Source organism: Streptomyces sp. NPDC049627, from assembly GCF_044465645.1.
GTDB lineage: Bacteria > Actinomycetota > Actinomycetes > Streptomycetales > Streptomycetaceae > Streptomyces.
This window is the reverse complement of record NZ_JBITLW010000020.1, coordinates 1-57,354: the sequence shown is the minus strand read 5'-3', so window position 1 is coordinate 57,354 and position 57,354 is coordinate 1. Positions and strand designations below refer to the sequence as shown.

Genomic DNA, 57,354 nt, shown 5'->3' with positions numbered 1-57,354 from the left:
GGACCGGTGATCAAAGCAAAGCACCCGCCACTGACAATCGGGTCGACGCGGGCGGCCGGGCGGGCGTCCCCGGCTTCGTCGACTCCCACTCCCACCTCGTCTTCGCGGGTGACCGGACGCAGGAGTTCAACGCCCGGATGTCGGGACGGCCGTACAGCGCGGGCGGCATCCGCACGACGGTCGCGGCCACGCGGGCGGCGAGCGACGAGGAACTCGAAGCCAACCTCACCCGTTACCTGCACGAGGCTCTCCGCCAGGGCACGACCACCTTCGAGACCAAGTCCGGCTACGGCCTGACCGTCGAGGACGAGGCGCGGGCGCTGCGCATCGCGTCGGCGCACACGGACGAGGTCACCTACCTCGGCGCCCACATCGTCTCGCCGGACTACGCCGACGATCCGGCCGCCTACGTCTCCCTCGTCACCGGCGAGATGCTCGACGCCTGTGCCCCGTACGCCCGTTGGATCGACGTCTTCTGCGAGAAGGGTGCCTTCGACGGCGACCAGGCCCGTGCGATCCTCACGGCGGGCAAGGCCAAGGGCCTGCACCCGCGCGTCCACGCCAACCAGCTCTCCCACGGCCCCGGTGTGCAGTTGGCCGTCGAACTCGACGCCGCCAGCGCCGACCACTGCACCCACCTCACGGACGCGGACATCGACGCCCTGGCGAACAGCCGTACGGTCGCCACGCTCCTCCCCGGCGCGGAATTCTCCACGCGCGCCCAGTGGCCGAACGCCCGCCGCCTCCTCGACGCGGGCGTCACGGTCGCCCTCTCCACCGACTGCAACCCGGGCTCGTCCTTCACTTCCTCCGTCCCCTTCTGCATCGCGCTCGCGGTGCGGGACATGGGGATGACCCCGGACGAGGCGGTCTGGTCGGCCACGGCGGGCGGGGCGGCGGCCCTCCGCCGCGACGACATCGGCCGCCTCTCGCCGGGCGCCCGCGCGGATCTGCTGCTGCTGGACGCGCCGAGCCATGTGCATCTGGCGTACCGGCCGGGGGTGCCGCTGGTCAGCGAAGTGTGGAGAAACGGTGCGGTGACGCACCGGTCGGCTGTCACGCTCGCCCGGTGATGATCGAGGGCTTCGCGGACGATCCGCCCTCCTGAAACCGGTTCGGCGCCGGACCCTAGGCCGGCGCCCCCAGCTCCGCCCACACCGTCTTGCCCGCGACCCCCGGCGTCCGCACGACCCCCCAGTCCAGGCACAGCCGCTGCACGATGAACATGCCGTGGCCGCCGGGGCGACCCGAGCGGTGGGGCGTGCGGGGGGCCGGCTGGCCCGTGCCCTTGTCGGAGACCTCGATGCGGATCACCTTGTTGTCGCAGGCGATCAGCATCTCGTCGGGGCCCTCGGCGTGCAGGCAGGCGTTGGTGACCAGCTCGGAGACGACGAGCAGCACATCCTCGGCGGCGGCCCGCTGGTCGGCGGTGGCGGCCGGCAGCCAGCCCCACGCGTACAGCGCCTGGCGGGCGAAGTCGCGGGCGAGCGGCACGACCCCGCTCTGGCCGTCGAAGTCCAGCCGGCGGACCTGAGGCCCCGCCGACGGCCCGGCGGACGACTCGGACCCCTCGGACGCCCCGGAAGCGCCGCTGGGCTCGGGGCCGCGGTCGCCCGGCGAGAAAGGCCGGGTGGTGCTCATCAGCGCTTCACCTCACCGATTCACCGATTCACCAGTTCAACGTTCACACAATGCACAGATTGACACGCAGAGTCAGTACGCCAGTACACGTCCTTGCCTGACAGGTCGGTCACAGTCCCCCACCCCCGGTGGCCGACATCACAGCCGACACGTTCAGGATGTCTCCTGCCCGAGCGGGCCGAGGGAACACCCCTCTATTCGGCACAAATGATGTGACGTCTGATGCAGCGTCGGACGCGGGGGATCAACCCGCCCCGTCGGCCTCGTCGGCCAGGGCTGCGTCGAGCGAGTCGTGCACCGTGAAGACCGCCTCGGCCCCTGTGATCTCGAACACGCGCGCAACGGCGGGCAGCATGCCCGCGAGATGCACCCCGCCACCGGCGGCCTCCGCTTTCAGGCGGGCCCCGAGCAGCACGTTCAGCCCCGTGGAGTCACAGAACTCGAGTCGCGAGCAGTCGACGACCAGCCGGCTGAAACCCTTGTCGAGGCAGTCCTCGAGTGGCTCACGCAACAAATCGGCCGTGTGGTGGTCCAACTCACCCGCCGGGGTCACGACGGCACTGGAGCCCTCTTCCCGCACCTCGACCAGAAGTCGGCCAGACTGTGCGCTGCCGACCGTCCCGCGGTCCATGCCGTCTCTCACTCCCGACGTCGTGGCTGCTGACTCACGCTCTCGAACACTACGCCTTCCCTACGCCCTCCAACACCCGAACATCCACCCAGAAACGGACATTTCGGAACAGAGCGCACTTGCGGTGGGCTCACGAAAGCGGGTAGGGCTAGTAGAGACACGTAACCGACTCGGCCGGCTTTGGAGGCGCCGCACACCGCAGTGCACGCACAGGCTTCGGCAGCCATATGCCGAGAACGATGGAGGACATCATGTCACCCCGGCTCGACGCATCGCATACCCAGAGCGCGACGTCGGCACCCCGACCGGAACATCTGGATCCCATCGAGCAGAACAGCGAGGTGCGTTCCGAACCCGACTTCGGTCAGGAGTTCGGCCAGGACGACGTACTCGCCGGGCTTCCGGACATCCCCCCGTACGACGAAGTGGGGCCGGTGGACGCACGGGCCCTGTCCAAGACCCTCTTCGAGCGGCTGGAGTCGCTGGAGGAAGGGACCCACGAGTACTCGTACGTCCGCAACACGCTCGTCGAACTCAACCTCGCGCTGGTCAAGTTCGCCGCCTCCCGTTTCCGCTCGCGCAGCGAGCCGATGGAGGACATCATCCAGGTCGGCACGATCGGCCTGATCAAGGCGATCGACCGCTTCGAGCTCGCGCGCGGCGTGGAGTTCCCCACCTTCGCGATGCCGACCATCGTCGGCGAGATCAAGCGCTTCTTCCGCGACACGTCGTGGTCGGTGCGGGTGCCGCGCCGGCTGCAGGAACTCCGGCTCGACCTGGCCAAGGCCGGTGACGAGCTGGCCCAGAAGCTGGACCGCGCCCCGACGGTGCAGGAACTGGCCGAGCGCCTCGGCCTGACCAACGACGAGGTCGTCGAGGGCATGGCCGCGTCGAACGCGTACACCGCCTCCTCGCTGGACGCCCAGCCCGAGGAGGACGACGCCGAGGGCGCGCTGGCCGACCGGATCGGCTACGAGGACCACGGCATCGAAGGCATCGAGTACGTCGAGTCGTTGAAGCCGCTCATCGCCGAACTCCCGCCCAGAGACCGGAAGATCCTCTCCCTGAGGTTCGTCGCGGGCATGACCCAGTCGGAGATCGGCGACGAACTCGGCATCTCACAGATGCATGTGTCGCGGCTGCTGTCACGCACCCTGGTCCGGCTCCGGAAGGGGCTGACGGTCGAGGAGTGACGACCGGCGGCGGAGGGTCGCCCTCCCGCTGACCTGCGCTGTGCCCGGTACCCCGCCGAATCCGTCGGCCGGATACCGGGCACAGCGCGTCATACCGGGCACAGAGTGTTCGGCCCCTCGCACGAGGCTCACGGGTTACCCACAGAAACCCTTTCCCCAAAGCTCCCCTTCCTCCACTATGAGCCGTCATACCCGCCGGTAGCTCAGGACTCCGCGCGGGTGGCAAGGCTGCAAGGAGGCAGGCGGATGGCTCGGGCCGACGACGGCGAGGACCGTGACCGTGGGATGCACACGGGCGCGTCCGACGCGCGGCTCACCGAACTGCTGCGCGCCGACACCGCCACCGCGTATCCGGCCCTCCAGGAACTCCGCGCCCGCCATCACGCACCCGTCCTCGCCTACGCCCGCCTGTGCACCCCGAACGACTCCATGGCACGCCAGCTGGCCGCCCAGGCGTTCACGCTCGCGGCCCGTCAGACGGCACGCGGCGTCGACCCGGGCCTGCCCTGGCGGCACCGGCTCCTGCTGCTGACCGCCCGGTCGGCCGGCACCTGGGCCATGGACGAGCGGGCCGCGGGTCTCGACGCGGGCCTGCTCCTCGTCCTGAACACGACGGGTCCGTCCGGCCCGGTCCCGCCCATGCTCACGGCGTTCCAGAGCCTGTCGTCCCGCACCCAGGGCCTGATCTGGTACGGAGTCGTGGAGCGGGAGCCGGTGGAACGGACGGCCGCTCTCCTCGGCCTCACCCGCGAGGACGTGGCGTACGGCATCGCCCCGGCGCTCCAGCAGCTGGCCCGGGCCTGTCTGCGCACCCGCCTCGCCACCTCCGACGACCCCGACTGCCCCGACTTCGGCCGCCTCATCGAGGAGGCGGCCCGCCCGGACAGCCCTCGTGACAGTGCCGATCTACGCGCGCACATGGCGCGCTGTCCGCACTGCGCGACGGCGTACGAGGAACTGTCGGCCATGCGGGAGGCGCCGCGCACGGCTCTGGCGGAGGGGCTGCTTCCGTGGGGCGGTACGGCGTATGCGGCGGGCGGCGCCGGGGAGCGGGAGGCCGTCGGCCTTGCCGCGGAGGGGAGGTGGCCGACGGGAGTGCGGCCCTGGGACCGCCGTCGGATCGTGCTGGTGTCGGCGGCGCTCGGGGTGGCCCTGCTGCCGCTGGTGCTCTTCCTGGCGGCGCAGGGCGGTTCGTCCTCGTCGCAGGAACCGGTGGGCTCGGTGGGCACAGCGGTGAGTGTGCCGCCGGTGGCGGTGACGGTGACCGCGACGGTGTCGGTCACGCCGTCGCCCTCTTCGCCCTCACCTTCGCCGTCTGCGTCACGGACCTCCAAGTCGCCTTCTCCGGCAAGGACTCCGAAGCCCACGAAGACGGCCCGTCCGAAGCCGACCCCTTCTCCCGTCCGCCTGCCCGACGGCACCTACGCCCAGGTTGTGAACGTCGCCACGGGACTGTGCCTGGACGTCGACGGCGACCCGTACAACGGCACCGACGTCATCACGGCCACCTGCACGTCCGCGCCGGACCAACGCTGGCGGGTCGACTCCGAACGCGGCGTGCTGCAGTCGTACGCCTACCCCGACTACTGCCTGGACAGCCGCGGTTCGACCGACCGCGGGGTGGGGATCTGGACCTGCGACTCGGTCTACGGGCGCAACGGCCAGAACCTGAGGTTCGCGGTGGACGCCGACGGGGTGATCCGTCCGGGGATCGCCCCGGACCATGCGGTCACGCCGAGTGGGGACAGGTGGCTGTCCCTGGTGCGGGAATCCGGGCGGGGGGATCAGCGGTGGCGGGCGGGCGCGCGGTGAGGGCTCGCCCGCGCGGCCGTCACGGCTTGTGTTACCCAGGGTCACCCTGAGGGGCCCACCCTCCACTCGGCCCCCCTCGCACACCCCCCGGATCGTCACAACTCCGGGGCGCACCGTCTCTTCCCTCCTCAACAACCCGGGCGTACCTTGGCGGCCGATCTGATGTGCCGTCAGGAATGAGGGGACCGTGTCGAAGCAGAAGCGAACCGCCGCGCTTGCGACCGCCGCGGCCCTGGCCGGCTCGGCGGTGTTGATGGCCGCCCCTGCGGCTCGGGCCGAGACCGTCGACGTCAACTACGCCTGCAAGACGCCCATCGGTGACAAGAGCGCCGTCTCGCCCATCGACATCAAGGGCGTCAAGAGCGGCAGCGGCTACAAGATCACCATGTCGTGGCAGAAGGGCGTCTCGTCCAGCCCGGTCGAACTGGGCAAGGGCGCGATGAACCCGAGCGCCACCGTCAAGCTGGGCGGCGCCGACAGCGGCACCGTCAACGTCACCGGTCCCGCCAACCAGGAGGCGATTCCCGCCAACACCCCCATCAAGATCAATGACTTGACGGGTACGTACACCCCGAAGAAGACCGGCAAGGTCACCTTCACTGCAGGCGTGCTCACCATCAAGGCGCTCGGCACGACGACCACGTGCACCCCCACCAACAGCCCCGGGCCCTCGCTGACCCTCGACGTCACGGCCGCGAGCGGGGGCGGCGGCGGAACCCAGAGCGGCTCCGGCGTCGAGCTTCCGCAGACCGGCCCGGAGGACTCGGCCATCGCCCTCGGCACCCTCGGCGGCACGGTGGTCCTCGCGGGGGCGGCGGGGGTGTTGTGGGTGACGCGGCGGAATCAGGTCTGAGCGCTCGGCTGGGAGTGCGCCATGGGGCGTGCCGCGGTGGGTCAGCGGGCGTCTGCGGCGCCGTTGTGGCTGGTCGCGCAGTTCCCCGCGCCCCTGATGGGGCGCTGCCCCACCGTGAGATTGCTGGAGCCGCCCATGTCGACCGCCGTCCGTGTCCTGTGTCTGTCGCTGCTCGTGCTGCTCGGGGCCGCCTCCTCGGCGACGGCCGCCGAGGGGTGGTCCCTCGCGCCTGCCGGTGGCGGGCGGCCGGCCTTCTACGGCGAGGGCGAGCCCGGGAGGGTGCTGCAGGACACGGTGTCCGTGACCAACCGCAGCGGGGAACCCGTCACGGTCCGGCTCCACGCCCCCGGCCTGACCTTTGCGGACGGCACCGTGCGTGTCCCTGCCCGGACCCGCGCCGACGTCCCCTTCACGGTGACGGTTCCGGCCGCCGACCGTACCGTCGAGATCGTCGTCCGCGACGGGGACGGCCGTGAGCGGCGGGTCCCGTTCCGGCTGCGCGTCACCGTCCCGGAGGTGTCCGCTCTGACCGTCGAGCACATGGCGGTGCGCGGCGACGGTATCGCGTACGAGCTGGTCAACCGCGGTACGACGACCCTGGAGCCGCGGCTGGCCGTCCGGGCGGACGGCGTCCTCGGCCCCGTCCTCGACCGCGGGCCGCGCGCCCTGCCCGTCGCCCTGCCCCCGGGCAGCCGTACCAAGCTCACCGAGCCCTGGCCCGACCGGCCCGCCCTGGACGCGGTCGACGTACGGCTGACGGTGACGGCGGCGGGTGGGGTGCGGGACACGGCGGAGGTGTCGGCGCGGTTCGTGCCGTCGGGCGCGATGGCGGGGGTCGCCGGAGCGGTCGTGACGGTCGGCGCCTTCTTCGCCGTACGACGTCGTGGGCGCCGCAGGCCGGGAAGCGGCGGCGAGCCGGTCCTCGAACCGCCACACAGGGACGCCGAGTTGACGGGAGCGGTGACATGAACGGCAAGGTCCGCGGCGCGCTGCTGGCGCTGCTGTTCCTGATCCCGCTCGTGGGCGTCGTGCAGCCCGCCTCGGCCGCGGACCCGCCCACCGTGAAGCTCTCCAAGTCGCAGGCGGGGACAGGTGGTTCGATCACCGTCACCGGTGCGGGCTGGCGGCCGCGCGCCCTGCTGATGCTCCTGATCTGCGGCCAGTCCGTGCCGTCGACCGGCGTCAGAGGCGGCACCAACTCCTGCGCCAACGCGGACGGCAGGGCCGTCACGACCGACGCCGAGGGGCGCTTCAGCCGGAAGCTGCCGGTGGCCGAGCCGCCCGTGCCGTGCCCGTGCGTGGTGCATGTCGCGACGGTGACGGGGGCGAAGGCCGAGGCCGACGCCGTCTTCCAGGTGGCCGGGCACGCGGTCGAGCCGTTGCCCGCGGAACCGGCGGGCGGACGCCTGTCGGTCCTCACGGACACCCGGCTGGACGGCTCCGGTGGCCTGCTGACCTGGTTCGGCGCACCGCCCGCCCGGACGCTGGTCTTCACCGTGGGCAACGTCGGCACATCCGCCGTCCGGAACCCGGTCTTCCAAGTCGGCACCTCACACGGGGTGTTCGCCCCCAAGTGGGAGGACCAGCAGTGGCGCGGCACGATCCGGCCGGGGAAGAAGGCACGGATCGAGCTGCCGGTGGAGCTCGCCGCCGGGGCGCACGGCGACTACACCGTCTCCCTGAAATACGGCGGCAAGGTGATGGCCGAACAGCCCTGGGGCGTGGGCCGGCCCTGGGGCGTGACGCTGTTCTGGGTCCTGGTCTGTCTGGTCGTACCGGCGGCGTTGTTCCGCGTCGGGATGGCGGTGGTGGACCGGGTGCGGCCGCGGCGGACGTCCCGCCGTCGCGGTCTGCGCCTGCCCGAAGCGGCCCTGCGCATCCCGGGACTGAAACCCCGGGAAGAGGCGAGGCACGCCCTTCCCTCTTCCTCCTCGACCCTGCCGTGGTTCACCCCGGACAACGATCCGGGCACGGCCGGTCGGCTCTCCGCACCGCACGACGACAGCCCGACGAGTCCCACGACTCCGACCAGGAAGGGATCCACGTGAGCAAGCGAAGGAGAGTCACACCGGTCGGGCCCCGGAGCCCCCGCGGTCCTCGAAGCCCTCGCAGAGCCGGCGCGGCAGGCGTCGCCCTGATGCTCGGCGGCGCGGGAGTGCTGCTCGGCGTGGCCGCCGCGCCCGCGCAGGCGGCCGAGGTGGCGTACGCGACCGAGTGCATCCCGCCCGCGATCTCCGGGCTGCCGCCGGTCCAGGGCACGACCAAGGTGGAGATCACCGCGCCCGCCGAGGCGAAGGTCGGCGACGAGGTGGAGATCGTCTGGAAGTTCGTCCAGGCGGCGTCGAAGAACCCCGACATCCTCGCCCTGGACAAGGACACGGTCCAGCCGACGGGCACGCTCAAGGCGGCCGGCGCGCAGACGGCGGACATCGCCATGCAGGGACCCCGGCAGAACCCGCCGATCCCCAAGAACAGCGACATGAAGCTCTCCGACATGAAGGGGAAGCTGAAGCTGACGGCACCGGGCGAAGTGTCCCTGACGCCGGACGCGTACAACATCAACGTCAACAAGCCGATCTCGACGGACACCAAGTGCACGCCCAAGGAGACGGTCAAGCCGGCGGCCACGATCAAGGTGACGGGCGCGGGCGGAGGGCCGGGCGGTACGACGGGAGGGCTGCCGACGGTCGTGCCGACGCTGCCGACGAGCGTGCCGACCGGGCTGCCCACGGGGCCGTCGACCCCGACTGCGACGCCCAGTGAGAGCGAGACGGGCGGGGACAGCGGCGGCTCTTCCGGTTCGGGCGGCGGCAGCGGCGGGGGCGACGGCGGCCAGACGGACTTCACGGGCAAGGAGGTCGAGGTCCCGTACGCGTGCAAGACGCCCATCGGCGACAAGAACGCCACCTCGCCGGTCCAGATCAACGCCAAGAAGAACGGCGGGAGCTTCGACCTGACGGTCCGGTTCAAGAAGTCGGTGATGGACAGCCCCGCCGACATCCCGAAGGACTCCGTCAAGCCGTCCATGGAGGTCGTCCTGGGCGGCGCCGACAAGGGCACGGTCCATGTCGAGGGCCCGACCAACTCCGAGGCCATCAAGGCGGGCGACCCCATCGAGATCCCGGACCTGACGGGTACGTACAAGCCGGGGGCGAGCGGCGAGTCGACCCTCTCCCCGGGCGTCCTGACGGTGAAGGCCCTGGGTACGACGACGACGTGCACACCGACGAAGACGGAGGTCTCCCTGACCCTGGACACGGCCGAGCAGGCGAGCGGCGCGTCGGGCGGCGGTTCGGCAGGGGGTTCGGCGGGCGGCTCGTCGACGGACGGCGGCTTGGCGGCGACGGGAGCGGAGGACCACGGCGCGCTGAAGGCACTGGGTCTGGTGGCGGGGACGGCGCTGTTGCTGGGAGGCGCGGTCTTCACGTTCATGCCAGGACGCAGGCTGCGTTAGCCGACCTCCTAGGGGCGCGGGGAACCGCGCACAGCCGCACAGAGCAACGGGGCCGCTGAAACCCACCTGGATTCCAGCGGCCCCGTCGGCTCAAGCACAGCGCTAGCGCACGTCGCCCATCAGGGCACGGATCTTGCGCCCGGCCATCATGAACGCCAGCCCCGCGGCAACGGCGATGACGGCCCACATCGTGTAGTACACGGCGTCACCCAGCGGAGCGTTCAGCTTGGTGGTCCAGCCGTTGAGCGCGTTGCCCGTCGCGGTGGCCAGGAACCACAGGCCCATGATCTGGCCGACGAACTGCTTCGGCGCCAGCTTCGTCGACAGGGACAGGCCCACCGGCGACAGGCACATCTCGCCGAGGGTCTGCACCAGGTAGACGCTCAGCAGCCAGAAGACGGTGACCTTGCCCGTGTCGCTGTTCGCGGCGGCGGCGCCGGCCAGGCCCATGATGCCGAACGAGCCACCGATGAGGAGCATCGCCAGGGCGAACTTCATGGGGGTGCTGGGCTCACGGTTGCGCTTGGCCAGCTTCACCCACACAGCGGCGAAGACCGGGGCGAGCACGATGACCATGGCCGGGTTGACCGACTGGTACCAGGACGCCGGGAACTCCCAGCCGCCGATCATGCGGTCGGTCTTGCCGTCCGCGAAGATCGTCAGCAGCGAACCGGACTGGTCGTAGATCATCCAGAACAGCACGGCGGTGGCGAAGAACCAGGCGAAGGCCTGGATCTTCGGCTTGTCCTCGGTGGCCAGGGCCGGGTTCCGGTACATCGTCACGAAGTAGACGATCGGCACCACGATGCCGAGGATCGCGAGCACATTGACGATGTGCTCGATGTCGTACGTACCCAGCAGGAGGTCCAGGACCAGCGCGGCGACGGCAATGCCGCCCCACAGCGCGACCTTGCGCAGCGCGGCGCGCTTCTCCTCGGGGGAGGCCGGGGTGCCGGGCTCCTTGCCGATGTCGCCGAGGTGGCGGCCGCCGAGGACGTACTGGATGACGGCGAGGGTCATACCGACACCGGCGACACCGAAGCCGAGGTGCCAGTTGACGTTCTCGCCGAGGTAGCCGACGACCAGCGGGGCGGCCATGCCACCGATGTTGATCGCCATGTAGAAGAGCGTGAAGCCGGCGTCGCGGCGGGCGCTGGGCTGGCCCTCGTAGAGGCCGCCGACCATCGCGGAGATGTTCGGCTTCAGCAGTCCGGTGCCGATCGCGATCAGGCCGAGACCGCAGAAGAAGGCGACGTCCGCGGGGATCGCCAGCGTGAAGTGGCCTGCCGCGATGACGATGCCGCCGACGAGCACGGCCTTACGGGCACCCCAGAGGCGGTCGGCGACCCAGCCGCCGGGCATGGCGGCCATGTACACGACCGCGTTGTAGACGCCGTAGATCGAGGCGGCCAGGGCTTCCCGGCCCGCCAGGGGGCCGTCGAGGACGCCCGCGATCAAGTAGAGGACGAGAATGCCGCGCATTCCGTACCAGGAAAAGCGCTCCCACATCTCCGTCATGAAGAGCGTGGCCATACCGCGGGGGTGGCCGAAGAAGGTCTTCTCGGTGCCGGGGGTGCCCGGGCGGGCCGAGTCCTTCGTCAGGCTGGACGCCATGGTCGTTCCTTGCTGGTCGGGACGCGCACGACATCGAACGGTCACGCGCCCGGTGGGGGGGAGCCGGCACCGGCGGGTACGGCCGCCCACCCACGCCCAGGGGAGTTCCGCTCCGGGTCGCGGAGCGGAAGACGGCGACCGCCGGGATCCACGCCCCCGTCTTTCAGGGGCCCGGCCACAGGTCATTCCTTTTCACGCGCACAAACGTGCGCGCACATAAAAGAGACCCTCAGCGTCAAGTGCCGCCAAAGGTCCCTGCAGTGCTACAGGCGTAGATTCACCATACGTCAGGACACTGCCGGATATGGAAGGACTTGAGACACGGATCACAGGTGTCGAGGGAACCGCAGGCACCCTTTCGAAGGTCCTTTTCAGGATCGCACCTCGTAGGCATAGGTCTGTACCACAGCGCCGGAAGGTAAGAGACGCCCCGAAGGACGGTAAGAATCAAGGCGTCCGATCACACCCCGGCTCTTGTCATGGGCGGACTACCATCAGCTCATGACCCGTGTACTGCTCGCCGAGGACGACGCGTCCATTTCGGAGCCGCTGGCCCGCGCACTGCGCCGGGAAGGGTACGAGGTCGAGGTGCGGGAGGACGGACCCACCGCACTCGACGCAGGAATGCAGGGCGGAGTCGACCTGGTCGTGCTGGACCTCGGCCTGCCCGGCATGGACGGCCTGGAGGTGGCCCGCCGGCTGCGGGCCGACGGTCACACCGTGCCGATCCTCATCCTGACCGCGCGCGCCGACGAGGTGGACACCGTCGTCGGCCTGGACGCGGGTGCCGACGACTACGTCACCAAGCCGTTCCGGCTCGCCGAACTGCTCGCGCGGGTGCGGGCCCTGCTCCGGCGCGGCGCCGCCGAACCGCAGCAGCCGCCTGCCACGCACGGCGTGCGGATCGACGTCGAGTCGCACCGGGCGTGGATGGGGGACGAGGAACTCCAGCTGACGGCCAAGGAGTTCGATCTGCTGCGGGTGCTGGTGCGGGACGCGGGCCGGGTGGTCACCCGCGACCAGTTGATGCGCGAGGTGTGGGACACGACCTGGTGGTCCTCCACCAAGACCCTCGACATGCACATCTCCTGGTTGCGCAAGAAGCTGGGCGACGACGCGGCGAACCCTCGCTACATCGCGACGGTACGGGGCGTGGGCTTCCGTTTCGAGAAGAGCTGAGCTCACGGCCGTACAGCCGTACAGACGTACAGGTGAGTAAGAGGACATGCGCCGCCGACTGATCCAGTCCACCCTCGCTGTCGTTCTCGTGGTGATCGCCGTGTTCGGCGTGTCACTGGTGATCGTCGAGACGCGGACGATCACCAACACCGCGCAGGAACGGGTGGACACCGAGGCGGTCCGGCTGATCAGCATCGTGGACAGCCGGCTGCTCGGGGACGAGACCGTCGACGCGAAGGTGCTGCGGGACCAGATCCAGGGGGATCGTTACGCCGAGATCCGGATCCCCGGGAAACCGCTGATCGAGGTGGGCACCAGGCCGACCGGTGAGGTCATCAGCGCCCGGCAGACCGGCGAAGAGGGCGAGACGATCACCGTTCAGGAGCCGCGTTCGTCGGTGACGCGGGAGGTCGGCCGGACGCTGCTGATCATCGGGGCGGTGGCGCTGCTGGCGGTGATCGCGGCGGTCCTGCTCGCGGTGCGCCAGGCGAACCGCCTCGCCTCCCCGCTCACCGACCTCGCGGAGACGGCGGAACGTCTCGGCTCGGGCGATCCCCGCCCACGCCACAAGCGGTACGGCGTCCCGGAGCTGGACCGCGTGGCGGACGTCCTCGACTCCTCCGCCGAGCGCATCGCACGCATGCTCACAGCCGAACGCCGCCTGGCCGCGGACGCCTCCCACCAGCTCCGCACCCCGCTCACGGCCCTCTCCATGCGCCTGGAGGAGATTACCCTCACCGACGATCCGGACACGGTGAAGGAGGAGGCGACGATCGCTCTGACCCAGGTGGAGCGCCTCACGGACGTGGTCGAACGCCTCCTGACGAACTCCCGGGACCCCCGCAACGGCTCCGCCGTCACCTTCGACCTGGACGAGGTCATCCAGCAGCAGCTCGCCGAATGGCGCCCGGCGTACCGCAGCGCGGGCCGGGCGATCGTCAGCTCGGGCAAGCGCCACCTCCAGGCGGTCGGCACGCCGGGCGCGGTGGCCCAGGTCCTCGCCGCGCTGATCGAGAACTCCCTCATGCACGGCGGTGGCACGGTGGCGCTGCGCACCCGCGTCACCGGCAACCAGGCGGTCATCGAGGTCACCGACGAGGGCCCCGGCATCCCGGCGGACCTCGGCGCCCGCATCTTCGAGCGCGCCATCAGCGGCCGCAACTCCACGGGCATCGGCCTCGCGGTGGCCCGAGACCTCGCGGAAGCGGACGGCGGCCGCCTGGAAATGCTCCAGACGAACCCCCCGGTCATCGCCCTGTTCCTCTCCCGCACACCCCCGACGAAGAAGCCGACGCAGGATGCGGGGCCGACGGTCAGGTGAGGGTGGGGATGAGCTGCCCGTCGGGGCCGGCCACCTCTCGACGCCGGCCCGCGCACTTCAGCCCGTCCGGCGTTTGAGGACAAGGCCCCTTAAGGGCCGAAGCGGTCTGGGGGCGGCAGCCCCCAGGGACCGGGGTCGAAGGGGCGGAGCCCCTGGAGGATGGGACGGGTAGGGGCGGCGGGGGCGAGGAAGAACCCGCAGGCCCCGCCGCGCGGCCGCGCCAGTCAGCCCACCCGCTGCCCGACCCGCGGCTTCTCCGCCTCCGCCCGCCGCGTCGTCAGGAACGATTCCGCACCGGCCACCGCCTCCTCCGAAGGAAGCGCCCGGAACACCCACGACCGATACGACCAGAACCGGAACAGCGTCGCGACACCGATGCCGAGGAACTTGAAGACGTTGCTCTGCAGCGGACTGTCCCAGCCGAACCCGTACGTCGCCGCGTACAGCACGCCGTTCTCGATCACCAGACCGACCACGCTGAACAGCAGGAACAGGCTCAGTTCCTTGGTACGACGGCTCTTGTCGCGGTCGCGGTACGTGAAGTACCGGTAACCGATGTAGTTGGTGAACGTCGCGACCGCCGTAGCGATCACGCTCGACCGCACGACCTGGAGGTCGGTCACATGCCGTACCAGGTTGAACACGAGGAAATTGACCAGGACCCCCGCCCCGCCCACCGCCCCGAACTTGGCGACCTCACGCACCAGCCGGTCGAACCGCTGCCGAACGGCACTGCGAGGTACCGGAGGCGCCGTATGAAGCCCCGAGGAACCACGTCCCATGGTCGTGAAGGCTCCTGTCGGTCGATGTGTCGGTCAGGTGCCGACCGGTTTCGTCAACCCAGCCATGCTAACCACCCCCCTCGGCGATTGCCTGTGCGCGAGGTCATAGGTCGGGAACAGGTCGGGAAGAGGCCCGCAAAAGTCCGGTAAGAGGGTCGCCCCGGCGCGGCCGATACCCTAGGGGCGTGACGTTCCCGGTAGTCGGCATGGTCGGCGGGGGCCAGCTCGCTCGTATGACACACGAGGCAGGCATCCCGCTGGGCATCAGGTTCAAGCTCCTCAGTGACACTCCTCAGGATTCCGCGGCGCAGGTCGTCAGCGATGTCGTCATCGGCGACTATCGCGACCTGGACACGCTGCGCGACTTCGCGCGCGGGTGCGATGTGATCACCTTCGATCACGAACACGTACCCACCGAGCACCTCAGGGCCCTGGAGGCGGACGGCATCCCCGTACGCCCGGGCCCCGACGCGCTCGTGCACGCCCAGGACAAGGGCGTGATGCGCGCGAAACTCGACGCGATCGGCGTGCCCTGCCCACGGCACCGCATCGTGAGCGACCCGGCCGACGTGGCCGCGTTCGCGGCGGAGGGCGACGGCTTCCCGGTCGTCCTCAAGACGGTCCGCGGCGGCTACGACGGCAAGGGCGTGTGGGTCGTCGACAGCGTGGCGGAGGCCGAGGACCCGTTCCGCGCCGGCGTCCCGGTCCTCGCCGAGGAGAAGGTCGACTACGTCCGCGAGCTGGCGGCGAACGTCGTACGCTCCCCGCACGGCCAGGCCGTCGCCTACCCGGTGGTCGAGTCCCGGCAGGTCGCCGGCGTCTGCGACACCGTCATCGCCCCGGCCCCCGACCTCGACGAGACCCTCGCCCTGAAGGCCGAGGAGATGGCCCTGACCATCGCCAAGGAACTCGACGTCGTCGGCCACCTCGCCGTCGAGCTGTTCCAGACCCGCGACGGCCGCATCCTCGTCAACGAACTGGCGATGCGCCCGCACAACTCGGGCCACTGGACGCAGGACGGCGCCATGACCTCGCAGTTCGCCAACCACGTCCGCGCCGTCCTCGACCTCCCCCTCGGCGACCCGCGCCCGCGCGCCAAGTGGACGGTCATGGTCAACGTCCTCGGCGGCGACTACCCCGACATGTACTCCGCGTACCTGCACTGCATGGCCCGCGACCCCCAGCTCAAGATCCACATGTACGGCAAGGACGTGAAGCCCGGCCGCAAGGTCGGCCACGTCAACACCTACGGCGACGACCTGGACGAGGTGCTGGAGCGCGCCCGTCACGCTGCCGGCTATCTGAGAGGCACGATCACCGAATGAGTACCGCTGTCGGCCCCGTCGTGGGCATCGTGATGGGTTCGGACTCCGACTGGCCCGTCATGGAGGCCGCCGCCCAGGCCCTCGACGAGTTCGAGATCGAGTACGAGGTCGACGTCGTCTCCGCGCACCGTATGCCGCGCGAGATGGTCGCCTACGGTGAGCAGGCCGCCGAACGCGGGCTCAAGGTGATCATCGCCGGAGCCGGAGGAGCCGCCCACCTGCCGGGCATGCTCGCCTCCGTCACGCCGCTGCCGGTCATCGGCGTCCCCGTCCCGCTGAAGTACCTCGACGGCATGGACTCCCTGCTGTCGATCGTGCAGATGCCGGCCGGCGTGCCCGTCGCCACCGTCTCGGTCGCCGGCGCCCGCAACGCCGGCCTGCTCGCCGCCCGCATCCTCGCCGCCCACGACGAGGAGCTGCTGCAGCGGATGCGCGAGTTCCAGCAGGACCTGAACGACCAGGCCACCGAGAAGGGCAAGCGGCTGCGCGCCAAGGTCGAGGGAGCGGGCGGGTTCGGCTTCGGCGCGGGGAAGTGACGCCGATGACCTCCGCTTCGCTGGGGGCGGCCCGGGAACTCCTGCGCGAGTTCCCGGTCGTCGACGGCCACAACGACCTCCCGTGGGCCCTGCGCGCCCAGGTCCGCTACGACCTCGACGCCCGCGACATCGCCACCGACCAGGCCGCCCACCTGCACACCGACATCCCCCGCCTGCGCGAGGGCGGCGTGGGCGCGCAGTTCTGGTCGGTGTACGTCCGCTCGGACTACGCCGGCGACAAGGCGGTCAGCGCCACCCTCGAACAGATCGACTGCGTACGGCAGTTGCTGGCACGCCACCCGGGCGACCTGCGCCCCGCGCTGACGGCGGCGGACATGGAGGCGGCCCGCGCCGAGGGCCGTATCGCGTCCCTGATGGGCGCCGAGGGCGGCCACTCGATCGCCGACTCCCTGGCGACGCTCCGCGCGCTGTACGCGCTCGGCGTCCGCTACATGACCCTCACCCACAACGACAACATCGCGTGGGCCGACTCGGCGACGGACGAGCCCGAGGTGGGCGGGCTGTCCGCGTTCGGCCGCGAGGTCGTCCGGGAGATGAACCGCGAGGGCATGCTGGTGGACCTCTCGCACGTGGCGGCCACGACGATGCGCGACGCGCTGGACACCTCCACCGCCCCGGTGATCTTCTCGCACTCCTCCTCCCGCGCGGTGTGCGACCACCCGCGCAACATCCCCGACGACGTCCTGGAACGCCTCCCAGGCAACGGCGGCATCGCGATGGTGACCTTCGTGCCGAAGTTCGTGCTCCAGGCGGCGGTCGACTGGACGGCCGCGGCCGACGAGAACATGCGCGCCCACGGCTTCCACCACCTCGACACGACCGCCGAGGCGATGAAGGTGCACCGCGCCTTCGAGGAGAGCACCCCGCGCCCGGTCGCCACGGTGGCCACGGTCGCCGACCACCTGGACCACATGCGCGAGGTCGCCGGCGTCGACCACCTGGGCATCGGCGGCGACTACGACGGCACCGCCTTCACCCCCGACGGCCTGAACGACGTCTCCGGCTACCCGAACCTGATCGCCGAACTGCTCGACCGGGGCTGGTCGAAGACCGACCTGGCCAAGCTGACCTGGCAGAACGCCGTACGGGTGCTGGGCGCGGCGGAGGACGTTGCCCGTGACCTCCGGACGACGCGGGGGCCGTCCAACGCGACCATCGAGGAACTGGACGGACCGGACGGACGGGACGACTGATCGCCCAGGGCGGGGCAGCCGGTACCCCCGAACGCCCCGCCCACCAGGAAGCCGCTCCGGGTCCGTGCGACGGTGAACCGTACTGCTGATCAGGATCCCGAGCACGTACGGAGACCGCCATGGCGGACCTCAAGGACGAACTGGACACCAGCCCCGAGGTCGGCGAACTCGATGGCCTGCCCGACCACCCGCTCCCGGCAAAGCCGTCCGAACGCGACTCGGGCCCGGCCGAAGGCTCCGGCACCGACCTTCTCGAGCGTGCCCATACCCTCCTCGACGCCCACCCCGTCGCCGACGGCTACAGCGGACTGGCGGCGGCGCTGCGCCACCTCCCCGGGGTCGACCTCGAGTTCGGCGAGGGCGCCGTCGACACGGACGTGCCGCGGATGCGCGAAGGCCATGTCGCGGCACTGTTCTGGGCGCTCCACCTGCCCGAGGAACCGGCCGGGGACCGGGCCGTCGCCGCCACGCTGGACCAGCTGGACCTGGTGAAGACCGTAGTGCGGGGCCACTCCGAGGGCCTGCGCCTCGCCGACGCCCCGGGGCCGATCACCGACGCCCGCCACACCGGCCGCATCGCCGTCCTGCTCGGCCCGGCGGCGGCCGCCGCCCTCGGCGACTCGCTGGCCATCCTGCGCTCCCTGCACGAGCTCGGGCTGCGCGCCCTCACCCTGTCCGGCACCTCCTGGGCGAGCGAGGCGGGGCTGACCCGGTTCGGCGAGGAGGTGCTGCGCGAGATGAACCGCCTCGGTGTGCTGGCCGACCTCTCCGGAGCCTCCGCCGACACCGTCCGCCGTGCCTGCGCGGTCTCCAAGGCTCCGGTCGTGTGCGCCCGCTCCGCCGCCCACGCCCTGCGCTCCCACCCGGCCAACCTCCCCGACGACCTGCTCGCCGCGCTGGGCTCCGCCCGCGGCCTGTGCATGGTGCCGCTCACCGCCGAGCAGACCGGACCGTCCGTCCGGGACGTCGCCGACCACCTCGACCATGTGCGCGAGGTGGCGGGCCCCGAGTGCGTCGGCCTCTCCGGCGCGTACGACGCCGGCACCACCCATCCCCAGGACCTCGCCGACGCCTCCCGCTACCCCCATCTCATCGCCGAGCTGCTGCGCCGGGACTGGACCGAAGCCGACCTGGCGCTGCTGACCTGGGGCAATGTCCAGCGGGTGCTGCGCGAGGCCGACTTCACGGCGCGCGAGGCACAGCGGCGCCGGGAACCGTCGACGGCGAAGATCGCGGACCTCGACGGGTAGCCCTGGTCGGTGCCGGATCAGGTGGGCTCGATCCGGCAGAGGCAGAACGGATGCCCCGCCGGATCGGCGTACACCCGGAAATCGTCCTTGTCCTGCGCCTGCCCGGGCGCGGGCTGGAAGGCCAGCCGCGGCCCGCCCGGCAGCTGGAGGACGACCCTCCCCCACTCTCGGCTTCGCTCGAGCGGGGGGACCCCCATGGGGTCGTCCTCCTCCGGCGTACCGCCGCCGACGCCCGCGTAGAAGCGGGCCAGGGCGCGCGGGTCGGGGCAGTCGATCACGACGGAACGCAGACGGTCAGGGCGGCCATGGGATCCTCCCGGCGGTCAGGGCGTGAACGTGATCAGCAGGCGCACAGGCAGAACGGGTGCCCCGCCGGGTCCGCGTAAACCCGGAAGGTGCGCGAGCGGTCCTCGTTGTCCAGCGGCTTCGCGCCCAGGGCGAGCACCTCCGCCTCGGCCGCGTCCAGGTCCTCGACGGTCAGGTCCAGATGGAACTGCTGCGAGTGATCGGGCGCGGGCCACTTCGGCGGTACGAACCCGGGGGCGGCCTGGAACGCGAGCGCCTGCCCGCCGGGCACCTTCAGGTCCACCCAGTCGCCGTCCCCTTCGACGCTGCCGCCGAGCACGCGCGCGTAGAAGCCGGCGAGGGCGCGGGGGTCGGGACAGTCCAGGACGACGACGCCCAGTTCGGCGATGGCCATGACTTCCTCCTTGAAGCGTTGGTTACCCCTACCGTGCTGTATGAGGTAACTGCGTTACCGCATGCTCCCGCATTGGCGGTAACGTCGCAAGGGGGTAAGCCGGAGGTAGCGTGCAGCCATGAGTGAGAGATCGCCCGCGCCCGGGGGCCTGGAGCTGGTCGAGTCCCTGGTCAACACGCTGGACGTCGAGTCGGGCGCCGACGCGCTGGACACGGCCGAGGGCCGGGCACGCTTCGGGCTGGCCGAGGAGGACGTGCCGGGGGCGCGTGAGCTGCGCGAGTCCCTGCGGGCGGCCCTTCTCGCCCATGCCGGGCACCCGCCGCACCGGGCGGTGACGCCGTTGGGGGAGCTGCTGGCGGGGGCTCCGCTGCTGGTCACGGTCGACGCCGGTGACGGGGCGGCCGGCCTTGCCGCCGCCGACGACGAGCCGCTGACGTCCCGAGTGGCGGTGGTGATCGCCCGGGCGCTGGTCGAGGGCACCTGGAACCGGTTGAAGGCATGTGAGGCCGTCGACTGTCACTGGGCGTACTACGACCGCAGCCCGGCGGGCCGCGGTCGGTGGTGCTCGATGCAGGTCTGTGGGGCGCGGGCGAAGATGCGGCGGTATCGGGCGAAGTGAGGGCCTAGGCCTCCTCCTCCCGGCCCCGGGACGCCCGTGAGCCCACCAGCAGGAGGCACAGCACCGCCACGCCCGCGACGATCCCCGTCAGGAGCAGCAAGGGGTCCAGTGGACGCAGCGTCGAGGCGGTGGCCTGGGGCTGCGGTTCCGCGGCCGGCGTGGGCGCCGGTGACGGGGACGCCGGATGTGCGGCCGCCGGAGCCGACGCGGGCGACGTGGAACGGGCGGGCGATGAGGTCGGTGAGCGCGTCGGTGCCGGACGGCTCGGCGTGGTCGCACGGTGTTCCGGCGACGTCCCGGAACGCGCATGCTCATGCGTGGTCGGCGCGGCCGCCGAGGTCTGCGGTGCCGCCGCCTCGACCACGATCCGGGCCGTCATGTTCGGGTGGACGGTGCAGTAGTAGGCGTACGTCCCCGGCATCGTGAAGGTGAAGCTCCAGCTCCCGCCCTGGTTCAGCAGGGGCGAGTGAAAGGCGGCCGGGGCGGACGTGGTCTTCACGTCGTGCGGGGCGGTGTCCTGGTTGGTCCAGGTCACCGTGGCGCCCGCGGGGATCGTCAGCGTCGCGGGACGGTACGCGTACCCGCTCATGGCCACCCGGTACGTCGCCGCCGCGCTGCCGCCCGGCACGGCGAACAGCAGCCCGAGCAGGACGGACAGGACGAGCACGGCCCCCTGGACCGCTCGCCGGGCCGCCCTCACGCGAACTCCCCGGCGACCAGCAGCCGCAGCCCGGTCGCCGGACGCAGCCGGCCGAACCGGAAACCGGTGGCCCGCCGCAGCAGCCGGTACGGCAGCCGGGCCACACCCACGCCGAGCAGCCGGTCGTCGGCCCGCTCGACGACCCGCAGCCGCAGCAGCACGGGGAAGTCGGTGCCGTCGATGCGGAGGTCGCCGGTCAGCCGGACCGTATCGGCGCCCTCGTGGGCGTGGGCGTGGTCGAGGGTGAGGACGCCCTTGAGGTGGGCGTCGTCGAACTCGAAGCGGAGGGTGGGGTGTTCCTCGCTGGGGTGTTCCTCGCGGTATTCCTCGGTGTGTTCCACAGTGGGCTCCTCGGCGGCCGGCACCGTGAGCGACGCGGCTGCGAAGGTGAGGCGGCGACGGCGTACGGGCAACGGGCCGCACAGACCGGTGAGTTCGACGAGGGAGCGGCCGGGGGCCACGGTGTAGCGGCCGGGCAGGGGCAGCCAGGCGGCCGGACCGGGCGCGCCGGTCGGGGGCGGGTCGACGGGCAGGGTGACGGTTGTCATCCCGGTCTCCTTGGAAAGCGGTTCCGGAAGGGCGGCGGTGACGGGGACAATGGGGGGAGCGCCGGTCCGGCCGACTGAGCCTCGGCCGGACCGGCGTCCGTCTTCCGCGGGGTGCTGTCAGCAGTTGTCGGTCAGGAAGTCCTCGGTGGGGGCGAGCAGGTGCTCCGCCCAGACCGTGTGCATCTGCACGTAGCTGTCGGCGTTCAGCAGATCGGCGACCTGCTGCCCGGGCGACTCCTCCAGGTGCGCCTTGTTGATGTGGTCCAGCAGCACGCTCAGCGTGTCGTCGAGGACCGTGCCGCCGCCCTCGGTGGCGGGCGTCAGGATGCTCTCGATCCACACCGTGTGCGTCTTGATGTACGCGTCCAGCGCGAGCGCGTCCTGCACCTGCTGTCCCGGGGACCGCTCCAGATGCGCCGCGTTGAGGTGCTGGAGGATCGGCAGCAGCACGTCCCGGGCACTGGCACACTGCTCGCCGTCACCGGAGCCGCCGCCCGACGTACCGCCCGATGAACCGCCGGTCGTACCGCCCGAGGTGCCACCGGACGTACCGCCCGAGGTGCCCCCGCCCGACCCACCGGAGCTGCCACCGGACCCACCGGAGGAGCCACCGGACGTACCGCCGGCCGAACCACCTGTGGACCCGCCGGTGGACCCACCGGACGATCCGCCGTCCGCGGCGACGACCTTCACGGACGCCACCATGTCGGGGTGCACCGCGCAGTAGTACTCGTACGTCCCCGCCGTGGTGAAGGTGTACGACCACGAGTCGCCCTGCTCCAGCGTGCCCGAGTCGAACTTCTTCGGACCCTTGGTCGTGGTGACCGTGTGCGGCACGCTGTCGTGGTTGGTCCAGCGGACCGTGTCGCCGACCTCGACGACGAGCTGCTTCCCGTCGCCGAACTTGTTGTTCATGATGTCGACCTGGTGGTCCGGCGCCGCGTCGGCGGCCGGCCGGGCCTGCGCCGCGGCGGCCGCGGGCGCCTGAGCCGCGCCCGCGTCCGCCGTGGAGGTCCCGGAGGCCGAGGTGCCCGAGGCGGCCTGGAGCAGCCCCAGGCTGAGCACCGCGGTCAGCGCCGCGCCGAGTCCGGCGACCAGCAGGCCCCGGTTGCCCGAGGGCGCCCGGCGGCGCGGTGCCGCGTCGCTCTCATTACGTCGTTTCACCACAACTCCTTTGTTCTTCCTGGGAGTTCACTGGCCAGGATTGGTCGTGACCAGCAGACTCGTCACGGCGAGCACGACGAGGACGAGCCCCGTCTCGGCCGCGACCGAGCAACCGAAGGGCCGCACGGTGGCGGCGTCGCCGCGCAGCAGCACGGCGAGATCGAGGCGGGTGCGCACCCACTGACGGCTGGCGAGGGCGGCGAGCAGGACGACCCCGAGCACGGCCGTCTTCAGGAGCAGCAGCCGCCCGTACGAGGTGTGCAGCAGGGCGTCGTACGACCCCACGACCTGCCACGCCAGCACCAGCCCGGCCGCGACGATGCCCGCCACGCTGATCGCCGCCAGCCGTGAGTAGCCCGGCACCACCGCGGCCAGCTCCCCGGCCCGCCGGCGCGGCAGGACGGCCACCGCGAGCACGGCCAGCCCGCCGGTCCACAGCGAGACACCGAGCAGATGCACGAGGTCGGCGATCGCACCCCAGGCGGGATGGCCGCCCTCGGAGCTGTGGCCCGCCATGCCGGTCGCCCGCAGCAGCCCGAGACAGACGGCGAGCGCGCCGACCCGCCAGCCGGGGGAGCGGGAGGTGCGGGACCCGCCCTGGAGCAGTGCGCTCAGCACCACCGCCGCGAGCACCCACAGCAGCACACGGGCGGCGAGGACGACGCCGGGCCCGGTGCTCAGGAGGTCCGTGTACGTCCCGGCGCGCAGGGCGTCCCGCAGGCCGCCGAGCGACGCGTAGGCGCCCTGGAGGCCGATGCCCGCCACCGACGCCAGCAGTCCGCACGTCCAGGCCAGGCCCAGCAGCGCCCGGGCCCGCGGCTCGTGCGCGCCGCGCGGCCACAGCAGCGTGACGAAGGCGAGGCCCCCGACGAACAGCGCCAGCGAGAGATAGCCGGCCCAGCGGGCGGCGACGAGGCCCTTCTGCACCAGGGGGGACGGTGCGGGCGCGGCCTCGTCGCCGCGGTCAGGGGCGGCGGGCGCGGAGATGCCGAAGTCCAGCCGTCCGGATGAGGCATGCCCGTCCTCTTCGTCGACGACCGACCAGACGACGGAGAGGGCGCTGTCCGCCGGGTGACCGAGCGCGGCCCGGACGACCTCGCCCTCGTGCCCGGGCACGAGGGACAGCGGGAGCCGGTCGCCGTCCAGGGTCAGCACGCGTACGTCGCCGAGGTCGACGGGCTCGTCGAAGGTCAGGACGAGCCGGTCGGGGGCCTGCTTCAGCTCGGCGCCGTTCGCGGGGCTGGACCGGACCAGCTCGGTGTGGGCGGAGGCGTGCGGGGTGCCGAGGAGGACGTAGAGGAGCGGCGTGAGGACGAGGAGGGTGAGTGCGCGGCGCGGCGTCACGGCGTCGCCTCCAGGGAGGGAACCGGTGTGGGTGTGGTCGTGCCGCCGAGCAGGGACGAGAGGGGAGCGAGCCCGGCACACGGGGAGGGTCGGGGGGTCGGGGATGCCGTGGCCGTGGGGTCGAGGAGGCCGAGGACGGGCTCGGTGAGGCCGGTGAGGAGCGGCCGTACGAGACGGACCTCGCCGTCCTCGCAGGTGTCGTCGCCGGCGGTGGGGGGCTGGGTGGTCGTGGGGCCGGATGGGGCAGGCGAGGGCGGGGGGCCGGACGGGGCGGGGGAGGCGCCGTGGCCGGTGTGGCCGCTGCCGCCGGGGTGGGCCGTGTGGTCCTCGCCCGCACTGCCGGGGTAGAAGACGCCGGGTCCGCCGGCGATCGGCAGCATCCCGGTGCCCGCCGCACCGCCGCCCGGGGCTCCTTCCGCGGTGCCTCCCGGAGCGGCCGGCGGGGCGGGCGCGGAGGGGGACGACGGTTCGGTGGCCGCGGGCGGGGCGGCGCTCGGCGCGGAAGAGGCGGAGGGCGCGCCGATCCCCGACGCGTAGCCGAGCACGACCACCACGGCGCCCACGAGCGCTCCCGCGATCAGTTCGTCACGGTGGTCCTGCGGCCACAGAGCCCGGCGGAACAGGGGCATGATCACTCCTGGCATGGTCCGTTCAAACGGGCGAACGCGGACCAGTGGAGTGGCGCGCGAATTCCGCGCGGCTACACGTCAGTTAAACGGCTGTTGCGGTGCCTCTCTTTCGGGGGTGCCACCTCTGTGAGACCGGGCGAGAACGCCGCTATTCCGCGCAATGCGGCTGTGAAGAATTCGCGTCGGTGCTTTTCTTTTCCCGCACGCTACTCGAATAGAATTCGAAGACGAGTGGGGATTTCAAGGAGAACGGCATATGCACACGCCGGGGTCCCGGCAGGCCGGTTGGCCTGCCGTATGGGTCGGGCCTTTCAGGCCGTCGGCCGCCCCATCGCCCGATAAGTCCAGCCAGCCTTCCGCCACAGCTCCGGGTCCAGGGCATTGCGGCCGTCGAGAATGACCCGCGCCGCCGCGGCCTCACCGAGTGCCGCCGGATCCAGCTCGCGGAATTCCCGCCATTCCGTCAGATGCAGGACGACATCGGCGCCGCGCACCGCGTCGATCGCGCTGTCGGCATAGCCGAGGGTGGGGAAGAGACGGCGGGCGTTCGCCATGCCCTTGGGGTCGTACACCGTGACCTGGCCGCCCTGGAGGTGGATCTGCCCGGCGACGTTCAGCGCGGGCGAGTCGCGTACGTCGTCCGAGTCGGGCTTGAAGGTGGCGCCGAGCACGGCGACCCGCTTGCCCAGGAAGGGCCCGCCGCCCAGCGCCTGCCGGGCGAGCTCCACCATCTGGCCGCGCTGGCGCATGTTGATGGAGTCGATCTCGCGCAGGAAGGTCAGCGCCTGGTCGGCGCCCAGCTCACCGGCCCGGGCCATGAAGGCGCGGATGTCCTTGGGCAGACAGCCGCCGCCGAACCCGATACCCGCCCGCAGGAACTTCCGGCCGATCCGGTCGTCGTACCCGATGGCCTCCGCGAGCTTGGCGACATCGCCGCCGGCGGCCTCACAGACCTCCGCCATCGCGTTGATGAAGGAAATCTTGGTGGCGAGGAAGGAGTTGGCGGAGGTCTTCACCAGCTCGGCGGTGGGGAAGTCGGTGACGACGAAGGGGGAGCCGGCGGCGATCGGCGTGGCGTACACCTCGCGCAGCAGCTTCTCGGCCCGCTCGCTGCGCACGCCGACCACGATCCGGTCCGGCTGGAGCGTGTCCTCGACGGCGAAGCCCTCGCGCAGGAACTCCGGGTTCCAGGCCAGTTCGGCGTCCTCGCCGGCCGGCGCGTGCTCGGCGAGGTACGCGGCGAGGCGATCGGCGGAGCCGACGGGGACGGTGGACTTGCCGACGACGAGCGCGGCGTTCTTCAGGTGCGGGGCGAGCGAGGCGAAGGCGGCGTCGACGTACGACATGTCGCAGGCGTACTCGCCGTGCCGCTGCGGGGTGTTGACGCACACGAAGTGCACATCGCCGAACTCCCCGGCCTCGGCCCAGTCCATGGTGAACCGCAGTCGCCCGGTGGACCCCTCGATGCCGGCGACGTGCCGGCGCAGCAGCTCCTCCAGCCCCGGCTCGAACATCGGGACCTGGCCCCGCTGGAGCATCTCGATCTTCTCGGGCACGACATCGAGCCCCAGCACCTCGAACCCGAGCTCGGCCATGGCCGCGGCGTGGGTGGCGCCGAGATAGCCGGTACCGATCACGGTGATCTTCAGGGCCATGGAGACTCCAGCAAACGAGGACGGGGCAGTGCGGGCCCGAGCATAGTCGGCGGGCCTGACGGGCAGCTTCCCCGCTGTCGCCAAGCTCACGTATCAGTCCCGTGAGCCGACCTCTAAAATTGAGTTACTTAACGGTAATTAGCGCCAGCATCGCACTGACACCCCCAGCGTCCTTGGAGCGTGAGAGACCTTGGCCGGATCGGCTGACTTCGACCTGTACCGCCCGTCCGAGGAGCACGACATGCTCCGTGACGCCATCCGTTCGCTGGCCGAGGCGAAGATCGCGCCGCACGCCGCCGCGGTGGACGAGGAGGCCCGCTTCCCGCAGGAGGCGCTGGAGGCCCTGGTCGCGAACGACCTGCACGCGGTGCACGTGCCCGAGGAGTACGGCGGCGCGGGCGCGGACGCGCTGGCGACGGTGATCGTGATCGAGGAGGTCGCGCGGGTCTGCGCGAGCTCCTCCCTCATCCCGGCCGTGAACAAGCTCGGCTCCCTGCCCGTGATCCTCTCCGGCTCCGAGGACCTGAAGAAGAAGTACATGACGCCGCTCGCCAAGGGTGAGGGCATGTTCTCGTACTGCCTCTCCGAGCCCGACGCCGGTTCGGACGCGGCCGGCATGAAGACCAAGGCGGTCCGCGACGGCGACCACTGGGTCCTGAACGGCGTGAAGCGCTGGATCACCAACGCGGGCGTCTCCGAGTACTACACGGTGATGGCGGTCACGGACCCGACGAAGCGCTCGAAGGGCATATCGGCCTTCGTCGTCGAGAAGTCGGACGAGGGCGTCTCCTTCGGCGCCCCGGAGAAGAAGCTCGGCATCAAGGGCTCGCCGACCCGCGAGGTCTATCTGGACAACGTCCGCATCCCGGCGGACCGCATGATCGGCGAGGAGGGCACCGGCTTCGCCACGGCGATGAAGACGCTGGACCACACCCGCATCACCATCGCCGCGCAGGCCCTCGGCATCGCCCAGGGCGCCCTCGACTACGCCAAGGGCTATGTCCAGGAGCGCAAGCAGTTCGGCAAGCCGATCGCCGACTTCCAGGGCATCCAGTTCATGCTCGCCGACATGGCGATGAAGATCTCGGCCGCCCGCGCCCTGACCTACCAGGCCGCCGCCGCCTCACAGCGCGTCGACAGCGACCTCACCTACCTGGGCGCCGCCGCCAAGTGCTTCGCCTCGGACGTGGCGATGGAGGTCACCACGGACGCCGTCCAGCTCCTCGGCGGCTACGGCTACACCCGTGACTACCCGGTCGAGCGCATGATGCGCGACGCCAAGATCACGCAGATCTACGAGGGCACGAACCAGGTCCAGCGCATCGTCATGGCCCGCAACCTGCCGTAACGGCTGCTGAGCCGACCACTGAGGGGCGCCACCCACCGGGGGCGCCCCTCACTCGTGTCCGAACCTCGGCCCGGGCCTCGATCCGGACCTCAGTCCTCGAACCCCTCCGCCAGCCGCTTCTCCCGCAGCTCCTTGATCGCCCGCCGCCGCGCCAGCCGGTGCGTCCGCCTGATCTGCGCCTCCTGGTAGCGCCGCTTGTCGCGCTCGGTCTCCGGTATCACTTGCGGAACCTGGCGCGGCTTGCCGTCGGCGTCCACCGCCGCGAACACCAGGTAGGCCGAGCCGACCTGGGTGGGCGGCGCCGACTCGTTCCAGCGCTCGGCCAGCACCCGCACGCCGACCTCCATCGAGGTGCGGCCGGTCCAGTTGACCTGGGCCTTCACATGGACGAGGTCGCCGACGCGGACCGGCTCCAGGAAGGCCATCTCGTCCATGGACGCGGTGACGGCGGGGCCGCCGCTGTGCCGGCCGGCCACCGCGCCCGCGGCATCGTCGACGAGTTTCATGATCACACCGCCGTGCACCGTGCCCAGGAGGTTGGTGTCGTTGTGGGTCATGATGTGGCTGAGGGTGGTGCGGGAGGCGGATGTCGGCTTGCCCGGGATCTCCGGAGTGCCCGACTCCGCGGCGGTGACCTGGTCTGTCATGGCCTCCACCTTATGCCGCGTCGACATTCGCGGACTTTGTGTTGGGTTCGCAACAGCCGTGCCCCTATTTTCCGCCGAACCTTGTGAGACACCTGGCCGTGCCCTGCATAGTGGGGCGCATGAATGACTGGCCCCAGGGATGGTCCGACAACAACCGCGGCGACCACTACGGACGCGGCAGCGCGAGCGCACAGCCCGAGGGCGCGCGCGTGATGCGGCAGGTCCGCCGCGGTCAGGCGGCACCTCCCGGCCAGGGGTACGGCGGGGTGCCCCGGCAGCCGTCGTACGTGAACGGCCAGGGCCACGGTGGCTACGGCGACGACACCGCCTACGACGACGGTTACGACAGCGGCTACAACACCGGCCAGGTCTACGGCGGGGGTGGCGGCTCCGGCGGCGGGGGGATGGGCGAGCGGCCCGCGCCGAACTGGCGGCGCCGTATCAAGCTGACCGCGATAACCCTCGTGACGGTGCTGGTCGTGACGACCGTCGCCACCTACTTCTGGGCCGACGGCAAGCTCAACCGCGAGGTCGACCTGTCCAAGGTCATCGACCGGCCGGAGGCGGGCGAGGGCACGAACTACCTGATCGTCGGCTCCGACAGCCGCGCGGGCATGACCGCCGAGCAGAAGAAGCAACTGCACACCGGGTCCGCCGAGGGCAAGCGCACGGACTCGATGATGATCCTGCACGTCGGCAGCAACGGCGACACGCTGGTCTCCCTGCCGCGCGACTCGAACGTCACGATCCCCTCGTACAAGGGCTCGGACTCGGGGAAGCTCTACCAGGGCACCGGCCGTCAGGTGAAGCTGAACGCGGCGTACGCGGAGGACGGGCCCGAGCTGCTCGTCCGCACCGTCGAGGCCAACACCGGTCTGCACATCGACCACTACGTCGAGATCGGCTTCGCGGGCTTCGCGAACATCGTCGACTCGGTCGGCGGTGTCGAGATCGACATCCCGCAGGACATCAAGGACTCCAAGTCCGGCGCGGACTTCAAGAAGGGCAAGCAGACCCTGAACGGCGAGGAGGCGCTCGCCTTCGTCCGCACCCGGTACGCACTGGCCGGCTCCGACCTGGACCGCACGAAGAACCAGCAGAAGTTCCTGTCCGCCCTGGCCAACCAGGTGGCGACGCCGGGCACGGTCCTCAACCCGTTCAAGCTGTACCCGACCATGAGCGCGGGCCTGGACACCCTGATCGTCGACAAGGACATGAGCCTGTGGGACCTGGCGTCCATGTTCTGGGCGATGAAGGGCGTCAGCGGCGGCGAGGGCAAGTCCATGAACATGCCGATCTCGGGCAACTCCGCGAACGGCAACCTCCAGTGGGACACCGCGAAGGTGAAGACGCTGGTGGAGCAGCTGAAGAACGACGAGACGGTGACCGTCTCCGGCAAATGAGCACCACCCGCGCGTCGAGGGCACCCCTAGGGGCGCCCTCGACGCGCTGTCCGGGCCGTCCTCACATGGTGGCGCCCGCCATCGCGCGACAGCTCTCGGCGCAGCGGCGACACGCCTCGGCGCAGCGCATCATCTGGGGATCGTCCGGCATGGACATACACGCCTCGGCACACATGTCACAGGCCCTGGCGCACATCGCGCACATCTCCGCCGACATGGGCGAGCGGCGCATCATCATGTCCGCGCACATGCGGGTCGTCTCGGCGCAGTCCATGAGCGCCCGCATGATCTGCATCTGCGGCTGACCGCCCATCTGCATGCAGGAGCTCATCGTCTCCTCGCAGATCGCGTGGCAGGACATGCACGCGTCGACACAGGCCTGCATCTCCTTGCTCATGGCCGTCATCGTTCCGGGCTGGGTCATGGCTCCTCCTGGGACCAGAGGGGCCCGGGACGGGCCCCGTGCCCTTCCGTCCTACGCCCACCCACCGCGCCGCGCCATCGGGCGGACGCGAACAATTCCCACCAGATGCCGCACGGGCCAACGCGTCCGACATTCCGTCAAGGGCTGTCGTACAGACCCATTGGAGTTACGGCCTGTGCACCGCACCCTTGCCTCGCGGAGCGTCACTCCCCGTCACGAGCACCCCGTCTCGTCCCCCCGCACCACAATGGAATCGCCCTGCGTCGGGTCCTCCGACCGCACCTTGCGGACCTGCCGGAAGTCCGCTCCCACGATCACCTTCAGCGTCGGCCCCAGCCCCTTCACCGGCCGCAGCTCACTCCCCGGCAGCGCGGCCGCCAGCGACTTCGCCGAGCGGTCCCAGCGAGGGTCGTGCGCGACGACCGTCCGCTTCAGCGAGCGGTCCTCCGCGTCCACCGGCCGCCCGCTCGTACGGAAGCCGGTGGCCGCCAGTGCCGCGTCGACGCGCTGGCCGAGGCCTTCCGCGTGCGTGCCGTTCTCCACCTGGACATGGATCTCCTGCGGGGCCACCTCCACCCGGACCACCTTGGTCCGCTTGCGGTGCACGTCCAGCGGCCGGTCCTCGCGCAGGGTCCGGAAGAGGCGCTCGGCCTTCGCGGAGTTCCACTTCACCGTGGAACCGACGCCCTTCACGTCGTATCCGATCTGCCGGATGGGCACGGTCGTGAACTCCGACGACGAGGGTGAGAAGTTCCGCATCGCCCGACCGAGGTCGAGCAGCTCGCCCGTCCCGAAGCCCTTGTCGGCGCGCACCGAGCCCAGCACCGCCCGGGTCACGTCCCGGAACCGCATCGGGTTCAGCAGGATCCCGGACGACGTCGCCCGCTCGATCAGCGCCGCCATGAAACGCTGCTGGCGCTGCATGCGGCCCAGGTCGGAGCCGCTGTCCACATGCCTGGCGCGCACGTACTGCAGCGCCTCGCCGCCCATCAGCCGGTGGGTGCCGGCCGGCAGGTCGAGTCCGGTGTACGAGTCCTTCAGCGGCTCGGCGGTGCACACCTGCACGCCGCCGACCACGTCCACCGTCTTCATGAAGCTCGTGAAGTCGACCTCCAGATAGTGGTCGATCTTGATGTGGGTCATGTGTTCGACCGTGCGGACGGTGAGGTTCGGACCGCCTTCCGCGTACGCCGCGTTGATCTTGATGGGGTGCGCCTTGCGCCCCTCCCCGGCCGGCACCTCGGCGTACGAGTCACGCGGCAGGCTCACCACGCTCGCCCGCTCCCGGTCCTCCGAGATGTGCACGATCATGATCGTGTCGGTGCAGTGACAGGGTGCCCCGCCGAGCCGGTACTTGCGCCGCTCCTCCTCGCTGATGCGGTCGCGGCCGTCCGTCCCGACGAGCAGCACGTTCATCCCGTGCCCCGCCTGCGGACGGTTCTTCATGTCCTTGAACGGGTCCACGCGCGCGATCTTCGCGTCCAGGCTGGTGACCACCGCGTGCCCGATCCCCGCGGAGGCGAGGACCACGACGGACAGCGTGGTCACCGCCCGCATCGCCCAGCGCGGCCGCTTCCGCCGCACCGGCGCGACCGGTCGCGCCCCGCCACGGCGGGAGGGCTGCGGACGGCGCTGCGCGGGAGGGGGGGACTGGCGGGGCGGCGTGGGCATGGGGGAGATACCTCCGCGGGAGCTTGCCTTGCCCTGGGGGCCGTACGTGGGGTCCATGAGCACGGTAGGCCCATACGATCTCCTGCCCGGGGCAGCGACCCGGGCGGCGCGCAAGGGTGTCCCCCGTTCGCGGTAACGTGAGCCCCCTATGAACGCCAATCCCGACGTCGTGCAGCTCCCCGCCGTGTCCGTCATCATGCCCGTCCTCAACGAGGAGCGGCATCTGCGCGGAGCCGTCCAAGCGATCCTCGCGCAGGAGTACGCCGGCGAGATGGAGGTCGTGATCGCCCTCGGTCCGTCCACGGACCGCACGGACGAGATCGCCGCCGAGCTCGTGGCCGAAGACCCCCGGGTGCACACCGTCCCCAACCCGACGGGCCGCACGCCCGCCGCGCTGAACGCCGCGATCAAGGCCTCCCGGCACCCGATCGTCGTCCGCGTCGACGGCCACGGCATGCTCTCGCCGAACTACATCGCCACCGCCGTACGGCTCCTGGAGGAGACCGGCGCGCAGAACGTCGGCGGCATCATGCACGCCGAGGGCGAGAACGACTGGGAGCACGCCGTCGCGGCCGCGATGACCTCGAAGATCGGGGTCGGCAACGCCGCCTTCCACACGGGCGGCCAGGCAGGGGAGGCCGAGACGGTCTACCTCGGTGTCTTCCGGCGCGAGGCGCTGGAGCAACAGGGCGGCTACAACGAGGAGTTCATCCGCGCCCAGGACTGGGAGCTCAACTTCCGGATCAGGGAGGCGGGCGGGCTCATCTGGTTCTCGCCCGAGCTGCGGGTGTCGTACCGCCCGAGGCCGAGCGTGAAGGCGCTCGCCAAGCAGTACAAGGACTACGGCCGCTGGCGCCACGTCGTCGCCCGCTACCACGCCGGCTCCATCAACCTGCGCTATCTCGCCCCGCCGACGGCGGTCTGCGCGATCGCGGCCGCCCTGGTGGCCGGCGCCCTGGTCACCCCGTGGGCGCTGGTGATCCCCGGCGGCTACCTCGCGGCGATCGTCGCCGGCTCGGTCCCGGCGGGCAAGGGCCTGCCCCTGAAGGCACGCCTGCAGATCCCCGTCGCCCTCGCCACCATGCACATGTCCTGGGGCTACGGCTTCCTGACGAGCCCGCGCTCGCTGGCGCGGAAGGTCATCGCGTCCCGGCGCCCGGCGGTCCTCAGCTCCAACTGAGCCCACCCGGGCGCCGGCCCGCCCCTAATTACCAGGTGAAGTCCGGGTCCACCTTCATGCACGCCTTGGTGTCGGAGGCGTTGAGGGCTTCCGCCGTCTTCGGGGTCTTGTCGTCCTGCTTCGGCGCCTTGTACGCCGTACCCTCCCGCCAGTCGGCGCCGACGACGAGGGTGACGCCGGAGACGTCCGTGGACTTCTTCACGGCGCCGGCCGGGATACCGAGGGCCTTGGCGATCCGCCGGGCGTCGCCCTCCAGGTCGGCGCTCGGGTAGCGGACGACCGTCGTCTCCTCGGCCGGTGCGGCCGACCGGTCCGCCACGGACTGGGCGAAGCCCTTGTCGACGAGCAGCTGGGCGATGGTGGTCGCGCGGCCCTGCGCCGCGGCGAGGGTGTCGGTGCGGGTGCCGTTCTGCACCTGGACGGCGATCTCACCGTCCGCCGCGGCCGGGTCGGCGGAGGCCTTCTCCTCGGTGTTCTTCTTCTTGTCCTTGCCGTCGAGGGCGATGTCCTCCCGCACCAGCCGGAACAGCTTGGTGGCGTCCTCGGTGGGCACCACCCGGCCGGTCTGGATCGTGTCGTACGCGTTCGGCATCGTCGTCATGGTGATGCGCGAGGTCGGCACCTTCTTGAGCTCGCCCGCCAGGTCGTACAGCTTCGCGACGGTGCCCAGGCTCGGGTCGACGGTGAGCGCCTTGGTGGCCGCCTCGGCGAGGGCGCGCAGCTTGCCGGGGCTGCTCAGCTTGGCGTTCTTGCGCAACTCGCGGACCATCGAGTTCATGTACATGTGCTGCGCCTTGGCGCGGGCGAGGTCGCTGCCGTCCTCGAAGCCGTACCGGGTGCGCAGCCACTGCAGGGCCTGCTCGCCCTTGACGGACGTCGTGCCCTCCTCCAGTTTCAGGCCCGAGCCGTGGCCCTTGCTGTCCTTGGAGCGGATGTTCTTGTCGACGCAGACCGGGACACCGCCGATCGCGTCCGCCATCGACACCACGCCCGAGAAGTCGATCATCATGAAGTGGTCGATGTGGATGTCGGTGAGCTTCTCCCACGTCGCCACCGTGCACCCCGGGCCGCCGCGGCCGAGCGACCGGTTCGTCATCACGCGGTCGAGGGCCTCGTACACGTCCCCGCTGTCCGGGTCGGTGCACTTGGGGATATCCACCAGCGTGTCGCGCGGCATGCTGACGACCGACATGTTGGTGCGGTCCGCGGAGACGTGCAGCAGCATCTGGACGTCGGCGAGCGGCGCGGCGCCGAACGTCTCCTTCGCGCCGCCGAGTTTCTGGTTCTCCTTGCTGTCCCGCGCGTCCGAGCCGATCAGCAGGATGTTCAGCGGCGTCTGACCGGCCGCGTTCGCCTCGGTCCTGGCGGCGCGGTCCTTCGCGTCGCCGATGTTGAGGTCGTCCTTCTTCAGGTTGCCGTTGAGGTGCTGGTAGTAGAGATACCCGGCACCCGCGGTGCCCAGTATCACCACCGCCAGAACCGTCGCCGACCAGCGCAGCACCCGCCGTCTGCGGCGCCTGCCGTCGGTCCCGCGGCCACCCCTGCGTCCCCCGCCGCCGTGTCGGCCGCCCTGGTCGGCCGGCGTGTCCTGGTCGGCCTGCGGGGTGAGCGACATGGTGTCGTCCACCGCGGGGGCCTCCCCTCGCACACTGCTCTGCGCCAACTCTCTGCCCTTCCCCACCCTTGGCCCTACGCGCGGTCGCTCCGCGCCGGACCTCCCTGTCCGATGCGCAGCGAACCATGTCAGGCCACCCTGTCCGACACCGGTTCGCAACCTTTCAGACCACTGTGGGTCCGAACCGGGTTGGCCACGTGTCGGCAAAATCCACGCCCGGCGCGGCCACGCGGAGTGTCAGGCCAACGGTGCCTGACACAACCGTGTCCTGTGTCAGACCAACGAGAGCCCGGGACAGTTGCGTTGGCGGAGCTACTTCGCGCACTCCACCTTGTCCGCCGTGGACTTCTCCACGTCGGGTGCCTTCGTCGGAGCGGTGAGGGAAACGCCCGCACCCTTGAAGTCCTTGCCCAGCGTCAGTGTCATCGTGGGCAGGCCCTGGGAGTTGGTCACGCTCTTGCCGGGCTTCAGCGCGGACCCGGAGAGCCCCATGATGGCGGCGAGCCGACGTGCCTGGTCCGCCTGGTCCGGTGCGTATTCGAGCGTCGTCTTCGCCAGCGTCGCCGGAGCGTTGCCCGCGTTCTCCGACTTGGTCACGCCTTCCTCGGTCTGCAGCCAGGTGAGGGTCTCTTGGGCGCTGCCCGCGGGGGCCCCGCCGTTGAACACCTGCACCCGCACCTCGGAGGGGTCGGCCTTGGTGCCCTTCAGCCGGGCGGCCACGGCGGCGGCCTCCTCCTTCTTCTGCTGCTTGACCGCGGTGAAGGAGACGTCGTTCTGGATCGCCTGGAAGACCTCGGGGGCCGTCGCCTTGTTCAGTACGACGGTCGCCTTCACCTTCTCGGCCGGGTTGTCGATCACCGGAACCGTCGTGAACGTGAGGTTCTTGGTGTTGAGCTTGCCCAGCTCCAGGCCGAGGTCCTTCAGCTTGTCGATGCTGTCGAGCTGGGAGTCGACGGTCAGCGCCTTCGTGCCCGCCTCGGCCAGCTTGATCATCTTCGACGGGCTGCTGAGTGTGTCGTTCGACTTCAGCTTCCGCATCAGCGCGCTGAGGAACTGCTGCTGCAGCCCGATCCGGCTCAGGTCGCCGCCGAAGCCGACGGAGTGCCGGGTGCGGACGAAGGCCAGCGCCTGCTCGCCCGCGATGACGTGCTTGCCCTCGCTGAGCTTGAGGTGGGAGTCGGGGTCGTCGATGTTCTTGCCCAGGCACACCTCGACGCCGCCGACCGCCGTCGTCAGCGTCTTCACCGCGTTGAAGTCGGCCACCATGAAGTTGTCCGGCTTGATCCCGGTCAGCTCGGTGACCGTACGCGCGGTGCAGCTGGGCGTACGGCCCTCCTGGCCGAGGCTGGTGTTGAAACGCTCGCCGGTCTCGCCCGGGATGATCTTCTGGGTGCCGTCCTCCTGCTGCGTGGGGCAGTCCGGGATGTCGACGATCAGGTCGCGCGGGATGCTGAGCGCCGTCGCGTTCGAGCGGTCCTTGGAGACGTGCAGCAGGATCGTGGTGTCGGCGTGGCCGGGGCTGTCCTTGTCGCCGTACTTCTCGTTGCCCGCGCCCGTGCGCTTGTCCGTGCCGATGAGCAGGATGTTGATGGCCTTGTCCTTGCTGAAGCCACCGGTGCTCGCGCCGTCGTCGGAGACGGACGTGATGTTGTCGTTGAGGTGCTCGATGTAGAGGTAGGCACCGGCCGCGGCGGCGACGACCACGAACGCCATGATGCCGCCGGTCCAGAGCACGGCCTTCTTCGCCTTGCTCTTCTTCTTCACCGGCCGGCGACTGCGCCGCCCCGGCAGCGGCTCCTCGGGCACGCCCCGGCGCCTGCGCTGCGGTGGGACCTCACGGCCCGGCGCCGGCCGCGTCTCGGGCGCCGCGGTCCGGTTGCGCACCGCGCCGTCCGCGCCGCCCGCCTTCGCAGCGGTGGCCCGGGCGGCGGCGCCGGCCCGGGAAGCGGCTCGGCGCGGTCCCGGAACCGCTGACTGCGGAGCGGAAGGGGTCAGTCGCAGTTCGTATTCGCCGGTGCTCGGATTGAGTACCCACTGGTCTGCGGGGTCGATGTCGTCCGCCCGCCCACGGCCTTGCGCGTCCACGGTTGTCTGAATCCTCCGTCGGGGCCACGCGGCGCCTTCCCCCTCCAAGGCGCTCGGGTCTCTTTCGGTCAAACAGTGCGCAAGCCTAACTACGGCAGGGAGCACCGGATCGCTCACACTATCCGGCCAGTTCAGCGTCAAGCCACGACGGTGACAAATTCCACGTCCCTACAACTGGGCAATCCGACCCATTTCTTTGAATTGGGGTTCGCCGACTTGGTGAGCGTTTTACCTGCAGGGGTTCTCGGCGGCGGTGTTGCCTCGGAAGGTGGGGGGCGGGGGCGTGGGGTCGGCGGCTTCGACGAGCCGCTTCGTGCCGGACGGAGGCCCCTCGGAACCGTGGTGCATTTCGGGTGAATCGACTACTTCCACCGGCGTGTCGGTGCGCAGTCGATCGAAGAGTCGCTCCGCCTCGGGCTCCACGAGTTGGTCGCGATTGGCGTTGTGGATGTACGACTCCCGAGGAACGGTCAGGAATTGCACGCGTTCGGTGGGGATGTCGCGCACGCCGCGCACGAGATCGTACAAACCGCGCAAGTTGGCCAGGGCGGGGTCCGTGGTGAGGGAGGACGTGGCGGCGTCCAGGACGGGGTAGAGCCTGACCGGGTTCAGCAGGACGTCGTTGCTCTGGACCTTGTTGACCAGCGCGGCGAGGAATCGCTGCTGGCGGTGCATGCGCTCGGTGTCGCTGCCGTCGCCGAGTGACTTGCGGGCGCGTACGTAGCCGAGGGCCTGTTCCCCGTCGAGGGTCACCTTGCCGGCCGGGAGGCGCAGCTTGGCCGCCTTGTCGTTGATGGGCCCGGTGAGGCAGATCTCGACGCCTTCGAGGGCGTCGATCATCTCCTTGAAGCCATGGAAGTCGACGACCATGTGGTGGTCGATGCGGATGTCGGTGAGCCGCTCGACGGTGCGGATGGTGCAGGCCGAACCGCCCACCTGGAAGGCGTAGTTGAACATCGCGAACATCGGCTCGCTGCGGCGGCCGTCGGCCCGTCGGCACCCGGGGACGTCCACCATCAGGTCGCGGGGTATCGAGACGGCGGTGGCGCTGCGGCGCTCGGCGGACAGGTGCAGCAGGATCGTGGTGTCGGACCGCTCGGTGCCCGAGTCGCGTCCGTAGCGCCGGTTGCCGCTGCCTGCCCTGGAGTCCGAGCCGATGAGCAGGACGTTCTGCGCGCCGTGCACGAGTGAGGTGGGGCGCTCCTTCTCGTACCGCGCGAGCTCCGCGGCGGCGGCTTCGTCGGCGGTGATGTTGGAGTCGAGCTTGGCGTACACGGCCCACCCGGCTCCGGCGGCCGCCACGACCACCAGCCCCACCCCCAGGACCCCGCGCCGCACCCACCGCCACCTACGCCGCGCCCCGACACCGGAACCTCCGCTGCGTGAGCGTGCGATGCGGGTCACGTCTGGCTCCACTCCTCGGGGCAGCGTGCTGCGGGTGGTGTGGGCTGTTGTTACGACCATGGCCCGGGTGGGGGGTGAGGGGCGGATGGTGGGGGGCTGAATGGGTGACGGTGCCTCCGGCGGTTGGGCGGGGGTGCCTGCGGCGGCCTGTGCGGGGTGGGTGGGGGTGCGCGTTGATGCCTGCGGCGGTCTGTGTGCCTTGGTGGGGGTGCGCGTAGCGCCTGCGGTTTTCTTGTGGGTCGGGGCCGTGCCGGGGGTGTCCGTCCTCGGTCGGGCGGTTGCCGTTGGACAGAGAGGTGCTGTGTGTTGACGCCCGCCGCTGCGGGCGGACACCCCCGGCACGTCCCCTTGCCGCCGTGGGCGACCGTAGGCCCGTAGGGGTACGCGCGTCCCCACGCGCCGCAGCAGGCGTAGCTGCGCGCAGTCGTGCTGCTGGGGCGGCTCCCGACCCACAGAAGCGGCACCCCGTCGCGCCGGGCTGCGCACCCACCCCCGGCCGGCCCCGGCGCCGGGCAACCAGGTGCGCGAACGGTGCCCGGCGTTATCTCGCCGTCGCCGTCACCCGCTCGCTCTCGATCCGCTTCGCCAGGGCCTCCTCGCCCAGCGATTCGAGGTGTCGGCACAGGACCACCGACCCACCCGTCGTCAGCGCCGCGTACAGCCCGGCGTTGAGGCCCTCCCAGGTGTCGTACGGCAGGGCCGACAGAATCCGGGAGCCGGGTCCCGTGAGACCCAGCCCCGTCGCCTCGGCCTGGGCGCGCTCGACGACCTCGGCGCCGCTGAACTCCCGGCCGGCCACGATCAGCGCCGGATCCTCCGGATCGACCGGCGCGTACGGTGCGAAACGGTCACCCTGACTCGGGCCTTCCACGGCGTAGTCGGCGAACCCGGCCGGCGCCTGCGGAAAACGGCCCCCCAGCGGCCGTAGCGCCAGGGCGACCCGCTCACCACGGCACGCCCGCGCCGCTTCCAGCGTCTCCGGCCCGCTCACGACCACGTCGGCCGCCGCAGGATCCCCGCCCACGTCCGCGATCGCGCCCACCGACGAACACGCCAGCAGCCACACCGCCGTCTGCCAGTGCGCGGGCAGCAGCAACGCGACCCGGTCACCCGGCCCGGCCCCGAGGTCGCCCTGGAGCAGATTCGCGGTCTTGGCCACCCAATTGGCGAAGGTGGCCACGGACAATTCGACGCGTTCCCCGGTGGCGTCGTCGTAGAAGGTCACCAGGGGACGTCCGGGATCCGCGGCGAGCGCGGAACGCAGCAGGTCGGCAGGGGTGCGATCGGTGGCATTCACCCGCGCAAGGGTACGCGGACCGGCGTACACAAACCGCCGGTTGGCGCCCCCCTGGTGTCACCGGTCCGGGTGAATCGTGGGCCGACACCCCGTCAATTCCGCAATAGACAGGTTTGTAAGACTATGTCCACCATCGGGAGCATGCGTGGATTCCTTGCTTCCTCGATCGGTGTCACGTGCGCGGCCGCTCTGGCTCTCCCGCTCACCCCACCCGCCGTCGCGGCGACGGCGAGACCGGCGTTCGGCGCGGAACCGGCCACGCGGGGGGAGACGGTGGCCACGGCGCCCGGGCCGACGGTGCGTCATCAGAGCACGGTGCTTCATGAGAGCGCGGTGCGCCATGAGAACGCCGAGCCGGACGTCCCCGGCAGCACCCAGTCACTGCCCCTGGTCCCCCGCGGCCCCGACCGCGTCACCGGTGCCCCCGCCGAACAGGGGCTGTCCCCCAGGGACGTACCGCACTTCTCCCTCGTCGGCGTCGTCTGGGACGACCGAAACGTCGAACTGCACGGCCGAGTCCAGGTCCGCACCCGCGCGGTCGGCACCGGCACCTGGTCCGGCTGGCAGGACCTCGAGACGCACAACGCCGAGCACGCGGCCGACCCCGACACGCCCGAAGGCCGCTCCGGCCGGGTGCGCGGCTCCACGGCACCGTTGTGGGTCGGGGAGTCGGACGGCGTGGAGGCCCGGGTCACGGCGGAGTCCGCCGAGGGCCGGTCCGGGGAGCACGTGCCGGTACCGGGTGCCGGCGACCCGGCGCCGACAACCGGTACCGACGCCGCCTCTCCGCTTCCCGCCGGCCTCCACCTCGAACTCGTCGACCCCGGCGAGGCCGCCCCCGCACCGGGTGAGCCCGGCGGCGCCCCCCGCCCGGGCTCCCTCAACGCCGAGACCGCCGAGACCGCCGAGGCCCTCGCCGCCTCCGCCGCCGACGCCGCCACCTCGGCCGCCAACGTCGAACTCGCGCGCCTCGGTGCCGCCGAGATCCCCGCACTCGGCCGGGCCGAGACCGAGCGGGAGATGATGGCCCTGCGCGGTGGTGAGTTGACACAGGAGCAGCGGGCGAAGCCGTACATCGGGCCGCGGCCGCGCATCGTCACCCGGCGCGGCTGGGGTGCGAACGAGAGGCTGCGGGAGCGGGGTTTCGTCTACACGAAGAAGGTGAAGGCGGCGTTCGTGCACCACACGGCGACCGGTGCCAAGTACCGGTGCTCGCAGGTCCCCTCCCTCATTCGCAGTATCTACCGCTACCACGTCCTGAGCATGGGCTGGCGCGACATCGGCTACAACTTCCTCGTCGACAAGTGCGGAAACATCTACGAGGGGCGCGCCGGGGGAGTGGCGAAACCCGTCCTCGGTGCCCACACCCTCGGTTTCAACACCAACACCATGGGGATCGCCGTTCTCGGCAGCTACGGGCGCAGCAAGCCGTCCGGCGCCGCAGTGCGGGCCGTTTCCCGGCTCACGGCTTGGAAGCTGGGCCTCTACGGCGTCAATCCGCGCGGAAAGACATACCTGAAGTCCGGCGGTGGCAATCTCTACCGAAAGGGAAAGAACGTACGACTGAACGCGATCTCCGGCCATCGGGACGGCTACTCCACGGAGTGCCCGGGATTGCAGCTCTACCGCAAGCTCGGCACGGCCCGCGCCACGGCGGCCCGCTACCAGGGGCGTTGAGCGGGTTCACCGCTGTCGGGGGGCAAGCGGCGGAGGGAATGCCGCCCCCGCCGCCCCTGCCGTCGAGGGCACCGCAGAACGGTCTGCATACACTGGCCGGCCGAAAGACAGTTCGGCCGGTCCCGGCAGGAAGCAGAGACGACAGGTGACAGAAGCGATCCTCCTGGTCGGCGGCAAGGGCACTCGGCTGCGTCCGCTCACCGTGCACACGCCGAAGCCCATGGTCCCGGCGGCAGGGGTCCCGTTCCTCACGCACCAGTTGGCGCGAGCGAGAGCGGCGGGGGTGGAGCACATCGTCCTGGCGACGTCGTACCTGGCCGAGGTCTTCGAGCCGTACTTCGGCGACGGCTCGGCGCTGGGCCTCCATCTGGAGTACGTGACGGAGGAGGAGCCGCTCGGCACGGGCGGCGCGATCCGCAACGTGGCCTCCCGCCTCCACTCGGCCCCCGACGACCCGGTCCTCATCTTCAACGGCGACATCCTGACGGGCCTGGACATCAAGGCCTTGGTGCACACGCACGAGACGACGGGCGCGGACATCTCCCTGCACCTGACGAAGGTGACGGACCCGAGGGCGTACGGCCTGGTCCCCACGGACGAGACGGGCCGGGTGACGGCGTTCCTGGAGAAGCCGCAGACCCCCGAGGAGATCGTCACCGACCAGATCAACGCGGGTGCGTACGTCTTCCGCCGCTCCGTCATCGACACGATCCCGGCGGGCCGGCCGGTGTCGGTGGAGCGCGAGACGTTTCCGGACCTCCTCACGGCCGGAGCCCACCTCCAGGGCTTGGTCGATTCGACGTACTGGCTGGACCTGGGCACCCCCGCGGCCTTCGTCCGCGGTTCGGCCGACCTGGTCCTGGGCCGGGCCCCGTCCCCCGCGGTCCCCGGCCGGTGCGGCGACCGCCTGATCCTGCCCACGGCCAGGGTGGCCCCCGACGCCAAGCTGACCGGCGGCACGGTCGTGGGCGAGGGCGCGTTCGTCGCCGAGGGCGCGCGCGTCTTCGGCAGCACGATCCTCCCGGGCGCCGTCATCGAACCCGGCGCCGTCATCACCGACTCCCTCATCGGCACCCGCGCCCGCGTCGGCGAACGCTCCGTCCTGACGGGCACGGTCATCGGCGACGGCGCGGTGATCGGCGCCGACAACGAGCTGAGGGAGGGCGCGAGGGTGTGGTGCGACGCGCGGATCCCGGCGGGGGCGGTGCGGTTCTCACCGGACCTGTAGCGGGTTCGGTGAGCAGACGATCCTTGAGGGGATGATCAAGGGGGCTCCGCTTCTCGACGCCGGCCCGCACCATCCAGCCCGTCCGGCGTTTGAGGACAAGGCCCCTTAAGGGCCGAAGCGGGGGTCTGGGGGCGGCAGCCCCCAGGGACCGGGGTCGAAGGGGCGGAGCCCCTTCAGGATGGGACGGGTAGGGGCGGCGGGGGCGAAACCCGTCGACGGCACCGCAGCGCACGCCCCCGTCACAACTGCCCGATATCCCCCCGAGGCATCCGCGGCGCCCGCCGCCCCGGCACCCGCCCACTCAACAGAATCAACCGAGCCGCCCGATGCCGCTGCCCCGCATACGGCTCCAGCAACTCCAGCATCACGGAGTCATCCGCATCCCGATCCCCGGCCAGCGCCCACCCCACAATCCCGGGCAGATGCAGATCCCCCACGGTCACCGCATCCGGCGCCCCATGACTGCGCTGCACAACCTCCGCCGACGTCCACGGCCCGATCCCCGGCACGACCTCCAACCGAGCCTGCGCCTGATCCGGAGGCATCCGCACCGCTTCCTCCAGCCGCGCAGCAACCCGCACGGCCCGCAGAATCGTGGACGCCCGCTTGTTGTCGACCCCGGCCCGATGCCACTCCCAGGACGGAATCATCCGCCAGGTCTCCGCATCCGGCATCACACACATCCGCCCGGGCGCGGGCCCAGGCGCCGGCTCCCCGTACTTCCGCACCAGCAGCCGCCACGCCCGATACGCCTCATCGGTCGTGACCTTCTGCTCCAGAACCGACGGAATCAACGACTCCAGCACCAGCCCCGTACGCGTCAGCCGGAGCCCCGGCCGCCGATGCCGGGCGAGCGCCACCAGCCGGTGCCGCGGCACGAACGCGGACGGATCGTCGGCGGCCCCGAGCAGTTCCGGCAACTGCTCCAGCAGCCACTCGGCCCCCGGCCCCCAGGCCTCACCCCGCACTCCGTCACCGCGCGCGGTGACCCGCAGCGTTCCGGGCCCGGCAGGCGTACGGGCGGCCCGCCACACGGACCCGTCCGGCATCGCCCGGAACGTCGGATCCCCCGGCCCACGCCGCAAGGGCCCCAGCACGAGCCCGAGATCGAGCGGCCCGTCCGGCACCACCGTCCGCACCTTCGCCGGCGCGACAGCCTGCCGCGGAACACCCGCAGGCACGGCGGGCACACCGACATGCCCACCTCGCACTGTCGTACGAGTGGGCCGCGGAGCAAAACGTCCTGCCACGAAGAATCCCGGGAGTAACTGGATACCGACGAGAGCTACGAGCCTAGGCGCTTCCACGACATCCCAGCCGCACAGAACCGCAGCCGCCCCCACCCGATGTCCCACGACACCGCAGCCCCCGGCCCACCCAGCGGAGCGTCACCGCACCTCGATGAAACCCCCGGCATCCCGCTCGGGCCGCGGTCGAGGCTCCTCCGCCGGGTGACCGACGGCGACCGCCCCCATCGGATCCCACTCCTCCGGCAGCCCGAGCACCTCCCGCACCACATCCCGGCAGAACATGGTCGACGACACCCAGGCCGAGCCCAGCCGCTCCCCGGCCAGCGCGACCAGGAAGTTCTGCACGCCTGCGCCCGCCGCGACGACGAACATCTCCCGCTCGGCCCCGTCCCGCCGCGCGTCGCCGTACGTGTGCGAGCCGTCCATCACCAGACACGGCACGACGAGATACGGCGCGTTGCGCAGCACATCCCCGCGCCGCACCCGCTTCGCGATCGACTCCTCGCTCTTGCCGTCCCGCCGCAGATCGGCGATCCACGCATCCCGCATCGCGTCGAGCAGCCGTGTCCGCGACTCCTGCGACTCCAGCAGTACGAACCGCCAGGGTGTCGTGTGATGCGGCGCCGGCGCCGTGACAGCCGCCGCGACCGCTCTTCGTACGGCCCCGGGGTCGACGGGTTCGTCCGTGAAGGCCCGTACGGTACGGCGCTGGGTGACCGCCTCCCGTACCGCCTCCGACGTCCCGAGCCGGAACATGTCGTCGCGCGCGTCGCGCACCAAGGCCCGCGCCCCCTCCCCGTGCTCCTCGGCCACCGTGTGCGCCAGCCCGCGCACGACGGCGACGGGCAGACCGGAGGCCTTTCCCTTCACCAGATCACCGGCGGCGGCCAGTTCGTCCGCGGTCGCCACGACGGTCGCGCTGAGCGGATTGCCGTACGCGTCCGTGCCCCCGCGCAGATCGTCGAGCACGCGCACGCCGGCCGCGCCGATCGCCACATCCGTGAGCCCCGAGCGCCAGGGCCGCCCGAAGGTGTCGGTCACGACGACCCCGACGTCGACGCCGAGGGCGTCCCGGAGGCCGTCCCGGATCGCACGCGCGGACGCGTCCGGGTCCTCGGGCAGCAACAGCACGGTTCCGGCGGGGGTGTTGGAAGCGTCCACGCCGGCTGCGGCCATCACGAGGCCCTGCCGGTTCTCGACGATGCGCAGCGGGCCGCGGCGCGCGACGACCCGTACCGTCTCCGCGTCGATGGCGGCCTCCCGGTCGGCTGCCTCGACGATCCGTCCCTCCGCCTTGGAGACGATCTTCGAGGTGACCAGGAGCACGTCCCCGTCGGCGAGGCCGGGTTCCGCCGCGGCGATCAGTTTCGCGAGGTCGTCGCCCTGCTGGACCTCGGGAATCCCGGAGACGGCCCACACCCGGTAGCCGTCCGCGGACATGTCGCTGGACACGTGGCTGGACACGTCGCTCAAGCGCCCCGCACCTCCTCCGCCAGCGCCAGCGCCTCCCGGGCCATCTGCGCGGCGGCGTCGATGTCGGTCATCATCAGCGGTACGGCCCGGCAGCGGATCCCGGCCGCCTCGACCTGCTGAACGGAGCCCGCGTCCACGGTGTCGACGAGCCAGCCGTCGAGCAGCCCCGAGCCGTAGTGCTCGGCGACCGCCGCGGCCGTCGACTCCACGCCGACCGCCGCGAGCACCTTGTCGGCCATCCCGCGCACGGGCGCGTCCCCGACGATGGGGGACAGGCCCACGACCGGGACGCCCGCGTCGGCGATCGCCTCGCGGATGCCGGGCACGGCGAGGATCGTGCCGACCGAGACGACCGGGTTGGACGGCGGGAAGAGGATGACGTCCGCGCCGGCGATCGCCTCAAGGACGCCCGGCGCGGGCTTGGCCTGCTCCGCGCCGACCGGCACGATCGCCTCCGCCGGCACCGACGCCCGCAGCCGCACCCAGTACTCCTGGAAGTGGACGGCCTTGCGCTCGCCGTCCACCTCGACCGCGACATGCGTCTCGACGCGGTCGTCGGTCATGGGAATGAGACGGACTCCCGGCTTCCAGCGGTCGCACAGCGCCTCCGTCACCGCGCTGAGCGGATAGCCGGCGCCGATCATCTGCGTCCGCACGATGTGCGTGGCGAAATCCCGGTCGCCCAGCCCGAACCACTCCGGGCCGACGCCGTACGCCGCGAGCTCCTCCTTGAGGTGGAAGGTCTCGTCGGACCGGCCCCAGCCCTGCTCCTCGTTGATGCCGCCGCCCAGCGTGTACATCACCGTGTCGAGGTCCGGGCAGACCTTCAGTCCGAAGAGGTGGATGTCGTCCCCGGTGTTGCCGATGACCGTGATGTCCGCGTCCGGCACGGCCCGCTTCAGACCACGCAGGAACCGGGCACCACCGATGCCGCCTGCCAGAACCACAATGCGCATGGGTGCCAGTCTTGCAGGCGGGTACGACAACGGCTCACGCAGTCACCGGACTCGGCTCGATACGGGCCTCGCAGGCCCGGGCCGTGGGGGTTCCCCCGGTCGAACGAAGTTGAGACTGGGGGAGCATCGGCATCTCGGTCAGGCCCGGGTAGTACACGTGCAGGCTGACCGCGGGCTCCAGCGCGTCGTTCGCCACCTCGTGCACGTATCCCGGCGCGAACACCCGCTGCGCGCCTGCCTCCAGCGCGCGCGTGCCGCGCTCCGTGCGCTCCGTCAGGGTGCCGTCGAGGACGGTCAGGACGCCGGAGGACCGGCCGTGGTCGTGCAGCCCGCTGCCCTGCCCGGGAACCCAGGACAGCAGCCACACCTCGTAGCCGGGGCCCGTGCGCAGCCGGTGGTACCAGCGGGTGGTCGCGTCGTACTGGACGAGGTGCTCCCACTGGGACCGGTCGGCCGCGATGGAGCGGGCCAGGCCGACGAAGTCGGCGACGGTGGCCGGGTGCTCGCGCGGTGCCTGGAGGAGGTGCGGGACTTCGAGGATGTCGCCGGCGATCTGGAGGTCGCTGTCGCTGTTCATGGGTGCGGTGGTTCCTCAGTGAAAGAAGGTCAGAGGGAACGGAAACCGAGTGGGCGGACGACTCGGCCTACAGCTGGAGCGGGTGTGGCTCAACAGCTGGGACAGCAACAACAGCTACAGCGACCCTGGGCAGCACCGAGGGACCCGGCGGTGCGGGTCGAGGTGAGTGCCAAGTTCGCGAGCATGCCCACAAGGACATCGGTTCACGCCTTCGCTGTCAACTTGGCGCCCGTCACGTGGGACACGTTTCACCTCATCCGGTGCATCTTTATGGCGAAAGGTTTGTCCATGGGGTGACCGGGACACATGGCGCACAACCGGGCGCACGGCGTCGTTGTGATCCTGTGATCCGACTGTGATCCGTTTCGCTTCTGCGTGTGCGTGCAACGAGATCGAACTTCTGGGCGTCCTTTTCCGTACAGGCTCTACGGAGGGCCGGAGGCCCCCCTGGGGCTCGTCTGCTTGTCAAGGTTTATGCCGATTTGAACACTTTCCGCTAGGCCTTGGTTCCGCAGAGTGAATAAGGGGCTCAATAGCAGATCTCGGCTTGACTCGCCCGGAGCAGCACACTTGTAATTTCACTCGTGTCGTTCAGCCGAAATCGGTAACGGCAACATCACGGGGACGCGAAAGACAGACGAGGGGCGCACATGACCGAGCTGGTGCAGCAACTGCTGGTCGACGACGCGGACGAGGAACTCGGCTGGCAGGAGCGCGCGCTGTGCGCCCAGACCGACCCCGAGTCCTTCTTCCCCGAGAAGGGCGGCTCCACCCGCGAGGCCAAGAAGGTCTGCCTCGCCTGCGAGGTCCGCTCCGAGTGCCTCGAATACGCCCTCGCCAACGACGAGCGCTTCGGCATCTGGGGCGGCCTGTCCGAGCGCGAGCGCCGTCGGCTGAAGAAGGCCGCCGTCTGACGCAACGGATCGGAACGACACGTACAACCGCACGTACATACGCACGTACGGCCCGTCGCGGGTGGGTTATCCACAGGCGGCGGGCCGCCGTCATGCCCAGCCGATAGTGTGGTCGCTCGTCCGAGACGCCCCGCTGTCCCCCAGGGGCACAGGCGTCCACCGCAGTCCATCGAACCGGGGCCCGTACCTCGATGTCCGTGCACAGCCACCCGGCAGCCCATCACGACCCCGCTGCCCCACCTGAGTTTCCGCGTCATGTGGTGACCGCGGTGCTCGTCTCCCACGACGGCGCCCGCTGGCTGCCCGACGCGCTCGCCGGGCTGCTCGGCCAGGAGCGCCCCGTCCAGTTCGCCGTGGCCGCCGACACCGGCAGCGCGGACCGATCCGCGCAGCTGGTCACCGACGCCCTTGGCGACGATCGCGTACTGCACCTCGCCCGGCGAACCGGATTCGGCCAGGCCGTCGAGGAGGCCAACCGCACCGCCCCCCTCCTCACCCCGGACGAGCTGACGTACCTGAAGCGGCCCAGCGGCTGGGACCCCGTCACGCGCACGTGGCGCGACGACGCCTACGACATGCCCGAACTCCCGCACGGGGAGCCGGTGCAGTGGCTGTGGCTCCTGCACGACGACTGCGCCCCCGAACCCGACGCCCTGGCCCAGCTGCTGCGCGTCGTGGAGAACGAGTACGAGCTGGGACGCGACGACGTCGCCGTCGTCGGCCCCAAGCTGCGCGGCTGGTACGACCGCAGGCAGCTCCTCGAAGTGGGCGTCACCATCGCCCACTCGGGCCGCCGCTGGACCGGCCTCGACCGCCGCGAGCAGGACCAGGGCCAGCACGACCACGTCCGGTCCGTGCTGTCCGTGTCCACCGCCGGCATGCTGATCCGGCGCGACGTCTTCGAACAGCTGGGCGGCTTCGACCGACGCCTGCCACTGATGCGCGACGACGTCGACCTGTGCTGGCGCGTCACGGCCGCCGGCCACCGCGTCCTCGTCGCGCCCGAGGCAGTCGTACGACACGCCGAGGCGGCCTCCCGCGAGCGCCGCACCGTCGACTGCGTGGGCCGCACCGCCGCCTCCCCGCACAAGGTCGACAAGGCGGGCGCCGTCTACACCCTGCTGGTCAACACGCGTACGGCCGTGCTGCCCTGGGTGCTGCTGCGCATCGTGGTCGGCACCGTCCTGCGGACCCTCGCCTACCTCGTGGGCAAGGTCCCCGGGCAGGCCCTCGACGAGATCCGCGGCCTCATGGGCACCCTGCTGCGCCCCGAGCGGATCATCGCCGGACGGCGCAGGCGCGGGAACCCGGTGATCGACAAGGGTGAGCTGCGGGCGCTGTTCCCGCCGCCCGGCGCGACCGTGCGGGCCACCGTCGAACAGGTCGCGAGCAACCTCGTCGGCCGCTCCGACCCCGAGGCGGCCGCCGGCGCCGGACGGCACGGCGGAGCGATCGAGTCCGGGCCCGGCGGTGACGACGCGGACTTCCTGGAGATAGAGCAGTTCGCCCGCCTCAAGCGCATCGCCCGCAAGCCCGGCCCGGTGCTCTTCCTGGTGCTGCTGTTCGTCTCGCTGATCGCATGCCGCGGGCTCCTCGGCGGCGGCGCACTCGCGGGCGGCGCGCTGCTGCCCGCCCCGGCCGACTCCGGCGAGCTGTGGTCCCGCTACCTGGACGCCTGGCATCCGGTGGGCGCCGGCGGCACCCCGTCCGCGCCGCCGTACCTCGCGATCGTGGCGATGCTCGCCTCCGCGCTCCTGGGCTCGACCGGGCTTGCGGTAACGGTCCTGCTGGTCTGCTCGGTGCCGCTGGCCGGGGTCACCGCCTACTTCGCCTCCCGCCCCCTCGTCGAGTCCCGGCTGCTGCGCGCGTGGGCGGCCGTCGTCTACGCCTTCCTGCCCGCCGCCACCGGCGCACTCGCCGGCGGCCGCATCGGCACCGCCGTCCTCGCCGTCCTGCTGCCGCTCATCGCGCGCGCGGGCATCGCGGCGAGCGGGCTGACGAACCCCGCGGGTGTGCGCGGCAGTTGGCGCGCGACCTGGGCGTATGCGCTGCTGCTGACGATCACCACGGCCTTCACGCCCATCGTGTGGCCGATCGCGCTGGTCCTCGGGCTCGGCCTGCTGGCGGTGCGGCGCGCCGACATCACCGCGTACGGCCTGCGCTTCCTCGCCCAGATCGGCGTGCCCCTGCTGGTGCTCGCGCCCTGGTCGCTGTCGCTGCTTCCGTTCGGCTTCTTCCAGGAGGCCGGTCTGGAGTACGGCTCCTCGGCGGCCTCCGCCCTGGACCTGCTCGGTGCCGGCCCCGGCGGACCCGGCACCGTCAGCGGACTGATGCTCATCGGTGTCGTGCTGGCCGCGCTGGCCGCCCTGATGCGCTCCGAGCGCCAGTTCGGCATCTGGACCGCCTGGGCGATCGCCCTGGTGGGCCTCGTCTTCGCGGCCCTCTCCAACAGCTTCACCTGGGCCGGCCCCGCGACCCTCGTCTACGGCATCGCCCTCCTGGCCGCCGCACTGCTCGGCGCCGACGGTGCACGCTCGCGCGTGGCCGAGCAGAGCTTCGGCTGGCGCCAGCCGGTCGCCGCGCTGATCGCCTTCGCCGCGGCCGCGGGCCCGCTGCTGGTCGCCGCCGGCTGGATGATCCGCGGCGCCGACGGACCGCTGGAGCGGCGTGATCCCGTACAGGTGCCCGCGTTCGTCGCCGAGGACGCCCGCAACCGCGACCAGGCCCGCACCCTCGTCCTCGACAGCGAGTCGTCCGCCCAGGTCGGCTACATGCTCGTCCGCGGCTCCGGCGCCCGCCTCGGCGACGCCGAACTCGCCGCTGCCGACGGGGAGAACGCCAAGCTCGACAAGATCGTCGCCAACCTCGTCGCCGGCTCCGGCGCCGACCAGGCCGACCAGCTGGGGGCGTTCGCGGTGCGCTACGTCCTCGTCCACAAGGGCGCGCCCCGCGAGGTCGCACGCGTGCTGGATGCCACGCCCGGGCTGCAGCGGCTGAGTGAGCAGAACGGCAGTGCGCTGTGGCGGGTCGACCGGCAGGTGTCGCGCGCGGCCATCGTCGCCGGATCGGGCTCGGGCTCGGGATCCGGTTCGGGCTCGGGTGGGCCTCAGGCCGTTGCCGCCGGGCCCGTGGAGATCCACACCACGATTCCGAGTGGCGCCGAGGGACGCGTCCTGCGTCTCGCCGACAGTGCCGACGACGGCTGGACGGCGACCCTGGACGGCAAGCCGCTCACCGCGACCACGGTCGACGGCTGGGCCCAGGGCTTCGAACTCCCCGCTGCGGGCGGCAGGCTGGACGTCACCTACGACGACCCGATCGGCCACACCGCCTGGCTGTGGGCCCAGGGCTTCCTCGCCCTCGTCCTCGTCGTGATGGCCCTGCCGGGACGTCGCCGCGACGTGGACGACGACATGCCCGAGGAGGAGGCGGCGGTCCCGGCCGAGGCCATGGCAGGCGAGGGCCGGCGGGCCCGTCGGCTGCGCGCCCAGGCCGAGGCCGAGGAGACCGGTACGGGAGGGGAGTTCCCCGCTCCTCCGAAGGAGGAGCCTGCCGCGGCGATTCCGCATCAGCAGTCCTATGGCGAGTGGCAGACGCCCACGTATGCCGGCGCCGAGTACGGCGGTTACGGCGGCGAGCAGTACCAGGACGGGCAGCAGTACCCGGCGGGCGGTGCCTACGACCAGACGTATCAGGCGGACCCGTACCAGGCAGATCCGTACCAGGGCGGCCAGTACGACCCGTACGCGTACGGCGGGCAGGCGCAGACGGGGGCGTACGACGCCTCGTACGACCAGACGTACCAACAGGGTTATGACGCCACCTACGACCCGGCACAGCAGCATCCGCACGGCAGCGAGCGTTCCGACGGGAGCCAGCAGTGAACCGCACGACCCTGTCCCTGATCGCCGGTGCCGGCGCCCTGGCCGCCATAACCGGGGTCGCGGCGCTCACCACGCCGGACCATTCCGGGACGTCCACCGCGAAGGCGGCCGCCGAGCTGCCTGTGGAGCGTACGAGCCTGGTGTGTCCGGCGCCGAGCACCTCGGACCTCGCGGAGACGACCTACACGTCGTTCACGCCCGTCACGAAGGGGGCGGGGAGCGGCGGCAAGGCGGAACTGCAGCCCGGGGCGCAGGAGTCGGGCGACGCGACGAATGCCAAGGGGAAGGCCGACGGCAAGGGCAAGGCCGACGGCAAGGGGAAGCAGGCCGGCAGCGCGGACAAGGGCGGCAAGCCGGTTCTGGCGGGCAAGGAGCCGGGGACGCCGGTGACCGAGGACGCCTCGGGGGCCGACTCGCCGGCGCTCATCGGGACCGCCGACGGCGCCTTCGCGCCCGGCTGGACCGTGCAGGAGACCACGCGGGTCGCGGCGGGCACGGGGCGTGGCCTGCAGGGCGTCAACTGCATCGCGCCGGACACCGAGTTCTGGTTCCCGGGCGCCAGTACGGCTGCCGACCGCACGGACTACGTCCATCTGACCAACCCCGACGACTCCGCCGCCGTCGTCGACATCGAGCTGTACGGCAGGGACGGTGCCCTCGAGACCACGGTGGGGGAGGGCATCACGGTTCAGCCGCACTCGGGCGCGCCGATCCTGCTGTCGACGCTCACCAGTGAGAAGCAGGAGAACGTGACCGTGCACGTGAGTGTGCGCAGCGGTCGCGTGGGTGCTTCGGTACAGGCGCTGGACGACAAGCTCGGTGCGGACTGGCTGGCCGCGTCCGCGGATCCCGCGGGGAGCCTGGTACTGCCCGGCATTCCGAAGGACGCCAAGGCGGTGCGGCTGGTCGCCTTCACGCCGGGGGACGCGGATGCGGACCTGAAGGTGCGGCTCGCCTCGCCGTCGGGGCGGATCACGCCTGCCGGGAACGAGACGTTGCACGTCAAGGCCGGTATGACGAGTGCGGTGGACCTCGGTGACGTGATGCGGGGCGAGGCGGGGTCGCTGGTGCTGACGCCCACGGACACGGATCGGGGTGTGCCGGTGGTTGCGGCGGTGCGGGTGGTGCGGGGTGAAGGCGCCAAGCAGGAGACGGCGTTCATCCCGGCGAGCCGGCCGGTCGGCACGCGCGCGACGGTGGTCGACAACAGTGCCAAGGGCACGACACTGTCCGTGACGGCTCCGTTCCGCTCGGCTGAGATCAAGGTGACGGCGTCGGCGGGGAGCAAGGGCGGTACGGCCGCGTCCAAGACGTTCACGATCAAGTCCGGCACGACACAGGACGTGCAAGTACCGGTGCCGAGCGGGCTGAAGGGCACGTACGCCCTCACCGTGGAGTCGGTGTCGGGCGGACCGGTGTACGCGTCCCGGACGCTGACGGCGACGACGGAGGGCGTGCCCGGCTTCACGGTGCAGACGCTGCCGGACGATCGGGGGATGGTGGCTGTGCCGGAGGCGGATGAGGACTTGTCCGTGCTGCAGAAGTAGGTCTGCAGGCGGGCCGGGGCGCCTGAACCCGACAGCCGACGCCGTCAGTCCTCGCCGTACCGTGGGTCCACCGTCTCCGGCGTCAGACCAAGCAGCTCGGCCACCTGTTCCACGACCACCTCGTGGACCAGGGCGGCTCGCTCCTCCCGGCCCTTGGTGCGGATCTCCACAGGGCGGCGGTAGATGACCACCCGTGCGGGCCGGCCCTCCCGGGCAGGGATGGTGCCGCCCAGGGGAACCGCCTCGTCGTTCCACGTGCGGCCGGGACCGTCCAGGCGGGGCACTTCGAGGACCAGGAAATCGATGTCGGCGAGCTGGGGCCAGCGGCGTTCGAGGCGTTCCACCGAGTCCTGGACCAGGTCGGCGAAGGCGTCGGCGCGGCTCGCGGCGAGCGGGACCTGCGGTGGTGCGATCGGGCCGCGCATGCCCCTTCCGTGGCGATCACGGCGGCGGGGCCCGGGGCCGGCGGCACGGGGCGGTACGGGGGTGTCCATCACTGATGAAGCGTAATCCTCCAGGCCGCTGCCTGTCCGATCTGTGCGGGGCGGCCTGGGCGGTGTCCGGCCACCCCGTACGGCATGTCGGAACATGACCATTCCAGCCAAGGTTGGGCTCGATTCCGTATCTCTCCGAGACCGTCGATGTCGAGGTGAATGATGTGGTTTGTGGTGAGTGCTGAACGGTTCTGGGAGCGTTCGGGATCTCGGCGTGCGGCTTCCGTGCAGGTCAGTGGGGTGGGGTGAAAGGGGTGTGTGGGGTGTTTCACAGCACGACACGGGGGAGTGACCTGGGGGAGAGTCGTCGCGGCCCGCTCAAGAGTGCGGTACCGTCCAACGTCGTGAGCCCTGTACGTCGCTGTTCGCGCACCGCTTGCGGCCGTCCCGCCGTTGCGACGCTGACGTACGTCTACGCCGACTCGACCGCGGTCCTCGGCCCGCTCGCCACCTACGCCGAACCCCACTGCTACGACCTGTGCGCCGAGCACTCCGAGCGCCTTACCGCCCCTCGCGGGTGGGAGGTCGTGCGGTTGCTGGACGGTTCCGCTCCGGCCCGTCCGAGCGGTGATGACCTGGAAGCGCTTGCCAACGCCGTGCGTGAGGCGGCCCGTCCGCAGGAGCGGGCGGCCGAGGCCGGTGGCGGCGGGGCCCGTGGCGCCGACCCGATGGAGGTCGCGCGGCGTGGGCACCTCCGGGTGTTGCGGTCTCCCGACAACTGACCGTCGGTTTTCTCCACTCGTGCGGGTGTTCCCCGTGTGCTCGTTTCGTCGAGTGACGCACGGGCATTGACGTGTAGTTGGCGCGGACACGACCATTCCGTATGCCGGAACGAGAAATCGCTTTCCGCATGACGGAATCCGGGGAGGCGCCCGTGTACGTCCAGGAACTGGAACCCGTCGCCGGCTCGCTCGGTCTGTCGGCGCTCGTGGCCTCGCTGCCGCTCGTGATCGTCCTCGTCCTGCTGGGCGGGGTCCGGATGAAGGCGCATCTGGCCGGGCTCACAGGGCTTGTGGCGGCCGTTGCGGTCGCTTGGCTCGCGTACGGCATGCCGCTCGGCCAGACGCTCTCCAGCGCCGCCCAGGGGGCCGCCTTCGGGCTCTTCCCCATCCTGTGGATCGTCGTCAACGCCCTGTGGGTGTACCGGATGACCGTCCGGACACGTCATTTCGACATCCTGCGGCGGTCGTTCGGGCGGCTGTCCGACGACCCGCGCATCCAGGCGCTCGTCGTCGCCTTCTGCTTCGGGGCCCTGCTGGAGGCGCTCGCCGGGTTCGGGGCGCCTGTCGCGATCTGCTCCGTCATGCTGGTGGCGCTCGGGTTCGAGCCGGTGCGCGCGGCGGTCGTCGCACTGGTCGCCAACACCGCGCCCGTCGCCTTCGGGGCGATGGGAACGCCGGTGGTGACGCTGGCCCAGGTCACCGGGCTGCCGCTCGACGACGTGGCTTCCATGGTGGGGCGTCAGACGCCCCTGCTGGCCTTGGTCGTGCCGCTCGTGCTGGTCGGGCTCGTGGACGGGCGGCGCGGGCTGCGCGAGACCTGGCTGCCCGCTCTGGTGTGCGGAACCGCCTTCGCCGTCGCCCAGTTCGCCGCCTCCAACTACGTGTCCGCGCAACTCGCCGACATCGGCGCCGCCTTGGCCGGCGCGGGCGCGCTGGTCGCCGTACCCCACGCGCGCGTGCCCGCCGACGAGGCGGTGCGGGCGTCCGTGCTCACGGGCGCGCGGAGCGAGGAGTTGGACGAGGCCGACCCGCGACGGGACGTCGTACGGGCCTATGCCCCGTACGCGCTGATTGTGGTGATCTTCTCCATCGCGCAGATCCCGGCGGTCAAGGACTTGCTGGCCGAGGCGACCCAGACGTACGACTGGCCCTTCCTGAACGTCGTCGATCCGGGCGGCCAGCCGGTCGGCGGCAATGTCTTCAGCTGGCCGATCGTGTCCACCGGTGGCACGCTCGTGCTGCTCGCCGGGGTGTGCAGTGCGGCCGTCCTCGGAGTGCACGCGCGCGTGGCCGTCAAGGAATGGGCGGCGACCGTACACGAGCTGAGGTTCGCCATCCTCACCGTGACGTCCGTGCTGGCGCTCGCATACGTCATGAACCTCTCCGGACAGGCCGCCACCATCGGCCACTTGGTGGCGGCGGCCGGGGCGGGGCTGGCCTTCCTGTCGCCGGTGCTGGGCTGGTTCGGTGTGGCCGTGTCCGGATCGGACACCTCGGCCAACGCGCTGTTCGGCGCGTTGCAGGTGACGGCGGCGCGGGAGTCGGGCCTGTCGCCGGAACTCCTGGCCGCCGCCAACAGTTCAGGTGGTGTGCTCGGCAAGATGATCTCGCCGCAGAACGTCACCATCGCGTGCGCGGCCGTGGGGCTCGCGGGCCGGGAAGGGGACCTGCTGCGGCGGGTGTTGCCATGGAGTCTGGGACTGCTGCTGGTGATGTGCCTGATCGTGGTCGGACAGAGTTCACCGGCGCTGGGCTGGATGCTGCCCTGACGTCCGCGCTGACCTGAGGTTACGGCTCGGGGTCCAGTCAGCGGGTACAGGGCGCACTGTCAGTGAGGGCGGGTAGTTTGTGATGACCGACAGGACTTCCAGGAGGGTTGGCCGTGGCTGCTGATCTGTCACAGCTCGTGAAGGCGTACGACGTGCGCGGGGTCGTCCCGGACCAGTGGGACGAGCCCCTGGCCGAGCTCTTCGGGGCCGCCTTCGTGCAGGTGACCGACGCGAGCGCGATCGTGATCGGGCACGACATGCGCCCCTCGTCCCCCGGCCTGTCGCGTGCCTTCGCGCGGGGAGCGGCGGCCCAGGGCGTCGACGTCACCGAGATCGGCCTGTGCTCCACCGACCAGCTGTACTACGCCTCGGGCGCGCTGAACCTGCCGGGCGCGATGTTCACGGCCTCGCACAACCCGGCCCAGTACAACGGCATCAAGATGTGCCGAGCGGGCGCGGCCCCCGTCGGCCAGGACTCCGGCCTCGCGGAGATCCGCGAACTCGTCGAGCGCTGGAGCGAGTCGGGCGGCCCCGAGCCGGTGGCCACGCCGGGGACGATCACGCAGCGGGACACGTTGGAGGACTACTCGGCCCACCTCCGCTCACTCGTCGACCTCACCTCCATCCGCCCCCTGAAGGTCGTCGTGGACGCGGGCAACGGCATGGGCGGCCACACGGTCCCCACCGTCTTCGCCGGCCTGCCCCTGACCCTCGTCCCGATGTACTTCGAGCTGGACGGCACGTTCCCGAACCACGAGGCGAACCCGCTCGACCCGGCGAACATCGTGGACCTCCAGAAGCGGGTCCGCGACGAATCCGCGGACCTCGGCATCGCCTTCGACGGCGACGCCGACCGCTGCTTCGTCGTCGACGAGCACGGCGCCCCGGTCTCCCCCTCCGCCATCACCGCCCTGGTGGCCTCCCGCGAGCTCGCCAAGCACGGCGGCAAGGGCACGATCATCCACAACCTGATCACGTCCTGGTCGGTCCCGGAGGTCGTCAGGGAGAACGGCGGCACCCCGGTCCGCACCCGCGTCGGCCACTCCTTCATCAAGGCCGAGATGGCCAAGAGCGGCGCGATCTTCGGCGGCGAGCACTCCGCCCACTACTACTTCAAGGACTTCTGGAACGCCGACACGGGCATGCTGGCCGCCCTGCACGTCCTGGCGGCCCTCGGCGGCCAGGAGGGCCCCCTGTCCGGCCTCGTCGCCCAGTACGACCGCTACACCGGCTCCGGCGAGATCAACTCCACGGTCGCCGACCAGGCGGACCGCCTGGCCGCCATCAAGGCCGCCTACGAGGGCCAGGCGGGCGTGGAACTCGACGAACTCGACGGCCTCACCGTCACGGCGGCCGACTGGTGGTTCAACGTCCGCCCGTCCAACACGGAGCCGCTCCTGCGGCTGAACGCGGAGGCCCGGGACGAGGCGACGATGGCGAAGGTACGGGACGAGGTGCTGGGGATCATCAGAGGCTGAGGCGAGGCGAGGCGAGGGAGTCGGCTCCGCCTCTCGACGCCGGCCCCGGCATTTCAGCCCGTCCGGCGTTTGAGGACGAGGCCCTTTCGGGGCCGACGGGGGTCCAGGGGGCGTCAGCCCCCTGGCGGGGTCGAAGGGGCGGAGCCC

Annotated in this window: 49 protein-coding genes (1 of these 49 only partly in view); 25 read left to right on the top strand and 24 right to left on the bottom strand. The window is 71.2% G+C overall.

Features of this window, described 5'->3' with window-relative positions:
- Window positions 1–1,073 carry the 3' portion of an imidazolonepropionase gene (gene hutI / locus ACIBU0_RS40335; protein WP_398828808.1) on the top strand. Its footprint begins 247 nt before the window's first position, so the window shows 1,073 of its 1,320 coding nt (coding positions 248–1,320); its start codon lies beyond the left edge, outside the window; it ends in the stop codon at window positions 1,071–1,073.
- A 55-nt stretch (window positions 1,074–1,128) separates the two neighbouring features.
- Here the strand turns inward: hutI and ACIBU0_RS40330 are convergent, their stop codons facing one another.
- Both ACIBU0_RS40330 and ACIBU0_RS40325 read right to left on the bottom strand, forming a co-directional pair.
- Window positions 1,129–1,641, bottom strand: a complete 513-nt coding sequence (locus ACIBU0_RS40330; RefSeq protein ID WP_398828807.1) for an ATP-binding protein — start codon at window positions 1,639–1,641, stop codon at window positions 1,129–1,131.
- A gap of 244 nt (window positions 1,642–1,885) precedes the next feature.
- Window positions 1,886–2,272, bottom strand: a complete 387-nt coding sequence (locus tag ACIBU0_RS40325) for an STAS domain-containing protein (protein WP_398828804.1) — start codon at window positions 2,270–2,272, stop codon at window positions 1,886–1,888.
- 239 nt (window positions 2,273–2,511) lie between these two features.
- On the opposite strand from ACIBU0_RS40325, the gene ACIBU0_RS40320 reads away from it, so the two are divergent.
- The 6 genes from ACIBU0_RS40320 (at window position 2,512) to ACIBU0_RS40295 (ending at window position 9,584) form a co-directional block, all read left to right on the top strand.
- Window positions 2,512–3,465 (top strand): RNA polymerase sigma factor SigF, encoded by a 954-nt coding sequence (locus ACIBU0_RS40320; RefSeq protein ID WP_398828802.1) that lies wholly within the window; start codon window positions 2,512–2,514, stop codon window positions 3,463–3,465.
- A 246-nt stretch (window positions 3,466–3,711) separates the two neighbouring features.
- Window positions 3,712–5,277 carry a ricin-type beta-trefoil lectin domain protein gene (locus ACIBU0_RS40315; protein ID WP_398828800.1) on the top strand — a complete coding sequence of 522 codons (1,566 nt, stop codon included), beginning with the start codon at window positions 3,712–3,714 and terminating at the stop codon, window positions 5,275–5,277.
- Between the two features lie 187 nt (window positions 5,278–5,464).
- Complete coding sequence (locus ACIBU0_RS40310; protein ID WP_398828798.1) at window positions 5,465–6,130, top strand: LPXTG cell wall anchor domain-containing protein; 666 nt, start codon at window positions 5,465–5,467, stop codon at window positions 6,128–6,130.
- A 135-nt stretch (window positions 6,131–6,265) separates the two neighbouring features.
- Window positions 6,266–7,099, top strand: a complete 834-nt coding sequence (locus ACIBU0_RS40305; RefSeq protein WP_398828796.1) for a hypothetical protein — start codon at window positions 6,266–6,268, stop codon at window positions 7,097–7,099.
- Complete coding sequence (locus ACIBU0_RS40300; RefSeq protein ID WP_398828793.1) at window positions 7,096–8,178, top strand: hypothetical protein; 1,083 nt, start codon at window positions 7,096–7,098, stop codon at window positions 8,176–8,178. The genes ACIBU0_RS40305 and ACIBU0_RS40300 overlap by 4 nt, the downstream gene beginning before the upstream one ends.
- An 89-nt stretch (window positions 8,179–8,267) precedes the next feature.
- Window positions 8,268–9,584, top strand: a complete 1,317-nt coding sequence (locus ACIBU0_RS40295; protein ID WP_398828791.1) for a hypothetical protein — start codon at window positions 8,268–8,270, stop codon at window positions 9,582–9,584.
- Between the two features lie 102 nt (window positions 9,585–9,686).
- Here the strand turns inward: ACIBU0_RS40295 and ACIBU0_RS40290 are convergent, their stop codons facing one another.
- Window positions 9,687–11,198 (bottom strand): peptide MFS transporter, encoded by a 1,512-nt coding sequence (locus tag ACIBU0_RS40290; protein WP_398828789.1) that lies wholly within the window; start codon window positions 11,196–11,198, stop codon window positions 9,687–9,689.
- A gap of 501 nt (window positions 11,199–11,699) precedes the next feature.
- Here ACIBU0_RS40290 and ACIBU0_RS40285 point away from each other — a divergent pair.
- Window positions 11,700–12,377 (top strand): response regulator transcription factor, encoded by a 678-nt coding sequence (locus tag ACIBU0_RS40285; RefSeq protein ID WP_020940464.1) that lies wholly within the window; start codon window positions 11,700–11,702, stop codon window positions 12,375–12,377.
- A 46-nt stretch (window positions 12,378–12,423) separates the two neighbouring features.
- Window positions 12,424–13,698, top strand: coding sequence for an ATP-binding protein (locus ACIBU0_RS40280; RefSeq protein ID WP_398828786.1), 1,275 nt, complete (start codon window positions 12,424–12,426; stop codon window positions 13,696–13,698).
- A gap of 224 nt (window positions 13,699–13,922) precedes the next feature.
- On the opposite strand, the gene ACIBU0_RS40275 is transcribed toward ACIBU0_RS40280, so the two are convergent.
- A complete protein-coding gene (locus tag ACIBU0_RS40275; protein ID WP_398828784.1) occupies window positions 13,923–14,480 on the bottom strand; it encodes a GtrA family protein in 558 nt (185 codons plus the stop codon).
- 185 nt (window positions 14,481–14,665) lie between these two features.
- On the opposite strand from ACIBU0_RS40275, the gene ACIBU0_RS40270 reads away from it, so the two are divergent.
- The 4 genes from ACIBU0_RS40270 to ACIBU0_RS40255 all read left to right on the top strand — a co-directional run bounded on the left by ACIBU0_RS40270 (window position 14,666) and on the right by ACIBU0_RS40255 (window position 18,805).
- Entirely contained in the window at window positions 14,666–15,805 is a 1,140-nt protein-coding gene (locus ACIBU0_RS40270; RefSeq protein ID WP_398828782.1) for a 5-(carboxyamino)imidazole ribonucleotide synthase, read from the top strand.
- Window positions 15,802–16,341 carry a 5-(carboxyamino)imidazole ribonucleotide mutase gene (purE, locus tag ACIBU0_RS40265; RefSeq protein WP_398828779.1) on the top strand — a complete coding sequence of 180 codons (540 nt, stop codon included), beginning with the start codon at window positions 15,802–15,804 and terminating at the stop codon, window positions 16,339–16,341. The genes ACIBU0_RS40270 and purE overlap by 4 nt, the downstream gene beginning before the upstream one ends.
- Before the next feature lie 5 nt (window positions 16,342–16,346).
- On the top strand, window positions 16,347–17,555 hold the full coding sequence (locus ACIBU0_RS40260; protein WP_398828777.1) for a dipeptidase: 1,209 nt from the start codon (window positions 16,347–16,349) through the stop codon (window positions 17,553–17,555).
- Window positions 17,556–17,674: 119 nt separating this feature from the next.
- The gene (locus ACIBU0_RS40255; protein WP_398828776.1) at window positions 17,675–18,805 is read left to right on the top strand and encodes a dipeptidase; all 1,131 of its coding nucleotides are present in this window, start codon (window positions 17,675–17,677) and stop codon (window positions 18,803–18,805) included.
- Between the two features lie 17 nt (window positions 18,806–18,822).
- Here ACIBU0_RS40255 and ACIBU0_RS40250 read toward each other — a convergent pair whose 3' ends face one another.
- On the bottom strand, window positions 18,823–19,083 hold the full coding sequence (locus tag ACIBU0_RS40250) for a VOC family protein (RefSeq protein WP_398828775.1): 261 nt from the start codon (window positions 19,081–19,083) through the stop codon (window positions 18,823–18,825).
- Window positions 19,084–19,145: 62 nt separating this feature from the next.
- Entirely contained in the window at window positions 19,146–19,505 is a 360-nt protein-coding gene (locus ACIBU0_RS40245) for a VOC family protein (RefSeq protein WP_398828772.1), read from the bottom strand.
- Between the two features lie 118 nt (window positions 19,506–19,623).
- On the opposite strand from ACIBU0_RS40245, the gene ACIBU0_RS40240 reads away from it, so the two are divergent.
- The gene (locus tag ACIBU0_RS40240) at window positions 19,624–20,124 is read left to right on the top strand and encodes a CGNR zinc finger domain-containing protein (RefSeq protein ID WP_398828770.1); all 501 of its coding nucleotides are present in this window, start codon (window positions 19,624–19,626) and stop codon (window positions 20,122–20,124) included.
- A gap of 4 nt (window positions 20,125–20,128) precedes the next feature.
- Here ACIBU0_RS40240 and ACIBU0_RS40235 read toward each other — a convergent pair whose 3' ends face one another.
- The 6 genes from ACIBU0_RS40235 to ACIBU0_RS40210 all read right to left on the bottom strand — a co-directional run bounded on the left by ACIBU0_RS40235 (window position 20,129) and on the right by ACIBU0_RS40210 (window position 26,164).
- Window positions 20,129–20,824, bottom strand: coding sequence for a plastocyanin/azurin family copper-binding protein (locus ACIBU0_RS40235; protein WP_398828768.1), 696 nt, complete (start codon window positions 20,822–20,824; stop codon window positions 20,129–20,131).
- Window positions 20,821–21,372, bottom strand: coding sequence for a hypothetical protein (locus tag ACIBU0_RS40230; RefSeq protein ID WP_398828765.1), 552 nt, complete (start codon window positions 21,370–21,372; stop codon window positions 20,821–20,823). The genes ACIBU0_RS40235 and ACIBU0_RS40230 overlap by 4 nt, the downstream gene beginning before the upstream one ends.
- 117 nt (window positions 21,373–21,489) lie before the next feature.
- Window positions 21,490–22,536: a plastocyanin/azurin family copper-binding protein gene (locus ACIBU0_RS40225; RefSeq protein ID WP_398828763.1), complete on the bottom strand. Its 1,047-nt coding sequence runs from the start codon at window positions 22,534–22,536 to the stop codon at window positions 21,490–21,492.
- Between the two features lie 27 nt (window positions 22,537–22,563).
- Window positions 22,564–23,880, bottom strand: coding sequence for a CopD family protein (locus ACIBU0_RS40220; RefSeq protein ID WP_398828761.1), 1,317 nt, complete (start codon window positions 23,878–23,880; stop codon window positions 22,564–22,566).
- Window positions 23,877–24,509 (bottom strand): hypothetical protein, encoded by a 633-nt coding sequence (locus tag ACIBU0_RS40215; protein ID WP_398828758.1) that lies wholly within the window; start codon window positions 24,507–24,509, stop codon window positions 23,877–23,879. Before ACIBU0_RS40215 ends, ACIBU0_RS40220 begins: the two co-directional genes overlap by 4 nt.
- Window positions 24,510–24,820: 311 nt before the next feature.
- Window positions 24,821–26,164, bottom strand: coding sequence for a UDP-glucose dehydrogenase family protein (locus tag ACIBU0_RS40210; RefSeq protein WP_398828756.1), 1,344 nt, complete (start codon window positions 26,162–26,164; stop codon window positions 24,821–24,823).
- A gap of 190 nt (window positions 26,165–26,354) precedes the next feature.
- Here ACIBU0_RS40210 and ACIBU0_RS40205 point away from each other — a divergent pair, with 190 nt between their 5' ends.
- On the top strand, window positions 26,355–27,512 hold the full coding sequence (locus ACIBU0_RS40205) for an acyl-CoA dehydrogenase (RefSeq protein ID WP_398828754.1): 1,158 nt from the start codon (window positions 26,355–26,357) through the stop codon (window positions 27,510–27,512).
- An 89-nt stretch (window positions 27,513–27,601) separates the two neighbouring features.
- Here ACIBU0_RS40205 and ACIBU0_RS40200 read toward each other — a convergent pair whose 3' ends face one another.
- Window positions 27,602–28,159 carry an acyl-CoA thioesterase gene (locus ACIBU0_RS40200; protein WP_398828752.1) on the bottom strand — a complete coding sequence of 186 codons (558 nt, stop codon included), beginning with the start codon at window positions 28,157–28,159 and terminating at the stop codon, window positions 27,602–27,604.
- A 119-nt stretch (window positions 28,160–28,278) separates the two neighbouring features.
- Here ACIBU0_RS40200 and ACIBU0_RS40195 point away from each other — a divergent pair, with 119 nt between their 5' ends.
- On the top strand, window positions 28,279–29,562 hold the full coding sequence (locus ACIBU0_RS40195; RefSeq protein WP_398828750.1) for an LCP family protein: 1,284 nt from the start codon (window positions 28,279–28,281) through the stop codon (window positions 29,560–29,562).
- Between the two features lie 61 nt (window positions 29,563–29,623).
- Here ACIBU0_RS40195 and ACIBU0_RS40190 read toward each other — a convergent pair whose 3' ends face one another.
- Window positions 29,624–29,986 (bottom strand): four-helix bundle copper-binding protein, encoded by a 363-nt coding sequence (locus ACIBU0_RS40190; RefSeq protein ID WP_398828749.1) that lies wholly within the window; start codon window positions 29,984–29,986, stop codon window positions 29,624–29,626.
- 213 nt (window positions 29,987–30,199) lie between these two features.
- Window positions 30,200–31,657 carry an LCP family protein gene (locus tag ACIBU0_RS40185; RefSeq protein ID WP_398828747.1) on the bottom strand — a complete coding sequence of 486 codons (1,458 nt, stop codon included), beginning with the start codon at window positions 31,655–31,657 and terminating at the stop codon, window positions 30,200–30,202.
- A 148-nt stretch (window positions 31,658–31,805) separates the two neighbouring features.
- On the opposite strand from ACIBU0_RS40185, the gene ACIBU0_RS40180 reads away from it, so the two are divergent.
- Window positions 31,806–32,837 carry a glycosyltransferase family 2 protein gene (locus ACIBU0_RS40180; protein ID WP_398828744.1) on the top strand — a complete coding sequence of 344 codons (1,032 nt, stop codon included), beginning with the start codon at window positions 31,806–31,808 and terminating at the stop codon, window positions 32,835–32,837.
- Between the two features lie 28 nt (window positions 32,838–32,865).
- Here the strand turns inward: ACIBU0_RS40180 and ACIBU0_RS40175 are convergent, their stop codons facing one another.
- From ACIBU0_RS40175 to ACIBU0_RS40160, 4 genes are all read right to left on the bottom strand, one after another.
- Window positions 32,866–34,452: an LCP family protein gene (locus tag ACIBU0_RS40175; protein WP_398828992.1), complete on the bottom strand. Its 1,587-nt coding sequence runs from the start codon at window positions 34,450–34,452 to the stop codon at window positions 32,866–32,868.
- Between the two features lie 312 nt (window positions 34,453–34,764).
- On the bottom strand, window positions 34,765–36,537 hold the full coding sequence (locus ACIBU0_RS40170) for an LCP family protein (RefSeq protein WP_398828742.1): 1,773 nt from the start codon (window positions 36,535–36,537) through the stop codon (window positions 34,765–34,767).
- Window positions 36,538–36,765: 228 nt separating this feature from the next.
- Window positions 36,766–37,854, bottom strand: coding sequence for an LCP family protein (locus ACIBU0_RS40165; protein ID WP_398828990.1), 1,089 nt, complete (start codon window positions 37,852–37,854; stop codon window positions 36,766–36,768).
- 628 nt (window positions 37,855–38,482) lie between these two features.
- A complete protein-coding gene (locus ACIBU0_RS40160; RefSeq protein WP_398828739.1) occupies window positions 38,483–39,238 on the bottom strand; it encodes a TIGR03089 family protein in 756 nt (251 codons plus the stop codon).
- A gap of 141 nt (window positions 39,239–39,379) precedes the next feature.
- Here ACIBU0_RS40160 and ACIBU0_RS40155 point away from each other — a divergent pair, with 141 nt between their 5' ends.
- Both ACIBU0_RS40155 and ACIBU0_RS40150 read left to right on the top strand, forming a co-directional pair.
- Window positions 39,380–40,915, top strand: a complete 1,536-nt coding sequence (locus ACIBU0_RS40155; protein ID WP_398828737.1) for an N-acetylmuramoyl-L-alanine amidase — start codon at window positions 39,380–39,382, stop codon at window positions 40,913–40,915.
- A gap of 145 nt (window positions 40,916–41,060) precedes the next feature.
- A complete protein-coding gene (locus ACIBU0_RS40150) occupies window positions 41,061–42,143 on the top strand; it encodes a sugar phosphate nucleotidyltransferase (protein WP_398828734.1) in 1,083 nt (360 codons plus the stop codon).
- Window positions 42,144–42,382: 239 nt separating this feature from the next.
- On the opposite strand, the gene ACIBU0_RS40145 is transcribed toward ACIBU0_RS40150, so the two are convergent.
- The 4 genes from ACIBU0_RS40145 to ACIBU0_RS40130 all read right to left on the bottom strand — a co-directional run bounded on the left by ACIBU0_RS40145 (window position 42,383) and on the right by ACIBU0_RS40130 (window position 46,399).
- Window positions 42,383–43,393 (bottom strand): DNA-3-methyladenine glycosylase family protein, encoded by a 1,011-nt coding sequence (locus tag ACIBU0_RS40145; RefSeq protein WP_398828732.1) that lies wholly within the window; start codon window positions 43,391–43,393, stop codon window positions 42,383–42,385.
- A 138-nt stretch (window positions 43,394–43,531) separates the two neighbouring features.
- The gene (locus ACIBU0_RS40140; RefSeq protein ID WP_398828988.1) at window positions 43,532–44,833 is read right to left on the bottom strand and encodes a coenzyme F420-0:L-glutamate ligase; all 1,302 of its coding nucleotides are present in this window, start codon (window positions 44,831–44,833) and stop codon (window positions 43,532–43,534) included.
- Between the two features lie 29 nt (window positions 44,834–44,862).
- Window positions 44,863–45,822, bottom strand: a complete 960-nt coding sequence (gene cofD / locus ACIBU0_RS40135; RefSeq protein WP_398828730.1) for a 2-phospho-L-lactate transferase — start codon at window positions 45,820–45,822, stop codon at window positions 44,863–44,865.
- A gap of 34 nt (window positions 45,823–45,856) precedes the next feature.
- Window positions 45,857–46,399 (bottom strand): cysteine dioxygenase, encoded by a 543-nt coding sequence (locus tag ACIBU0_RS40130; protein WP_398828728.1) that lies wholly within the window; start codon window positions 46,397–46,399, stop codon window positions 45,857–45,859.
- 650 nt (window positions 46,400–47,049) lie between these two features.
- Between ACIBU0_RS40130 and ACIBU0_RS40125 the strand changes: the two genes are divergently transcribed.
- From ACIBU0_RS40125 to ACIBU0_RS40115, 3 genes are all read left to right on the top strand, one after another.
- Window positions 47,050–47,313, top strand: coding sequence for a WhiB family transcriptional regulator (locus tag ACIBU0_RS40125; protein ID WP_003975777.1), 264 nt, complete (start codon window positions 47,050–47,052; stop codon window positions 47,311–47,313).
- A gap of 191 nt (window positions 47,314–47,504) precedes the next feature.
- Window positions 47,505–51,197 carry a glycosyltransferase gene (locus ACIBU0_RS40120; protein ID WP_398828726.1) on the top strand — a complete coding sequence of 1,231 codons (3,693 nt, stop codon included), beginning with the start codon at window positions 47,505–47,507 and terminating at the stop codon, window positions 51,195–51,197.
- A complete protein-coding gene (locus ACIBU0_RS40115) occupies window positions 51,194–52,744 on the top strand; it encodes a DUF5719 family protein (RefSeq protein ID WP_398828724.1) in 1,551 nt (516 codons plus the stop codon). The genes ACIBU0_RS40120 and ACIBU0_RS40115 overlap by 4 nt, the downstream gene beginning before the upstream one ends.
- A 44-nt stretch (window positions 52,745–52,788) precedes the next feature.
- On the opposite strand, the gene ACIBU0_RS40110 is transcribed toward ACIBU0_RS40115, so the two are convergent.
- Window positions 52,789–53,238 (bottom strand): metallopeptidase family protein, encoded by a 450-nt coding sequence (locus tag ACIBU0_RS40110; protein WP_398828986.1) that lies wholly within the window; start codon window positions 53,236–53,238, stop codon window positions 52,789–52,791.
- Between the two features lie 344 nt (window positions 53,239–53,582).
- Here ACIBU0_RS40110 and ACIBU0_RS40105 point away from each other — a divergent pair, with 344 nt between their 5' ends.
- The 3 genes from ACIBU0_RS40105 (at window position 53,583) to ACIBU0_RS40095 (ending at window position 57,207) form a co-directional block, all read left to right on the top strand.
- Window positions 53,583–53,960, top strand: coding sequence for a DUF3499 domain-containing protein (locus ACIBU0_RS40105; RefSeq protein WP_398828722.1), 378 nt, complete (start codon window positions 53,583–53,585; stop codon window positions 53,958–53,960).
- A gap of 152 nt (window positions 53,961–54,112) precedes the next feature.
- Window positions 54,113–55,729, top strand: coding sequence for an L-lactate permease (locus ACIBU0_RS40100; RefSeq protein ID WP_398828984.1), 1,617 nt, complete (start codon window positions 54,113–54,115; stop codon window positions 55,727–55,729).
- Between the two features lie 113 nt (window positions 55,730–55,842).
- Window positions 55,843–57,207: a phosphomannomutase/phosphoglucomutase gene (locus tag ACIBU0_RS40095; protein WP_398828721.1), complete on the top strand. Its 1,365-nt coding sequence runs from the start codon at window positions 55,843–55,845 to the stop codon at window positions 57,205–57,207.
- Window positions 57,208–57,354 lie beyond the last annotated feature (147 nt).

Bases quoted from the DNA above. Each gene is read 5' to 3' on its own strand.
- ACIBU0_RS40285 (WP_020940464.1), top strand. From the start codon at position 11,700: ATGACCCGTGTACTGCTCGCCGAGGACGACGCGTCCATTTCGGAGCCG.
- cofD (WP_398828730.1), bottom strand. From the start codon at position 45,822: ATGCGCATTGTGGTTCTGGCAGGCGGCATCGGTGGTGCCCGGTTCCTG.
- ACIBU0_RS40305 (WP_398828796.1), top strand. From the start codon at position 6,266: ATGTCGACCGCCGTCCGTGTCCTGTGTCTGTCGCTGCTCGTGCTGCTC.
- ACIBU0_RS40315 (WP_398828800.1), top strand. From the start codon at position 3,712: ATGGCTCGGGCCGACGACGGCGAGGACCGTGACCGTGGGATGCACACG.
- ACIBU0_RS40195 (WP_398828750.1), top strand. From the start codon at position 28,279: ATGAATGACTGGCCCCAGGGATGGTCCGACAACAACCGCGGCGACCAC.
- ACIBU0_RS40255 (WP_398828776.1), top strand. From the start codon at position 17,675: ATGGCGGACCTCAAGGACGAACTGGACACCAGCCCCGAGGTCGGCGAA.
- ACIBU0_RS40290 (WP_398828789.1), bottom strand. From the start codon at position 11,198: ATGGCGTCCAGCCTGACGAAGGACTCGGCCCGCCCGGGCACCCCCGGC.
- ACIBU0_RS40185 (WP_398828747.1), bottom strand. From the start codon at position 31,657: ATGCCCACGCCGCCCCGCCAGTCCCCCCCTCCCGCGCAGCGCCGTCCG.
- ACIBU0_RS40210 (WP_398828756.1), bottom strand. From the start codon at position 26,164: ATGGCCCTGAAGATCACCGTGATCGGTACCGGCTATCTCGGCGCCACC.
- ACIBU0_RS40215 (WP_398828758.1), bottom strand. From the start codon at position 24,509: ATGCCCCTGTTCCGCCGGGCTCTGTGGCCGCAGGACCACCGTGACGAA.
- ACIBU0_RS40125 (WP_003975777.1), top strand. From the start codon at position 47,050: ATGACCGAGCTGGTGCAGCAACTGCTGGTCGACGACGCGGACGAGGAA.
- ACIBU0_RS40175 (WP_398828992.1), bottom strand. From the start codon at position 34,452: ATGTCGCTCACCCCGCAGGCCGACCAGGACACGCCGGCCGACCAGGGC.
- ACIBU0_RS40120 (WP_398828726.1), top strand. From the start codon at position 47,505: ATGTCCGTGCACAGCCACCCGGCAGCCCATCACGACCCCGCTGCCCCA.
- ACIBU0_RS40245 (WP_398828772.1), bottom strand. From the start codon at position 19,505: ATGGCCATCGCCGAACTGGGCGTCGTCGTCCTGGACTGTCCCGACCCC.
- ACIBU0_RS40240 (WP_398828770.1), top strand. From the start codon at position 19,624: ATGAGTGAGAGATCGCCCGCGCCCGGGGGCCTGGAGCTGGTCGAGTCC.
- ACIBU0_RS40130 (WP_398828728.1), bottom strand. From the start codon at position 46,399: ATGAACAGCGACAGCGACCTCCAGATCGCCGGCGACATCCTCGAAGTC.
- ACIBU0_RS40110 (WP_398828986.1), bottom strand. From the start codon at position 53,238: ATGGACACCCCCGTACCGCCCCGTGCCGCCGGCCCCGGGCCCCGCCGC.
- ACIBU0_RS40230 (WP_398828765.1), bottom strand. From the start codon at position 21,372: ATGACAACCGTCACCCTGCCCGTCGACCCGCCCCCGACCGGCGCGCCC.
- ACIBU0_RS40325 (WP_398828804.1), bottom strand. From the start codon at position 2,272: ATGGACCGCGGGACGGTCGGCAGCGCACAGTCTGGCCGACTTCTGGTC.
- ACIBU0_RS40275 (WP_398828784.1), bottom strand. From the start codon at position 14,480: ATGGGACGTGGTTCCTCGGGGCTTCATACGGCGCCTCCGGTACCTCGC.
- ACIBU0_RS40200 (WP_398828752.1), bottom strand. From the start codon at position 28,159: ATGACAGACCAGGTCACCGCCGCGGAGTCGGGCACTCCGGAGATCCCG.
- ACIBU0_RS40190 (WP_398828749.1), bottom strand. From the start codon at position 29,986: ATGACCCAGCCCGGAACGATGACGGCCATGAGCAAGGAGATGCAGGCC.
- ACIBU0_RS40180 (WP_398828744.1), top strand. From the start codon at position 31,806: ATGAACGCCAATCCCGACGTCGTGCAGCTCCCCGCCGTGTCCGTCATC.
- ACIBU0_RS40280 (WP_398828786.1), top strand. From the start codon at position 12,424: ATGCGCCGCCGACTGATCCAGTCCACCCTCGCTGTCGTTCTCGTGGTG.
- ACIBU0_RS40260 (WP_398828777.1), top strand. From the start codon at position 16,347: ATGACCTCCGCTTCGCTGGGGGCGGCCCGGGAACTCCTGCGCGAGTTC.
- purE (WP_398828779.1), top strand. From the start codon at position 15,802: ATGAGTACCGCTGTCGGCCCCGTCGTGGGCATCGTGATGGGTTCGGAC.
- ACIBU0_RS40295 (WP_398828791.1), top strand. From the start codon at position 8,268: ATGCTCGGCGGCGCGGGAGTGCTGCTCGGCGTGGCCGCCGCGCCCGCG.
- ACIBU0_RS40155 (WP_398828737.1), top strand. From the start codon at position 39,380: ATGCGTGGATTCCTTGCTTCCTCGATCGGTGTCACGTGCGCGGCCGCT.
- ACIBU0_RS40320 (WP_398828802.1), top strand. From the start codon at position 2,512: ATGGAGGACATCATGTCACCCCGGCTCGACGCATCGCATACCCAGAGC.
- ACIBU0_RS40330 (WP_398828807.1), bottom strand. From the start codon at position 1,641: ATGAGCACCACCCGGCCTTTCTCGCCGGGCGACCGCGGCCCCGAGCCC.
- ACIBU0_RS40300 (WP_398828793.1), top strand. From the start codon at position 7,096: ATGAACGGCAAGGTCCGCGGCGCGCTGCTGGCGCTGCTGTTCCTGATC.
- ACIBU0_RS40140 (WP_398828988.1), bottom strand. From the start codon at position 44,833: ATGTCCGCGGACGGCTACCGGGTGTGGGCCGTCTCCGGGATTCCCGAG.